51 protein-coding genes and 3 pseudogenes (2 of these 54 cut by a window edge) are annotated in these 56806 nt (G+C 70.8%); 31 read left to right on the top strand and 23 right to left on the bottom strand.

Features of this window, described 5'->3' with window-relative positions; translation table 11 throughout:
• On the top strand, nucleotides 1-99 hold the 3' end of the coding sequence (locus tag SVTN_RS06170) for a helix-turn-helix transcriptional regulator (protein ID WP_078908232.1). 519 nt of this gene lie to the left of the window's left edge; 99 of the gene's 618 nt are visible here — the last part of the coding sequence; its start codon lies beyond the left edge, outside the window; its stop codon occupies nucleotides 97-99.
• A 64-nt stretch (nucleotides 100-163) separates the two neighbouring features.
• Here the strand turns inward: SVTN_RS06170 and SVTN_RS06165 are convergent, their stop codons facing one another.
• Together SVTN_RS06165 and SVTN_RS06160 are read right to left on the bottom strand one after the other, a co-directional pair.
• Complete coding sequence (locus tag SVTN_RS06165) at nucleotides 164-592, bottom strand: type II toxin-antitoxin system Rv0910 family toxin (protein WP_041128144.1); 429 nt, start codon at nucleotides 590-592, stop codon at nucleotides 164-166.
• A gap of 69 nt (nucleotides 593-661) precedes the next feature.
• Nucleotides 662-886: a hypothetical protein gene (locus tag SVTN_RS06160; protein WP_041128143.1), complete on the bottom strand. Its 225-nt coding sequence runs from the start codon at nucleotides 884-886 to the stop codon at nucleotides 662-664.
• 196 nt (nucleotides 887-1082) lie between these two features.
• Here SVTN_RS06160 and SVTN_RS06155 point away from each other — a divergent pair, with 196 nt between their 5' ends.
• The 3 genes from SVTN_RS06155 (at nucleotide 1083) to SVTN_RS06145 (ending at nucleotide 3858) form a co-directional block, all read left to right on the top strand.
• Complete coding sequence (locus SVTN_RS06155; protein WP_041128142.1) at nucleotides 1083-1658, top strand: Clp protease N-terminal domain-containing protein; 576 nt, start codon at nucleotides 1083-1085, stop codon at nucleotides 1656-1658.
• 41 nt (nucleotides 1659-1699) lie between these two features.
• Nucleotides 1700-2716 (top strand): EamA family transporter, encoded by a 1017-nt coding sequence (locus tag SVTN_RS06150; RefSeq protein ID WP_041128141.1) that lies wholly within the window; start codon nucleotides 1700-1702, stop codon nucleotides 2714-2716.
• 176 nt (nucleotides 2717-2892) lie between these two features.
• Nucleotides 2893-3858: a DMT family transporter gene (locus SVTN_RS06145; protein WP_041128140.1), complete on the top strand. Its 966-nt coding sequence runs from the start codon at nucleotides 2893-2895 to the stop codon at nucleotides 3856-3858.
• A 44-nt stretch (nucleotides 3859-3902) separates the two neighbouring features.
• Here the strand turns inward: SVTN_RS06145 and SVTN_RS06140 are convergent, their stop codons facing one another.
• Both SVTN_RS06140 and SVTN_RS06135 read right to left on the bottom strand, forming a co-directional pair.
• A complete protein-coding gene (locus SVTN_RS06140; protein ID WP_041128139.1) occupies nucleotides 3903-4547 on the bottom strand; it encodes an FMN-binding negative transcriptional regulator in 645 nt (214 codons plus the stop codon).
• Between the two features lie 31 nt (nucleotides 4548-4578).
• The gene (locus tag SVTN_RS06135) at nucleotides 4579-5286 is read right to left on the bottom strand and encodes a pyridoxamine 5'-phosphate oxidase family protein (RefSeq protein WP_041128138.1); all 708 of its coding nucleotides are present in this window, start codon (nucleotides 5284-5286) and stop codon (nucleotides 4579-4581) included.
• 35 nt (nucleotides 5287-5321) lie between these two features.
• Here SVTN_RS06135 and SVTN_RS06130 point away from each other — a divergent pair, with 35 nt between their 5' ends.
• From SVTN_RS06130 to SVTN_RS06120, 3 genes are all read left to right on the top strand, one after another.
• On the top strand, nucleotides 5322-6656 hold the full coding sequence (locus SVTN_RS06130) for an aminotransferase class I/II-fold pyridoxal phosphate-dependent enzyme (protein ID WP_078908231.1): 1335 nt from the start codon (nucleotides 5322-5324) through the stop codon (nucleotides 6654-6656).
• Nucleotides 6657-6877: 221 nt separating this feature from the next.
• A complete protein-coding gene (locus SVTN_RS06125; RefSeq protein WP_041128136.1) occupies nucleotides 6878-7741 on the top strand; it encodes an isocitrate lyase/PEP mutase family protein in 864 nt (287 codons plus the stop codon).
• Nucleotides 7738-8028, top strand: a complete 291-nt coding sequence (locus SVTN_RS06120) for a hypothetical protein (protein ID WP_245727456.1) — start codon at nucleotides 7738-7740, stop codon at nucleotides 8026-8028. Before SVTN_RS06125 ends, SVTN_RS06120 begins: the two co-directional genes overlap by 4 nt.
• 77 nt (nucleotides 8029-8105) lie before the next feature.
• On the opposite strand, the gene SVTN_RS06115 is transcribed toward SVTN_RS06120, so the two are convergent.
• Both SVTN_RS06115 and SVTN_RS06110 read right to left on the bottom strand, forming a co-directional pair.
• On the bottom strand, nucleotides 8106-8294 hold the full coding sequence (locus tag SVTN_RS06115; RefSeq protein WP_041128134.1) for a hypothetical protein: 189 nt from the start codon (nucleotides 8292-8294) through the stop codon (nucleotides 8106-8108).
• Nucleotides 8291-9292 carry a DMT family transporter gene (locus SVTN_RS06110; protein ID WP_245727454.1) on the bottom strand — a complete coding sequence of 334 codons (1002 nt, stop codon included), beginning with the start codon at nucleotides 9290-9292 and terminating at the stop codon, nucleotides 8291-8293. The genes SVTN_RS06115 and SVTN_RS06110 overlap by 4 nt, the downstream gene beginning before the upstream one ends.
• Before the next feature lie 73 nt (nucleotides 9293-9365).
• Between SVTN_RS06110 and SVTN_RS06105 the strand changes: the two genes are divergently transcribed.
• Nucleotides 9366-10268: a LysR family transcriptional regulator gene (locus SVTN_RS06105; RefSeq protein ID WP_041128133.1), complete on the top strand. Its 903-nt coding sequence runs from the start codon at nucleotides 9366-9368 to the stop codon at nucleotides 10266-10268.
• Nucleotides 10269-10281: 13 nt separating this feature from the next.
• On the opposite strand, the gene SVTN_RS06100 is transcribed toward SVTN_RS06105, so the two are convergent.
• The gene (locus tag SVTN_RS06100; protein ID WP_041128132.1) at nucleotides 10282-10749 is read right to left on the bottom strand and encodes a pyridoxamine 5'-phosphate oxidase family protein; all 468 of its coding nucleotides are present in this window, start codon (nucleotides 10747-10749) and stop codon (nucleotides 10282-10284) included.
• Between the two features lie 76 nt (nucleotides 10750-10825).
• Between SVTN_RS06100 and SVTN_RS06095 the strand changes: the two genes are divergently transcribed.
• Complete coding sequence (locus tag SVTN_RS06095) at nucleotides 10826-11527, top strand: cysteine hydrolase family protein (protein ID WP_041128131.1); 702 nt, start codon at nucleotides 10826-10828, stop codon at nucleotides 11525-11527.
• Here SVTN_RS06095 and SVTN_RS06090 read toward each other — a convergent pair.
• Both SVTN_RS06090 and SVTN_RS06085 read right to left on the bottom strand, forming a co-directional pair.
• A pseudogene (locus SVTN_RS06090) lies at nucleotides 11514-11717 on the bottom strand (Rieske (2Fe-2S) protein); the annotation flags it as partial. The gene SVTN_RS06095 and the pseudogene SVTN_RS06090 overlap by 14 nt on opposite strands.
• 568 nt (nucleotides 11718-12285) lie before the next feature.
• Nucleotides 12286-16638, bottom strand: a complete 4353-nt coding sequence (locus SVTN_RS06085) for a LamG domain-containing protein (RefSeq protein WP_159026429.1) — start codon at nucleotides 16636-16638, stop codon at nucleotides 12286-12288.
• Between the two features lie 654 nt (nucleotides 16639-17292).
• On the opposite strand from SVTN_RS06085, the gene SVTN_RS06080 reads away from it, so the two are divergent.
• The 5 genes and pseudogenes from SVTN_RS06080 (at nucleotide 17293) to SVTN_RS06065 (ending at nucleotide 27922) form a co-directional block, all read left to right on the top strand.
• Nucleotides 17293-25596, top strand: a complete 8304-nt coding sequence (locus SVTN_RS06080) for a polymorphic toxin-type HINT domain-containing protein (RefSeq protein WP_159026428.1) — start codon at nucleotides 17293-17295, stop codon at nucleotides 25594-25596.
• Nucleotides 25593-26027: an Imm1 family immunity protein gene (locus SVTN_RS06075; RefSeq protein WP_041128128.1), complete on the top strand. Its 435-nt coding sequence runs from the start codon at nucleotides 25593-25595 to the stop codon at nucleotides 26025-26027. Before SVTN_RS06080 ends, SVTN_RS06075 begins: the two co-directional genes overlap by 4 nt.
• A gap of 131 nt (nucleotides 26028-26158) precedes the next feature.
• A pseudogene (locus SVTN_RS46565) lies at nucleotides 26159-26338 on the top strand (transposase); the annotation flags it as partial.
• 922 nt (nucleotides 26339-27260) lie between these two features.
• On the top strand, nucleotides 27261-27383 hold the full coding sequence (locus SVTN_RS46105; RefSeq protein WP_281192302.1) for a hypothetical protein: 123 nt from the start codon (nucleotides 27261-27263) through the stop codon (nucleotides 27381-27383).
• Nucleotides 27384-27460: 77 nt separating this feature from the next.
• On the top strand, nucleotides 27461-27922 hold the full coding sequence (locus SVTN_RS06065) for a hypothetical protein (protein ID WP_041128127.1): 462 nt from the start codon (nucleotides 27461-27463) through the stop codon (nucleotides 27920-27922).
• A gap of 239 nt (nucleotides 27923-28161) precedes the next feature.
• Here the strand turns inward: SVTN_RS06065 and SVTN_RS06060 are convergent, their stop codons facing one another.
• The 3 genes from SVTN_RS06060 to SVTN_RS06050 form a co-directional block, all read right to left on the bottom strand.
• A complete protein-coding gene (locus SVTN_RS06060; protein WP_041128126.1) occupies nucleotides 28162-28560 on the bottom strand; it encodes a type II toxin-antitoxin system VapC family toxin in 399 nt (132 codons plus the stop codon).
• A complete protein-coding gene (locus SVTN_RS06055) occupies nucleotides 28557-28847 on the bottom strand; it encodes a hypothetical protein (RefSeq protein WP_041128125.1) in 291 nt (96 codons plus the stop codon). Before SVTN_RS06055 ends, SVTN_RS06060 begins: the two co-directional genes overlap by 4 nt.
• 586 nt (nucleotides 28848-29433) lie before the next feature.
• Nucleotides 29434-29832 (bottom strand): Rieske (2Fe-2S) protein, encoded by a 399-nt coding sequence (locus SVTN_RS06050; protein ID WP_041128124.1) that lies wholly within the window; start codon nucleotides 29830-29832, stop codon nucleotides 29434-29436.
• Nucleotides 29833-29984: 152 nt separating this feature from the next.
• Here SVTN_RS06050 and SVTN_RS06045 point away from each other — a divergent pair, with 152 nt between their 5' ends.
• Entirely contained in the window at nucleotides 29985-31010 is a 1026-nt protein-coding gene (locus tag SVTN_RS06045) for an AraC family transcriptional regulator (RefSeq protein ID WP_041128123.1), read from the top strand.
• Nucleotides 31011-31119: 109 nt separating this feature from the next.
• Nucleotides 31120-31728, top strand: a complete 609-nt coding sequence (lepB, locus tag SVTN_RS06040; protein ID WP_041128122.1) for a signal peptidase I — start codon at nucleotides 31120-31122, stop codon at nucleotides 31726-31728.
• A gap of 22 nt (nucleotides 31729-31750) precedes the next feature.
• Here the strand turns inward: lepB and SVTN_RS06035 are convergent, their stop codons facing one another.
• A complete protein-coding gene (locus tag SVTN_RS06035; RefSeq protein ID WP_041128121.1) occupies nucleotides 31751-32353 on the bottom strand; it encodes a TetR/AcrR family transcriptional regulator in 603 nt (200 codons plus the stop codon).
• A gap of 135 nt (nucleotides 32354-32488) precedes the next feature.
• On the opposite strand from SVTN_RS06035, the gene SVTN_RS06030 reads away from it, so the two are divergent.
• The 6 genes from SVTN_RS06030 (at nucleotide 32489) to SVTN_RS06005 (ending at nucleotide 36127) form a co-directional block, all read left to right on the top strand.
• Nucleotides 32489-33175 (top strand): DUF6230 family protein, encoded by a 687-nt coding sequence (locus SVTN_RS06030; RefSeq protein WP_041128120.1) that lies wholly within the window; start codon nucleotides 32489-32491, stop codon nucleotides 33173-33175.
• A gap of 85 nt (nucleotides 33176-33260) precedes the next feature.
• A complete protein-coding gene (locus tag SVTN_RS06025; RefSeq protein WP_052499002.1) occupies nucleotides 33261-33710 on the top strand; it encodes a DUF6114 domain-containing protein in 450 nt (149 codons plus the stop codon).
• On the top strand, nucleotides 33707-34450 hold the full coding sequence (locus SVTN_RS06020; RefSeq protein WP_052499001.1) for a DUF6230 family protein: 744 nt from the start codon (nucleotides 33707-33709) through the stop codon (nucleotides 34448-34450). The genes SVTN_RS06025 and SVTN_RS06020 overlap by 4 nt, the downstream gene beginning before the upstream one ends.
• A complete protein-coding gene (locus SVTN_RS06015) occupies nucleotides 34444-34830 on the top strand; it encodes a DUF6114 domain-containing protein (RefSeq protein ID WP_041128118.1) in 387 nt (128 codons plus the stop codon). Before SVTN_RS06020 ends, SVTN_RS06015 begins: the two co-directional genes overlap by 7 nt.
• Complete coding sequence (locus SVTN_RS06010; RefSeq protein WP_041128117.1) at nucleotides 34827-35438, top strand: hypothetical protein; 612 nt, start codon at nucleotides 34827-34829, stop codon at nucleotides 35436-35438. Before SVTN_RS06015 ends, SVTN_RS06010 begins: the two co-directional genes overlap by 4 nt.
• Entirely contained in the window at nucleotides 35435-36127 is a 693-nt protein-coding gene (locus tag SVTN_RS06005; RefSeq protein WP_041128116.1) for a DUF6230 family protein, read from the top strand. The genes SVTN_RS06010 and SVTN_RS06005 overlap by 4 nt, the downstream gene beginning before the upstream one ends.
• A gap of 16 nt (nucleotides 36128-36143) precedes the next feature.
• Here SVTN_RS06005 and SVTN_RS06000 read toward each other — a convergent pair.
• Nucleotides 36144-36803 (bottom strand): annotated as a pseudogene (locus SVTN_RS06000) (DedA family protein); the annotation flags it as partial.
• Nucleotides 36804-36810: 7 nt separating this feature from the next.
• Nucleotides 36811-37944: a cytochrome D1 domain-containing protein gene (locus SVTN_RS05995; protein ID WP_159026427.1), complete on the bottom strand. Its 1134-nt coding sequence runs from the start codon at nucleotides 37942-37944 to the stop codon at nucleotides 36811-36813.
• A gap of 298 nt (nucleotides 37945-38242) precedes the next feature.
• Between SVTN_RS05995 and SVTN_RS05990 the strand changes: the two genes are divergently transcribed.
• Nucleotides 38243-40024: a purple acid phosphatase family protein gene (locus tag SVTN_RS05990; protein ID WP_078908227.1), complete on the top strand. Its 1782-nt coding sequence runs from the start codon at nucleotides 38243-38245 to the stop codon at nucleotides 40022-40024.
• On the opposite strand, the gene SVTN_RS05985 is transcribed toward SVTN_RS05990, so the two are convergent.
• From SVTN_RS05985 to SVTN_RS45375, 5 genes are read right to left on the bottom strand one after another with little or no spacing between them, the layout of a single operon-like run.
• The gene (locus SVTN_RS05985) at nucleotides 39966-41195 is read right to left on the bottom strand and encodes an endo-1,3-alpha-glucanase family glycosylhydrolase (protein WP_159026426.1); all 1230 of its coding nucleotides are present in this window, start codon (nucleotides 41193-41195) and stop codon (nucleotides 39966-39968) included. The two genes, SVTN_RS05990 and SVTN_RS05985, sit on opposite strands and share 59 nt — an antisense overlap.
• Nucleotides 41192-42406: a hypothetical protein gene (locus SVTN_RS05980; RefSeq protein WP_041128112.1), complete on the bottom strand. Its 1215-nt coding sequence runs from the start codon at nucleotides 42404-42406 to the stop codon at nucleotides 41192-41194. Before SVTN_RS05980 ends, SVTN_RS05985 begins: the two co-directional genes overlap by 4 nt.
• Nucleotides 42403-43845 carry an alkaline phosphatase family protein gene (locus SVTN_RS05975; protein WP_041128111.1) on the bottom strand — a complete coding sequence of 481 codons (1443 nt, stop codon included), beginning with the start codon at nucleotides 43843-43845 and terminating at the stop codon, nucleotides 42403-42405. Before SVTN_RS05975 ends, SVTN_RS05980 begins: the two co-directional genes overlap by 4 nt.
• Nucleotides 43842-45494: an ArnT family glycosyltransferase gene (locus SVTN_RS05970; RefSeq protein ID WP_041128110.1), complete on the bottom strand. Its 1653-nt coding sequence runs from the start codon at nucleotides 45492-45494 to the stop codon at nucleotides 43842-43844. The genes SVTN_RS05975 and SVTN_RS05970 overlap by 4 nt, the downstream gene beginning before the upstream one ends.
• Nucleotides 45491-48166, bottom strand: coding sequence for a glycosyltransferase (locus SVTN_RS45375; protein WP_052498999.1), 2676 nt, complete (start codon nucleotides 48164-48166; stop codon nucleotides 45491-45493). Before SVTN_RS45375 ends, SVTN_RS05970 begins: the two co-directional genes overlap by 4 nt.
• A gap of 187 nt (nucleotides 48167-48353) precedes the next feature.
• Between SVTN_RS45375 and SVTN_RS05960 the strand changes: the two genes are divergently transcribed.
• The 8 genes from SVTN_RS05960 (at nucleotide 48354) to SVTN_RS05925 (ending at nucleotide 55291) form a co-directional block, all read left to right on the top strand.
• Complete coding sequence (locus tag SVTN_RS05960; RefSeq protein WP_078908225.1) at nucleotides 48354-49109, top strand: TetR/AcrR family transcriptional regulator; 756 nt, start codon at nucleotides 48354-48356, stop codon at nucleotides 49107-49109.
• 161 nt (nucleotides 49110-49270) lie between these two features.
• Nucleotides 49271-50116 (top strand): HipA family kinase, encoded by an 846-nt coding sequence (locus SVTN_RS05955; RefSeq protein ID WP_041128109.1) that lies wholly within the window; start codon nucleotides 49271-49273, stop codon nucleotides 50114-50116.
• Nucleotides 50113-50496, top strand: coding sequence for a DUF3037 domain-containing protein (locus tag SVTN_RS05950; protein ID WP_041128108.1), 384 nt, complete (start codon nucleotides 50113-50115; stop codon nucleotides 50494-50496). The genes SVTN_RS05955 and SVTN_RS05950 overlap by 4 nt, the downstream gene beginning before the upstream one ends.
• 179 nt (nucleotides 50497-50675) lie before the next feature.
• Nucleotides 50676-51437 carry a 3-oxoacyl-ACP reductase FabG gene (gene fabG, locus SVTN_RS05945; RefSeq protein WP_041128107.1) on the top strand — a complete coding sequence of 254 codons (762 nt, stop codon included), beginning with the start codon at nucleotides 50676-50678 and terminating at the stop codon, nucleotides 51435-51437.
• 28 nt (nucleotides 51438-51465) lie between these two features.
• A complete protein-coding gene (locus tag SVTN_RS05940) occupies nucleotides 51466-52233 on the top strand; it encodes an SDR family oxidoreductase (protein WP_041128106.1) in 768 nt (255 codons plus the stop codon).
• A gap of 148 nt (nucleotides 52234-52381) precedes the next feature.
• On the top strand, nucleotides 52382-53959 hold the full coding sequence (locus SVTN_RS05935) for an ABC transporter substrate-binding protein (RefSeq protein ID WP_041128105.1): 1578 nt from the start codon (nucleotides 52382-52384) through the stop codon (nucleotides 53957-53959).
• Between the two features lie 98 nt (nucleotides 53960-54057).
• The gene (ung, locus tag SVTN_RS05930) at nucleotides 54058-54747 is read left to right on the top strand and encodes a uracil-DNA glycosylase (RefSeq protein WP_174518236.1); all 690 of its coding nucleotides are present in this window, start codon (nucleotides 54058-54060) and stop codon (nucleotides 54745-54747) included.
• Nucleotides 54748-54817: 70 nt separating this feature from the next.
• Nucleotides 54818-55291 (top strand): hypothetical protein, encoded by a 474-nt coding sequence (locus tag SVTN_RS05925; RefSeq protein ID WP_041133640.1) that lies wholly within the window; start codon nucleotides 54818-54820, stop codon nucleotides 55289-55291.
• A 117-nt stretch (nucleotides 55292-55408) separates the two neighbouring features.
• Here SVTN_RS05925 and SVTN_RS05920 read toward each other — a convergent pair whose 3' ends face one another.
• From SVTN_RS05920 to SVTN_RS05910, 3 genes are all read right to left on the bottom strand, one after another.
• On the bottom strand, nucleotides 55409-55897 hold the full coding sequence (locus SVTN_RS05920; RefSeq protein ID WP_041128104.1) for a hypothetical protein: 489 nt from the start codon (nucleotides 55895-55897) through the stop codon (nucleotides 55409-55411).
• A gap of 112 nt (nucleotides 55898-56009) precedes the next feature.
• Nucleotides 56010-56537: a DinB family protein gene (locus SVTN_RS05915; RefSeq protein ID WP_041128103.1), complete on the bottom strand. Its 528-nt coding sequence runs from the start codon at nucleotides 56535-56537 to the stop codon at nucleotides 56010-56012.
• Nucleotides 56538-56593: 56 nt separating this feature from the next.
• Nucleotides 56594-56806 carry the final stretch of a TetR/AcrR family transcriptional regulator gene (locus tag SVTN_RS05910; RefSeq protein WP_041128102.1) on the bottom strand. 405 nt of this gene lie beyond the right edge of the window, so only the last 213 of its 618 coding nucleotides appear in the window; its start codon lies beyond the right edge, outside the window; its stop codon occupies nucleotides 56594-56596.

The raw sequence follows: 56806 nt of genomic DNA, 5'->3' as shown, positions 1-56806 counted from the left end.
GTCTGGAAGACCGGCAGCGCCGAGCAGCGGCAGAAGGCGGTCACCGTGATCAACGAGGCCCGCAAGAAGCTGTACCTGATCCTCGCCGACGAGCACTGAGATCGACAGGAAGGGCCCCGCGACCACGGTCGCGGGGCCCTTCCGTCACGTCGGACGGTACGGCTCAGGCCACCAGGCCCGAGAGCTTGCGCAGGGACTCGGTCAGCGCCGCCGTCGCCGAGTCCTTGAGCTTGCCCGCCATCAGGGAGACCGCCGCACCGGTGAACTCCCCGTCGATCCGTACCGTCGTCGCGTCCCCGTCCGCCGTCAGGGAGTAGCGCGTGCCGACGACGACCCCCATCGGGCCCTTGCCCCTGATGGCGAACGCCCGCTCGGACTCCAGCTCCTCGACCGTCCACAGGACCTCGGCGGGGAAGCCCATCAGCTTCATGTTCTCCGTGAAGGTGGCGCCCGCCTCCAGGGCGGCCGGGCCGCCGTTCGGGAAGCTGGTGTGGGTGGCGTTCCACTCGCCGTACGAGGAGAAGTCCGTGAGCCGCGCCCAGACCTTTCCGGCCGGTGCCTCGATCCGTGCCTCCGCGCTGACTTCGGCCATGAGACCACCCCTTCACGCGTGCCAACTGGGTTCCGGTGTCGCGGAACGTAGCGGGGCGGCCGTGAACATTCAATACTGATGAACCGTCAGTTCTGCGGCCGTCGGTCCCGTGCCGTCGCCGATCCACCAGATCTCGGCCGCGTCGAAGCTGTCGGAGGCCCGTGGCGCCCCGTCCTCCTCGTGGTGGTGGAAGGCCGCCCAGAACAGATCGGCCGGCAGCGCCTCCCGGGGTGCGTACACCCGGTACACGTACTGCCGCCCGTCGCGCGCGAGCAGACCCACCATCCAGAACACGACCGGAGGACGCGGGGAAGGGGACTCGTGGTTGCAGCGGGGGCGTAAAGCAAGGCGGCGCGCGCCCCTCGGGGGCAACGCGCGCGATCTCATCCGTAAGGAGGAGGAACCGAGCGCCCGTGCCCAACTCCGGTGGGATGCGGACATGCTTCTCCCCGGTGATGTTCCGGCCGTCCTGGCCTGATGAGGTGGGAGGGTGCACCACCATCCCGTCCCGCGCCCTCAGCCGCTCCCGTCCTCCGTCGCCCCGCGCGCGGAGCTCGCGCCCTTCCTGACGCCCTCGCTCGCGACGGTCGTCTCGGGCGCGCGACGCAGGGCGCTCAGGGACGGCGACCGCCAGATCGACACCGCCCACCTCCTGCACTCGCTCATCGAGTCCGACCCCGAGGTCGGTGCCGCCTTCGAGGGCGGACATCAGCTCGCCCGCGTCCTCGGCTACCTCGCCCAGCGGTCCATCGGTTACGGGCTGCGGTGGCAGCGGGTGGAGGAGGAGTCCGCGGCCCGGCGGCTGCTGCCCGCCGCGCGCGGTGCCGAGTCCCCGGGCACTCGTACCTCCCCCTGGTCGCCGGCCGCGGCCGCCGCCCTGGAGGGGGCCTTCCGGCGGGCCGCCGAGCGCGGCGAGCCGCAGGCCCGCGGGATCGACCTGCTCGCCGCCGTCGCCGCCGATCCCGAGAGCCGGGCCGTCGAGGTGCTGCGCCGCGCGGGGGTCGATCCGGCCGCGCTGACCGCCCGCGTCGCCGCGCCGGGAGAGGAGCCGTCTCAACAGGTGTAACGGGGGTTACGCCCCTGACGGCGTCCTGTCATGATGGCCCGATGCACGCGTCTCAGGGGAGAAGCGCCGGCCTGGGACTCGCCCTGGCCTCGGCCTTCGCATTCGGTGGTTCAGGAGTGGCGGCCAAGCCGCTCATCGAGGCGGGACTCGACCCGCTCCACGTGGTGTGGCTCCGGGTCGCCGGCGCTGCGCTCGTCATGCTGCCGGTGGCCTGGCGCCACCGGGACCTCCTGCGCCGCAAACCCGTCCTCCTCGTGGGCTTCGGCCTGCTCGCCGTCGCCGGAGTCCAGGCCTTCTACTTCGCCTCGATCTCCCGCATACCCGTCGGCGTCGCCCTGCTCATCGAGTACCTCGCCCCCGCCCTCGTCCTCGGCTGGGTCCGCTTCGTCCAGCGCCGGCCCGTCACCCGCGCCGCCGCCCTCGGCGTCGTCCTCGCCGCCGGCGGCCTCGCCTGCGTCGTGCAGGTCTGGTCCGGGCTGAGCTTCGACCTCGTCGGCCTGCTCCTGGCCCTCGCCGCCGCCTGCTGCCAGGTCGGCTACTTCGTCCTCTCCGACCAGGGCGCCGACGAGGCCGAACAGGCCGAGCGGGCCGATCCGGTGGGTGTCATCGCGTACGGACTGCTCATCGGCGCGCTCGTCCTCACCGTCGTGGCCCGGCCCTGGGGCATGGACTGGGGCGTCCTCGGCGGGCGCGCCGACATGGACGGGACCAGCGTGCCCGCGTGGCTGCTGATCGGCTGGATCGTGCTGATCGCCACCGTCCTCGCGTACGTCACCGGGGTCATCTCGGTGCGCAAGCTCTCCCCGCAGGTGGCGGGCGTCGTGGCCTGCCTGGAGGCGGTCATCGCGACCGTCCTGGCCTGGATCCTGCTCGGCGAGCACCTGGACGCGCCGCAGATCATCGGCGGCGCGGTGGTCCTGGTCGGGGCCTTCATCGCCCAGTCCTCGACGCCGAAGGCGCCCCCGTCGGAGCCGGTCGCCGGTTCCGGTGCGGTGGCCGGCGCGGAGGGGCCCACGGAGCGGGACGCCGAGTTGTCGGCCGGGCGGACCGCCCCGTAGGGTGCCGGACATGCATTCGACCGTGCTTCCGCCTCCCGCCGCCTAGCGCGCGCGGAGGCTCTCCCCGACGAAGACCGGGCCCGGGCAGGTGACTTCTCACCGCCGGGCGGTTCGTCGCTGCCCGCGCGCGGAGCCCAGCGGCCACCTTTCCCTCCTGTCTTCCACGGAGAACCCACGTGTCGAACTCCTCGGGATCCGCCCTGTCCGTCGGGCGGAGCCTCCTCTATCTGATCGTCGCCGGCATCGCCTGGGGCACGGCCGGTGCCGCCGCCTCGCTGATCTTCCGCGTCAGCGACATGGGCCCGCTGGCCCTCTCCTTCTGGCGCTGCGTCGGCGGCCTCGTCCTGCTGCTCGGCGCGCTGGCGCTGCGGCCCCGGCGCTCCGCCGCCCGCACCGACGGCGCATCGCGCGGCCGGCGGACGGCCCGCATCCTCGGGACGGGGATCGGCCTCACCGTCTTCCAGAGCGCGTACTTCGCCGCCGTCGAGGCCACCGGCCTCGCGGTCGGCACCGTCGTCACCCTGGGCGCGGGGCCCGTCCTCATCGCGATCGGCGCCCGGCTCACCATGGGGGAGCGCCTCGGCCGCGGCGGTGTCGCCGCCGTCGCCGGGGCGCTCGCCGGGCTCTTCGTCCTCGTCCTGGGCGGCGGGGCCGCGGAGGTGCGTCCCCTCGGTGTCGTCCTCGCGGTGGTCTCGGCGGCCGGATACGCGGCGATCACCCTGCTCACCCGGTGGCTCGGCCGCGACGGCGGCGGCACGGACGCCCTGGCGACGACCACCTGGGCCTTCGCGATCGGGACGGTCGGGCTGCTGCCGGCGGCGCTCGCGGAGGGGCTCGTCCCGCACACCGACGCGCCGGTGAGCGTGGTGCTGCTGCTCGTGTACGTGGCGGCGGTGCCGACCGCGCTCGCCTACGCGCTGTACTTCGCCGGGGCGGCCGTCGTCCGGGCCGCCACCGTCTCCGTGATCATGCTCCTGGAGCCGGTGAGCGCGGCCCTGATCGCGGTCTCGCTGCTCGGCGAGCGGCTCACCGCCGCGATCGTGCTCGGCACCCTGCTGCTGCTCGCCGCCGTGACGGGCCTCGCCCTGGCGGAGGCACGGACGGCGGCGGAGGCGCGCAGGCGGGAGCCGGTGGCGGTGTAGATCCCCGGTGGGGGCGGGAATCTCGTGGCCCGCCCCCACCGGTGTCATCCGTTCGTGCGGCGACGCTGCTGGTGGGCCCGGGCGTTCAGGTCGCCGGGTCCTGCCCGCTCGGCGAGCCGCTCCGAGACGCGGTCCTGGACCTCCTGCGGCTTGTTGCCCGCGTACTTGAACTTCGCGCGCACGTCGGTCACCTCCAGGCTCAGCAGCCGGATCCCCGACAGGAGGCGGCCGAACGGGGCCTCGCCCGGGGCGACGGTCGCCGTGCCGCCCTCCGGCTGGAAGTGGGCGACCTGGTGGTTGAGGAGTGCCGCCTTCTCCTGCGGATCGTCGACCACGCGCGCGGTGCAGCGCAGTTGGACGGCCGCGTAGTACGAGGTCGGGGTGCCGTGCTCGGACGGCGCGTCCTCGGGGGCCGTCCAGTGCCCGGGGACGTAGACGTAGTCGTCGACCACGCTCAGGAGCACCGTCGGGTTCGCCTCCAGGGCGCGCCAGAGCGGGTTGGGCCGGGCCAGGTGGGCCAGGGCGCGGCCGTAGGGGCCGGGCTCGGAGTCGTACCGGAAGTGCATCGGCTGCACCCACGGCGGCTCGCCGGGCAGGCCGTTGACGGCGAGCTGGCCGAAGTCGTGCCGGGCGAGCCAGTCGCGCCACTCGCCCTCGTCGTGGGCGGCGTCCCAGGGGTGGATCAGCATCGTCGGTCCGTCCTTCCTCGGTCGGGCGCGGTCAGAGCGCGGTCAGGTAGCCGGGCAGGGCGACGGACGGGTCCAGGTCGCCGGACGGGACCGGCGCGCCGTAGCCGCCCTGTACGGGGACCACGCCGGCCCAGTGGGGGAGGCCGAGGTCCTCGGGGTCGTCGTTGGGGCCGCCGGTGCGGACCTTCGCCGAGACCTCGTCCAGGTCGAGCCGGATCACGGCGGTGGCGGCGAGCTCCTTGGCGTTACCGGGGCGCGAGTCGGCCGAGCGGCCGGGGACGACCTGGTCGACGAGGGCGTCGAGGGCGGTCCGCAGCTCCTCCGGGTCGGTGACCTGGTGGGCGGTGCCGTGGACGACGACCGAGCGGTAGTTGAGGGAGTGGTGGAAGGCGGAGCGGGCGAGCACGAGGCCGTCGACGTGCGTCACGGTCAGGCAGACGGGCAGGCCGGGGGCCGTGACGCCGTCGCCGGCCGCGCGCAGCGGCCGCGAGCCGGTGGAGCCGTGGACGTAGAGGCGCTCGCCGACCCGGCCGAAGAGCGTCGGCAGGACGACCGGCGCGCCGTCGCGCACGAAGCCGAGGTGGCAGACGTAGGCCTCGTCGAGTATCGAGTGGACGAGTTCCCTGTCGTACGAGGCGCGGTGGCGGGAGCGCGTGGGCACGGTCCGGTCGGTCGGCGCGTAGGTGCCGCCCGGCGCGTGCGTGTCGGCGGTGGTGCTCGTGTCGGCGGCGGCGCTCATTGCGTACTCCATTGCACTAGTGCATACTCGTGTTTGTGCTAGGAGAATATCGGATCGAAGGTCGTCGCGCATCGGACATCGCCGCCAGCGTCGAGCGCGGCGTGGGTGCGGGCGCGCTGCAGCCCGGTCAACTGCTGCCGCCCATGCGGGAATTGGCGCTCACCCTGGGCGTGAACCCGAACACCGTCGCCGCCGCCTACCGCACCCTGCGCGAGCGCGGGGTCATCGAGACGGACGGACGGCGCGGCAGCCGGGTGCGCCCTCGCCCCGCCACGACCGCGCGCGGCTCGATCCGGGTGGAGGCGCCCGCCGGGGTCCGGGACGTGAGCAACGGCAGCCCCGACCCCGCCCTGCTCCCCTCCCTCGTCGAGGCCTTCGCGGAGGTCGCCCGGCGGTACGACGCACAGCCCGGCATGTACGGCGAGGCCCCCGTCGACGAGGAGTTCGGGCGCCTCGCGCGCGCCGCCTTCGACGCGGACGGCGTGCCCGCGGGGCCGATCGGCGTCGCCTCGGGCTCCCTCGACGCCATCGAGCGGGTGCTCGCCGCCCACCTCAGGCCCGGCGACGCCGTCGCCGTCGAGGACCCGGGCTGGGGCAGCCTCCTCGACCTCGTGCCCGCGCTCGGACTGCGCCCGGTGCCGATCGCCGTCGACGACGAGGGGCCCCTGCCGGAGGCGGTCGAGCGCGCGATCCGGCAGGACGGGGCGCGAGCGGTGATCGTCACCGACCGGGCGCAGAACCCGACCGGTGCCTGCGTCACCGAGGCCCGCGCCCGGGAACTGCGGCGGGTCCTCGCCGGACACCCCGGCGTCCTGCTCGTCGAGGACGACCACGGGCACGGCATCGTCGCGCAACCCCTCCACCCGCTGGCCGGCGTCACCGACCGCTGGGTGCTGGTCCGTTCGGTCGCCAAGGCGTACGGGCCCGACCTGCGAATCGCGGCCTTCACCGGGGACGCCGAGACCGTCGACCGGGTGCTCGGGCGGCAGCGGCTCGGCCCCGGCTGGGTCAGCAGGCTGCTCCAGCGGGCCGTCGCACACCTCTGGGCCGCGGAGGCGGTGGACCCGGCCGTCGTCGCGCGCGCGTACGGAAGGCGGCGCGACGGACTCGTGCGCGCCCTGGCCCGGCGCGGCGTCGAGGCGCACGGGCGCGGCGGCATGAACGTCTGGGTGCCGGTGTCCGACGAGACCGGCGCGGTGGCCCGGCTGCTCGCCGCGGGCTGGGCCGTCGCGCCGGGCGCCCGCTTCCGGATGGACGCGGGGCCGGCCGTCCGGGTCACCGTCTCCGGCCTCGCCGCCACGGAGGTGGAGGCACTGGCCGAGGCGGTGGCCGCGGCGGCGGGGCCGGCGCCCGCGCGGAGCTACGGGTAGGGGCGCGCCGCCGTCTTCCCATCTGCCGCACGGGGCACGCCCGTTCCTCGCGCAAGTGACGTTTCTCCGGTGAAAGCGCTACTCCTGGAGAGTGAGTAAAGCGCTCGTACAGCGATGTTCGTGCTTGGTTCAGGAAATCATCAGGTTTTGGTAAAGCCCCGCCGTGTTGCGGCGGTTCTTCACCCATGCCGTGTTTTCCCGAACTGACCAGGAGTCATACGTTGAGTTACGGAAGCAGTCTGCGCGAGGCCGTGGCGGCGCCGGGGACGACCCCGCTGATCGGCGTGTACGACATGTACTCGGCCTCCGTCGCCGCCGACCACTACGACGGGATGTTCGTCTCCGGGTTCGGCTTCGCCGCCTCGTACTACGGGCTCCCCGACATCGGCTTCATCGCCTGGCCGGACATGGTGGCGTTCGTGCAGCGGCTGCGCGGCGCCTTCCCCCGCCACCACCTGCTCGTGGACATCGACGACGGTTACGTCGACCCCGAGGTGGCCTGCCACGTGGTGGAGGGCCTGGAGCGCATCGGCGCCTCGGGCGTGATCCTGGAGGACCAAAAGCGGCCGCGCCGGTGCGGCCACGCGGACGGCAAGCAGGTGCTGCCGCTCGACGAGTACCTGGCCAAGCTGAAGATGGTGCTCGCCACCCGCCGTGACATGGTCGTCGTGGCCAGGACGGACGCCACCGACGAGGCCGACATCCTGCGGCGGGCGGAGTGTCTGGCCGCCACCGACGCCGACGTGGTCCTCGTGGACGGCGTACGCAGCGTCGAGTGGATCCGCCGGATCCGCGAGGTGGTCGGCGGCAAGCCGCTGCTCTTCAACCAGATCGCCGGCGGCAAGTCGCCGCGGCTCTCGCTCGACGAGCTCTCCGACCTCGGCGTGGACGTGGCGATCTACAGCACGCCCTGTCTCTTCGCGGCGCACGAGGCGATGGACTCGGCCCTCGTCGAACTGAAGCGGGCCAACGGCAGGCTGCCGTCCTTCGACCCCGAGTCCGGTGTCGGGGTCGCCGCCTCGACCCGGCTCCTGGAGCGGAACATCGCCCGCCACCAGACGGCACCCGAGCGGGTGGGCGCGTGAGCGGGGCGATCCCGCGCCAGGGGGCGGGGCCCGGGCTTCCGCTCAGGAAGCCGTTGAAGGCACTCGGTCTGGCCGCCGTCCTCCTCGCGGCGGGCGCCGCACCGGCGGCGGCCGACGGCAGTCTGCTGACCGTCATCGACAACTCGCACGCCGACTCCGTCGTGGAGATCGACCGGGCGGCCAACGTCCAGTACGGCAGCAGCGGTACGGCGGGCAGCGACCACGACGGCAGCGCCGTCGACGCCCTGCAGGCCCTCTTCGGCGGGGCGCGTCCGGGCGGGGACTGACCCCCGGCGCGAACGGAACGGCCGGACACCGCCCTCGTGGTGTCCGGCCGTTCCCGTGCCCCGCTGTGCTGTCGCCGTCAGTCCTCCAGCAGGTCGGGGAGGCCCAGCTCGTCGAGCTCGACGGGCTCCGGGCCGTCCATGGGGGAGGCGGCCGCCACGGCACCGGCGGTGGCCGGGGCGGCCTGGGCCGGGCCGGCGAAGCCGAGGAAGGCGCCGGTCACGGCGAGGGCGGCGACGAGGGTTCGGGGGAGTGCGGTGAGGTTCATGCCCGGGGAACGATCTTGTCCTCGCGGGAGTCACGGAGAGTGACACGGGAGAGGGAGAGGCGCCCGGCCACGGTGCGCGCGCCCGCCGTCCGGGTGGAGGCGCGGGTCTGGGTGAGGGCCGCGCCCGCCAGGACCACGAGCGCGCCGACCGGGGTGTTCCAGGCGAGCCGCTCGTCCAGGACGGCGACGCCCGCCGCCGTGGCGATCACCGGGATGAAGTACGTGACCATGGCGGCCGTCGTCGGGCCGACCTCCGCGACGACGCCGTACTGGAGCAGCATCGCGTACCCCGTCCCCAGCGCGCCGAGGGCGATCACGGCGAGCAGCGGCATGAGCTCGACCGACTCCGGGACCGAGGTGAACAGGGGGGTGACCACGGCCAGCTGCAGCGTCGCGAGTCCGACCTGGGAGCCGGCGAGCGAGAGGTGGGAGGCGCCGGTGCCGCTCAGGGTCCTGCGGACGTATATCCAGCCGACCGCGTAGCTGAACGAGGCGAGCAGGGCCAGGGCTGTGCCGGTCACGTCGAGGCCGGAGAAGCCCTGCCAGGCGCCGAGCACGGTGAGCACGCCGACGAAGCCGATGCCCAGACCGGCCGCGCGGACCCGGGTCGGCCGGTCCTCGGAGAGCGCCACGAGCGAGAGCAGCATCCCCCAGAGCGGGGTCGTCGCGTTGCAGATGCCCGCCAGGGTGGAGGGGATCGTCAGCTCCGCGTACGAGAAGAGGGAGAACGGCAGCGCGTTGAGCAGGAAGGCCGCGACCGTCAGATGGCCCCAGACGCGGGCTCCGCGCGGCAGCCGGTCGCGCTTCACGACGATCGCGACGGCGAGCACCGCCGTACCGAAGAACAGCCGCCCGAACGTGACCTGGAAGGGCGCGAAGCCCTCCGTGCCGACCTTGATGAAGAGGAAGCTGAAGCCCCAGATGAGGGCGAGGGCGCCGAATCGGACGCGCCAGTCGAGGAGGTGTGAAGCGGGGGAGGACGAGGGTGCGGGGCTCATGCACTCAGGGTGACGGGAACGATGTATTAGAACAAGCGAGAATTGCTCGACCCTTCCCCTTAGCATTGCTTATATGTTGAACCTGGAGCGCCTCCGTACCCTCGACGCCGTCGCCCGGCACGGCTCGGTCAGCGGCGCCGCCGACGGCCTGCACGTCACCACCTCGGCCGTCTCCCAGCAGCTGTCCAAGCTGGAGCGCGAGGTCGGGCAGCAGCTGCTCGCCAAGAACGGCCGGGGCGTGCGGCTCACCGACGCCGGGCTGCTGCTCGCCGAGCACGCCGCCCGCATCCTGTCCCAGGTCCAGATGGCCCAGGCCGACATCGAGGCCCAGCAGGGGCGGGTGGTGGGGGAGGTGCGGCTCGCGGCCTTCCCGACGGCGGCGCGCGGACTGTTCCCGGCCGCGCTCGCCGCCCTGCGCGCCGGCCACCCCGAACTCCGCGTCCGTACGACGGAACTGGAGCCGGAACCGGGCGTGCGGGCCGTCCTGCGCGGCGATGCGGACCTGGCGATCGTCCTGGACTGGAGCAACAAGCGGGCGCCCGTCCCCGGCGGCCTGGAGCGCGCCCACCTCCTCGACGACTCCGCCGACGTGGCCCTGCCCGCCGGACACCCGCTGGCCGGGCGGGACGCGGTGGACCTGGAGGACTTCGCCGACGAGGAGTGGGTCTCCTGGCCGGAGGGCGAGTTCTGCCACGACTGGCTGATGTTCACGCTGCGCTCGCAGGGCATCGAGCCGCGCATCGGGCACTTCGCCGGGGAGCACCACACCCAGCTGGCCCTGGTGGCGGCCGGCCTCGGGGTGTGCGTCACGCCCCGGCTCGGGCGTCCCGTGCCGGACGGCGTCGTCTTCGTTCCCGTACGGCAGAAGGTGCGGCGCCACATCTACGCCACCTGGCGCGCCGACGCGGGCCGCCGGCCCTCCGTGCGGGCGGTCGTCGCGGCACTGCGGGCGGCCGCGGAGCCGCTGGGGAGCTGATTCTCGCCGGCCCTCAGAGGGTCGCGAGCTTGCGGAAGTCCCAGGAGGCGATCTTCTCCGGGGTCAGTCGCAGCCAGGCGTGCCGGCCGTCGTGCGGCATGGCGTCCAGGCCGAAGTTCTTGGCGGCGAAGAGCTGCTCGGGCACGTCGAGTTCGGGGCAGGGCTCGCCGGTGCGCGGCGCCTCGCCCACGAAGACGGCCGTCCCCGACAGCTCCACCCCGCGCAGCTCCCCGTACTCCTCCCCGTCGTCCACCACGACCGCGATCCTCGGATCGGCGCGCAGCTCCGCCCAGCGCCGGCTCCGGGTGATCGAGTACAGCCACAGCGAGGAGCCGTCCCAGACGAACCAGAGCGCGCTCACGTGCGGGCGGCCGTCGGCGGAGACGGTCGCGACCCGGCAGGTGCGCTGTTCGGCGAGGAACGAGTCGAGCTCGGCCGGGGTCATCATGATCCGGCGTCCACGGCGCTGTGCGACAGTCATCGTCCGCACCCTTCTGGATTTCTGATGAGACGTCAGAAAGCATGGGGGGCCATCCACGCGCGTGCAAGGGGGGACCATGGGTCAGAGTCCGAGGGAACGGCTCGGGGAGCGGATCCGCCCGGACGGCGGAGTCGTCCTGCTCACCGTCGAGTGCCAGCAGGGGGTCGTCGGGACCGACAGCGCCCTGCCCGAACTGGCCGCCGCCGCCCGCAGGTCGGGCGCCCTGCGGAACGTCGCCCGGCTCGTCGCCGCCGCGCACGCGGCGGACGTCCAGGTGATCCACGCCGTCGCCGAGCGGCGCCCCGACGGGCGGGGCGCCAACACCAACGCCCGGCTCTTCACGGCCGCCGCCCGGCTGCCCGTGCAGCAGCACAGCGGCAGCAGGGCCGTACGGATCGCCGAACCGATCGAGGTCGCCGACGAGGACCTCGTGGTCCGGCGCCTGCACGGGCTCTCGCCGCTCGCGGGCACCGACGTCGACGCGCTGCTCCGCAACCTCGGCTGCCGCACCCTGATCGTCACGGGGGTCTCCGCCAACGTGGCCGTGCCCAACGCGGTCTTCGACGCCGTGAACCTCGGCTACACGGTCGTCGTGCCCGGGGACGCCATCGCGGGGGTGCCAGCCGACTACACCCCCGCGATGATCCGGCACACCCTCGCGCTCGTGGCCACGATCACCACGACCGACGACGTATTGGCGTGCTGGAAGGCGCCCGCGTCCGGCAGGGGTTCCGCCGGCCGGGGCCGGCGGAACGGGGATGCCGTCAGCCCCGGCTGATCTCCTCGCCCACCACCTGGATCGGCTCGGGCGGCAGCGGCGAGGGCGCCGGGCCCGACTTCACGCTGCCGTCCGAGATGTCGAACTGGCTCTGGTGGCACGGGCAGACGATGACGCCGTCCTTGATGCTGCTCACGGCGCAGCCCTGATGCGTGCACTTCGAGGAGAAGGCCTTGAAGTCGTCACCCTCAACGCGCTGAGCTGCACGGATAGCTGTACGGGCCCTGCTGAACTGCGGGTTTGCTCGTTTCCGGGGCTTTCACGGTGGCACCGTTTTGTGCGGTCGATTCTCCCCAGCCGCTCCCCAGAGCGCCCTTGTTCTCCCCAGGTTCTCCCCAGGCGCAGCCCGTTCCTGCCGGCGTCTCCACCAGTGAAGTGGCTCTCCTGGAGATCGCAAAGCGCCTACGCGCTGTGTCGGAGTGAGGTGCGCTCGGCAAGCACGGAGCGGCCTCCCCCGTCGGCACCAGTTGACCACCCGGGTCGGGATTGCGACCGCAGAGGAGCGCCTTGCCATTGCCGGGGCTGGGGGGAAGGACTCGCCACCGCCGTCGTTCTCGCCGAGGCGGGACCCTTGGTGCACGTGATCGCCGAGCAGGTGCCGGACTTCACGTCGCGGGCAGCGGGCCGATGCGGAGCCGTACCGGGCGGAGCCGAAGGACAAGGTCGACCAGTGGGCGCAGCGGTCCTGGGGATCTTCCGCCAGCCGCTGAGCACAGCGGGGCGGTGCCTGGTTCGCGCACCGCCCCGCTGCTGATGGGTCAGTCGAGCTGCATGATCCCGGGGAGCTGACCTGTTGCTGCGGCACTCGCAGCCGGCAGCGCGGTCGGGTAGATCCGCACATCGCTGACCGCGCCATTGGCGTACTCGCCGTACGTGCTCTCGTACACCCGCCGGCCGATCTGCACGCCGCCGTCCGCGTTCCACGAGATGCCTGTGTACGCCTTCGTCGCTGAGAGTTTCCCGTCGACGTACAGCAGCAGTTGGTCGGTGGTCACGTCGTAGACACCGACGAGATGGGTCCACTTACCCACCACGGCTGAGGCGCCGTACGCGGCCGAGAATGAGGGGCCTGAAGTGCCATCGTTGTGGCGTCCGAACGCCCAGACCTTTGCTCCGGAGGAGTAGTAGAGCTGGAAGCCGTTGGCGCCGCCTGCCCCATCGGACTGGGACACGAACGAAGAGTTGCCGCTCAGCGATCCGAGCTTCACCCAGGCGGACACCGTGAAGCTGCCGGTTGTGTTCACTGCCGGCTTCGTGGTGGCTGCGTAGCCGGTGGTCCCGGAGAGTTGGAGCACCTTCCCTCGGGTGGCGTCGGTAGTCCATGTGTACGCGCCGGTCAATGCTGCGTTGAGATCGCCGGGATCGTCGGTCGCAGAGCTGCCGGTTCCCTCGTTGAGACGCCAGTTGTGGGTTGCGGTGTTGCCCACGGCGCCCAACGACGCTGGGGCGGAGAATGCGGCGACCGTGTCCTTGGGCGCAGCGCCCGGGTACTCCATGAGTTGTCCGGCGCTGTCGACCGCGTACAGCTCGGGGTGGCCGTCCGGGCCGCCGGAGTTGCCGTTGATATCGCCCGGCGACATCACCGCCGGGTACTTTGCGGTCGGCAGGACCGGGGCCAAGGGGGCTGCCGGGTGTTTATCCCATCCGGCGGCGGCGCCGGTGGTCCAGTTCTGGGCCGCCGTGCCATTGCAGGTGTAGATCTGTAGCTGTGTGCCGGCAGCGGTGCTGGCGTTCGGGTCATCCAGGCATTTGCTGGAGTTCGGGTTTCTGAGACTGCCCGAGTCGTAGGGGACCCATTCTTGGGCGGGAGTGCCGTTGCACGAGTGCAGCTGGACGGGCGTGCCGTTGTCTTTGCCGGCACTGTAGACATCGAGGCAGCCGCCCATTGCACGGATCGTGCCGTCGGACATCAGCGACCAGGTCTGGGCGCGGGTCTGATTGCAGCCCCAGGCCTGAACCTTCGTACCGTCGGCCGTGCCGCCGTTGTACACATCGAGACAGAGCTTTCCGCCCCCAGAAGCGGCCACAGCGGAGGTGAAGGCGGTGCGCACCGGGGCGTGGAGCGGAGTGGGCAGCAAGGTGACAGGGTCAATGCTGATCGGGAAGGTGAGTACTGAGCCGCTGATGTCATCGCGGGCCCAGAGGACCGGGGATCCGCCGGTGACGCTGCCGGTGACGTTGCCCTTCTCGTCGACGCTCTTGGTGAGTGTGCCTCCGACCGTGCCCGGCGCGATCAGGGTGTAGCCGGACCAGTCTCCGTCACCGAGTAGCAACGGGTTCTTGAGGTGGTTGCCCCCGTCGGCTTGGTAGATCCAGAGCTTCTTGCCTTCGACGGTGATAACTGCGGGATAGTTGTTTTCGTTGCCGAACACGTTGCCGGGAGTGACGAGCTGCTCGATGTCCCAGCTGCTTTCGTTGTACCCAGCGGTGCGACAGAGTGCGTCGTCCTTGACCCGCCTCACATCCTGTTCGCAGATTTCCTTGACTACGATGGTGGAACGATTATCGCCCATGAAGCCGGTGGAGTAGTACGGCGTGCTCGCATTGGGGTCGAGGTCATTTCTGACGACGTACAGCTGGTGGCTCTGCTTGTTGTAGGCGAACAGGTCGTCCACATGGCTGCCGTGGAGGTTGCCGCGGTGGGCGATGAGGTAGTTGTTCCATCCCGTTTTATCTGGGGATTGTGCGGGTGTCGAGACTGTGACCGGGCCGCTGGCCGGCGTGGTCAGCGGGGCAGTCTGCGCCGGGGCCACTGGCTGTGCCGAGTCGGTGTTGCCTGGCAGCAGGACCAGGTCACCGGTCCGGGTGGTGGCCAGGAGATCGGGGATGCCGTCGCCGCCGATATCGCCGGGAGTGATTTTGGTGTTGGGGTCCCACGGGACCGTGTACGTGTAGCTGCCCGGAGCCTGTGAGAGGTTGCCGGCGTTGTCTACAGCGGCCACGTACAGGGTGTGCACGCCCCAGGCCGTCACTGGGACTTTGACCTTCGCGGTCGAGGTTCCCGTGGTGTCCGTGCTGCTGATAGGTACGGAGGTGCCAACCAGTGCGGTCGGCTGGCTGTCCAGCCGCCAGATGAAGTGGTCGATGCCGCTGCTCAGGCAGGCGCCTGGGGCACAGGTGTCGGCTGGTGCCTTGTCGTCGGCGGAGACGCTGAAGTCAGTGGGTGGGCTGCCCGCATATACCAGTGGATTGCCGACCCCGCTGCCGACCGGCGGGAAGGAGGGATTGACCGCGATGTCCGGCGTCTTGGGCGGACTGAAGTCTGTCCGGAACCAGCAGCTCGAGGTCACCGGCGAACGCAAATGGGCCGACGAGTTGGTTTCCGCGTAGACGTTCCAGCCGTACTCGTGGCCGTCCTTGAGCGTGGCGCCTACCAGAACGTTGGTGCTTGTACCCGATGCGACGTACGTGGTTGATGACGATGCGACGGTGTCGGGATTGCCGTCGGTGAGGAGGGTCCGGTCCCAGACGAGGTAATTTGCGCTGGCGAGTTCGCCAGCGATGTTGGTCGTGACCGTGGAGTGCAGCCGAAGGTTGCTACCCGCGGCTGAGTAGGTGGTGGCGCCGATCCAGCCGACTCCGCTGGTGACGCAGGGCCCGGAGGCCCCCGTGGCGGAGGGGGTGGTGTACAGGCTGGTGGGTGGCTTTGGCGGCATGTCGAAGGTTGTGATCAGGGTGATCACGGTGGAGAGCCGCAGGTAGTTGTCGTTGGTGCTGGACTGGGTCTCGTCGCCGTAGAGTCCGACCGTCCACCAGTCCAGGCCCGAGTCGGCGATCTTCTGTGCCTGGGCCGTCACAGTGAAGCTGGCAGTGTGGTTGCTGCAGCTGCTGCTGGGGTTGGCTGCGCTCGGGATGGTGGTTCGTACGGCCGCGTAGGTAGCGTCCTGGGCGGTCGGCTTGCTGTTCCAGTCGGTGGCCTCGTTGATCGCTCCTGTCGTGTGCAGGGTGATGGGCTGGTCTTTGGAGCAGTCCCAGCTTGCGGCGTATGTCGACGGGACGGACATGATGGCCTTGGAGATGACCATCTCGGGTGCGAAACCAGTGGTGTTGATTGCGTAGTACGAGCGTTCCAGACCGATGCCGCAGGCTCCGCCCCAGCGCTGGTAGCCCACACCTTCACCGTTGCTCTGCGGCTTGTTGTACTGAGGGCTGTTGGCGCATTGTGAGCTGGAGTAGACCTCGGTGTAGTTGCCGGAGGTCTTCGAGATCGGGTTGGTGTACGGGTCGATGAAGACCGGGTATACGGTGTCCGGGCCGGCGAGCACGTCCGGGTCCGGTCGCAGCGTGACGGCGGACGACGAAGTAGTCATGGGCACCGAGTCGACGACAGCGCCTACGCCGGGACCCTCGACCGAGGAGACCGCCACGGGTGGGGTGACGGGAGTATCTCCGTCGGTTTCGAGAGCCTGAACGGAGATTGAATCGGTCTGATTCGCTGCTGTCTTGGCAGTGACCGAAGAGATCGCCGACTCGCTCAGGGTTGCGGAGTCCCACATGATGGGGCGAGGCGATATGTAGTCCAGGGACCCGTCCGCAGTCCTCGCCTCCATACCGCCGGACTCGGTGGGGGCGATGGCAAGGCCTTCGGCTGAGACCCCGAGTCGCAGTTCCTTCACGCGGGGGTCGGAAGCAGCGGCAGCATCGTGGACGATCAGGACATCGCTGAATCCGCCCTGATCGGTAACGGACACTGACAAGTCAATGCCGGGCAGGACCTCGCGATAGAACGCAGTGTCGCCCGACACCGTCGGGGCCGGCAGCGGGAACGGCGTGGCCAGGGCCAGCTTGGTGCCGTCCTCGTGGCTCAGGCGGACCACCGGCCCGGTGCCGCCTCCGGAGAGTGCAACTCCGTGGGGGGTTGCCTTCGGAGACCAGGTGCCGTCCTCGTTCTGGCGCAACGTAGCATCCACCGGCACCCAGGCACCGTCCTTGCGGACACGGACGGGCATGAGGCTCGTGGTGCTTGTGAATGAGCCGTCGGCGTTGGCCACTATTTCGGTGGTCTCTGTGGTGAGCGCGTCGACCGGCACCTCTTGGCCCGTAGCCATGGCCTCTTGCTGGGCGCTGAGCATGCTGCCGCCGGCCGCGGGTTCCGGGTCCTCGGCCCACACGGGGGTAGCGGGAGTCGAGAGAGCGGCAACGATCAGCGCGCACAGCAACTTTTGAGGCGGTCTCAGACGCTTCCGACTATTTGATATCCGGACGGGTTGGTAATGCATGAGTCAAGTTCCTCGCAAGGATGAGTGAGCGGAAGAATGGATTCCCCCATGTGTGGCCGAGGTGGCACCACGACGTGCCAGTCTCCGGGGGGAGTGATTTGTGAAAGCAACAGGTCGTTCGTCCCCCGCAAAGCGGGGCACAGTGCACCGTTGCGCTCGCCTCGTTTTAGTCGAACTGGCGGGCGAGTTACGGTATTGATTAAGCCCCCACAACATCAATAGCCTCCCGGTGATCATGCGCATCGTGTGGTCGTGAGCTGCGGCGTCCTGATCGGGTTGCCGGATGTGCGGGGGAGCCAGGTGGCAAGTCGACGTCGAAGATCTACAGGCAAGAGACTCCGGCTTTGGGGTGGAAGGCCGCTTCTGGGCATAGCACTTCTCACCACTCTGGCTCTGATTCTGCCGCTTTCGTCCGCTCAGGGGGTCACGCTCAGGCTGCCGGGAACCGGTGACAGGGACGACTGGGAGGGGCGTGGGGGGCAGGCCGGGCACTACACCTTCAAGGGGCAGGTCTGGAACCCGAAGCCAGTACCTTCGATTGCCGGAGTGACCGGGCACGAACTGTCGAAAGGCCCGATGCCGGGGCGCCCCAGCGGCTACCGGCCGTTGAAGCCCTACCAGGCTCCTCAGCCTTCCTGGCCGAAGGCCGGTTCCGCAACGGTCCAGCTCGGCGCCGGCGCGGTTCCAAGTGACGGTGCCAAGTCGACTGAGGGCGCAAAAAAGTCCGGGAACGGCCTCATCAAGGCGGGTGCCCTGCCCGTGTGGGTGGCACCCGGCGGATCCGGCAAGGCCTCCGCGTACGGTAAGCGCCCCGCATCGCCAGCCGGTGTCCGCGTCCGGGTAGCCCCGCATGAGCGAGCCCTCGAAGTCGGCGTCAACGGCATGCTGCTCGCATTGGCCCCCTCCGAGTCGACGGAAGCATCTGGCGAGGTCCAGGTCGTCATCGACTACAGCACCCTTGCCAAGGCGTACGGCGGTGGATACGGCTCTCGCCTCCAGCTCGTCCGGATGCCTGCCTGCGCCCTCACAACTCCACAGCTGGCCCAGTGTCGTACCCGCACCGCGGTCCCCTTCACCAACCGGGCCACGGCAGACCAGCTCACCGCCACCATCAGGCTCGATACGGCCACCACTGAGGGTGCCGGCGCGGCGTCGATGACCGCGACTTCCGCCCAGGCGTCCGAGGGCACGGCCCTTGCGGTGACTTCCGGCAGTGGCGGCTCGCAGGGGGACTACGCAGCCACCTCCCTCAACCCCTCGGGCAGCTGGCAGGCCAGCGGAACCGGATCCTTCACCTACTCGTATCCGATCTCCGTCCCCGCCGGCCTGGGAGGCAACGCGCCCTCCGTCGCACTCTCCTACGACTCCCAGGCGGTGGATGGAGAGACCTCGGCCCGAAACTCCCAGTCCTCCTGGATCGGCGACGGCTGGAACTACGACCCCGGCTTCGTCGAGCGCACCTACCGCGGCTGCGGAAGCCTCCGCGACGGCAACGGCGACAAGATCCTCAAGGGCTCCGCCGACAACTGCTGGACCGGCGCCAATGCCCAGATCTCCTTCGGCCCGCACTCCGGAGTCCTCATACCGGATACCAAGGATTCGGACGTCCCCGGCCTGCTGCGCCAGTGGAAGCTGCGCGGCGACGACGGCACCATCGTCCAGGAGCTCTCCGGTGCTGCCAACGGCCTTCAGGACGGCACCTACTTCCGCGTCCTGACCACCGACGGCTCGGCCGCCTACTTCGGCTCGAACCACGCGCCCGCCGGCGTGGGCACCGCAGCCGTCCCGCAGTCCGGCACCCCCACAGACGACAGCACCGACTCCGCCTGGGGCGAGCCGGTCTTCCACCCACAGTCGGGTGACCCGTGCTACGACTCGGCCAAGGGCAAGGCATCTCGGTGTGCCAAGCCCGAGGGCTGGCGCTGGAACCTCGACTTCGTCGTCTCGCCCAACGGCCTCATCCAGCGATACGACTACTCCACGGAATCCAACTACTACAGCCTCGGCGGAGGCCAGGCAGCCGACGGCGACTTCGGCACGCTGACTTCCTACATTCGGGGAGGCACGCTCACCTCGATTTCGTACGGCTACACGCTCGACGACGCTCTGGCCAAACGTACCCCCTCGGCCCAGGTCCTCTTCAACTCCAAGCAGCGCTGTCAGCCGACCGCTACGTTCACGGACTGCTCTGCCGGAAACCTTAAGGACGAGACCTCTCCGCACTGGCCCGACACGCCGTGGGACCTGCACTGCGACTCCACGGACACCACGACGATTCCGGACGGCGCTACGACTGTTCCCAAGGACGTGTGCGTGATCGCGGGTCCGACGTTCTGGTCGACCACCCGACTGGACAGCATCACCACCAAGGTGCACGTCATGGAGGGCACGACCGACAAGGGTTTGGTTCCGGTCGACTCCTACCAGCTCGGGCACGTCTTCTCCGACGCCGGCGGAACCGCCGACCCGGTCACCGGCACCTCCGTCGACCCGGAGCACTCCGGTTTCCTCCAGGCGGTCATGTGGCTCCAGACAGTCCAGCACACGGGCAAGGACACCTACGGGAACGGCAACAGTGACATCACCTTGAACAAGGTGGCGTTCACGGGCACGGAGATCGATAACCGCGTCAACGACGTGATGCCGTCAGCCCCGCCGCTTTATCACCCCCGCATCTCCTCGATCCAGACGGAGACCGGCGAGTCGATCGCCGTCGACTACAACCTCACCCCCTGTGCGGGCAAAACGCTGTCCTTCGCCAGTGCGGACTCGAACACCAACTCCTGCTACCCGGTGTACTGGACCGTTCCGGGCGCCTCGAAGCCGATCGAGGACTGGTTCAACAAGGTCACGGTCCGTCAGGTCACCACCTCGGACCTGACGATCGCGTCGACGTACAAGCCGAACGGCACGGCGGCCCCGGCCGGTTCCGCGGCCCGCGTGGCTACGTACAGTTATGCGGGCGCCGCATGGCACCGCGACGATTCTGCCTTCACGGACGACCAGTACCGCACCTGGAACCAGTTCCGCGGCTTCCGCACGGTGACGGTCCAGACCGGCCGCGCCCCCGAGCCCGTCACGCAGACGGTCTCCACGTACCTCCAGGGCATGGACGGCGACTACAAGGCCGACGGCACCCGCCGCTCGGTGACCTTGGACGCCAAGGTCGACGGCGTGGTCGTCCAGACCGTCACCGACGCCGACCAGCTGGCGGGTACCGAGCTCCAGAAGGACATCTACACGGCGGCAGGCGGCTCGATCACGTCCACCAGCGTGAACGGCCCCTTCACCTCCACCGACACCGCGACCGTTCCCCAGACCGCGTGGAGCGGCTGGGAGCAGACGGAGCACCCGGGCGAGACCAAACCGGCCCTGTCCACCTTGCCCCCGCTCGTGGCCCGGCGGATGCAGAGCACCCAGAGCCACGGCTACGCGAAACTCGCGGACGGGACCTGGCGGCACACGCGGACGGACACGACGTACGACGCCCAGGGCCGGCTCTCCCGCACGGACGCGCACGGTGACGTCAGCGATCCGAGCCAGGAGAAGTGCTCGACGACGACGTATGCGAGCGCCCCGTCCACCAACCCCCAGATGCTCTCGTACCCGGCCCAGGCCACCGTGGTCCAGGGGCCCTGCGGCACGGCCGTGGATGCCTCGAACCTGCTGTCCGACCGGAAGATCTACTACAAGGGCGACGGCACCCTCACAGGGCTCGGGACCTTCGGCCAGGTCTCGGCCACAGCCACGGTCACCGGCACGCAGATGGCCACCGGCTTCACCGGAACCAACGAGAACTGGCAGCCCACGGCCGCCATGAAGTACGACGACATCGGCCGGATCACCGACGCCCTCGACGCAACCGGACAGAACACCCACACCGACTTCACCCCGGCATGGAGCGACTCCGGCAAGACCACCAACCCCACCACGGTCAAGACCACCAACAGCCAGAACTGGGTGGTCAGTTCCACGCACTCCCCGCTGCGCGGGCTGGAGACCCAGCACGTCGACGTGAACGGGCGCAAGACCGACATCACGTACGACGCGCTCGGCCGCCGCACCGCCGTGTGGCTACCCGGCCGTGACAAGGGAGCCGGCAAGAGCGCCGACCGCACCTTCAGCTACTCCGTGAACCCGGGCGCCGTCGCGGCCCCCGGTGGCACGGTCACCCAGCCCGGCGCACCGACCTCGGTGACCACCAAGACCCTGCGCGAGGACGGCACATACGCCACCAGCATCTCGATCTACGACGGCATGCTCCAGCCGCGCCAGTCGCAGAGCATGCCGCAGGGCGACAACGACACCGGCCGGATCGTGGCCGACACGTTCTACGATTCGCACGGCTGGCCGGTCACCTCGTACGCCCCGTACTACGAGCCGACCACCGGGCCCTCCAGCACGCTCTTCGCGGCCAACGAGAACCAGATCCCGGCCGAGACCACCACGACGTACGACGGCCAGGGCCGGTCCACCAGGTCGACCCTGTGGCACCAGGCCATCGAGCAGTGGCACACCTCGACCAGCTACCCCGGCGCCGACGAGACGGACAACATCCCCTCCGCGGGCGGGCGGTCCACGGCCGTGTTCACCAACGGGCTGGGACAAACCGTCCGCAGCGTGGTCAAGAACACCGGCGGGACGGTGACCCTCCGCAGCGGAGACATCATCCCCTCGGGTACCTCGATCGCCTCGAACACCGTGCGCCTGGTCATGCAGGCGGACGGCAACCTGGTGCTGAGCGGGCTGGCCACCGGCAAGACGATCTGGTCCAGCGGCACCGCAGGCAACCCCGGCGCCTACGCCAAGTTCGGCAGCGACGGCAACCTCGCGGTGTACACCACGTCCAACGTCTCGAAGTGGACGACGGGCCTGGCGGCCACGACCGGCTCCACGTTCCGGGTGCGTACCGACTCCACAGTGGCCGTGGTCGCCAGCGACAACAGCACGGTGCTGTGGCAGAAGGGCACCGTCAACGGGGTTCCGGCGGCCAACGCGACGACGACGTACACGTACACGCCGGGCGGCCAGGTCGCCACGGTCAAGGACAACGCGGGCAACACCTGGTCCAGCACGTACAACTTCCTGGGCCAGAAGGTCTCGCAGATCGACCCCAACACCGGTACCAGCACATTCGACAAGTACGACCTCGCCGGCAACCTGCTCCAGACCACCGACCCGCGCGGCCAGGTGCTGTCCTTCACCTACGACTGGAACAACCGGCGCACCGGCGAGTACTCCGGCGCGTGGCAGGAGACCCCGGAACCGGCCAAGCAGCAGGCGAGCTGGGTGTACGACACCCTGGCCAAGGGGTACCCGACCTCCTCGACCCGCTATGTGGGCGGTGCATCCGGCAAGGCGTACACCAAGGCCGTCACCGGCTACAACACGGCCTACCAGCCGACGGGCAACACCCTGACCATCCCGGCGACGGAGGGCTTCGCAGCCGCGGGGCAGTCCGCAGCGCCCGCGAGCGGCACCGTCACATACACGATGGCCGCCGCCTACACACCCACGCTCGGTCTGCTGTCCACCACCTACTACCAGGCCGACGGCAACCTGCCGATGGAAGACGTCGACTACGGATACACCCAGCAGGGCAACCTGGACACCTTCGGCGGGTACATCAACGCGGCCAACACCCCCGCCTACCTCTCCACGACCGTGCACGACGCGTTCGGCCGCGTCCAGCAGACCAACTACGGTCCTGGCGGCAAGCAGCTGGCCACCTTCGCTCAGTACGACGGCACGACCGGCCGGGTCCTGCAGACCAGCAGCATGGCGCAGACCTCAACCACCGCTCTCGATGTCGTGAATTACCGCTACAACCAGGCCGGCGAGATCACCGCGATCGACGACCTGCAGAACAACACCACGCACGACACCCAGTGCTTCACCTACGACTCCTTCCAGCGCCTGACCCAGGCCTGGACGGACACCGCGGGGATCACCTCTCCGTCGGCGGCTCCGGTGGGCGCAGTCGGCGGCTGCAATACCGCCAAGGTCCAGACCACCAGCTCCGGCCAGATCAAGACCACCACGGTCGGCGGCCCGGCCCCGTACTGGCAGACATACACCTTCGACCAGCTCGGTGACCGCACCGGCATGGTCAACCACGACCCGGGCGGTAACGCGCTCGCCGACACCACCCAGTCCATCGCGTACACCGGAGCCGACGGCACCGCGGCCGCCAACCTGCCCAACCAGGCGGGTGCCACGGTCAACAACAACCCGGCCACCGGCAGCGCCTCGTGGACCAACGGCTACGCCGACCCGGCGTACGGCAACAAGAACAGCGGCAAGACCGTCAGCCGGAAGGTCGCCACGACCGGCCCGCTGACCACTGGCTTCACCATCTCCGGTGGCGGCAAGCTCTGCATCGAGACGGCGGGCGGCGCCGTCACCGCCGGCACCAAGGTCCAGGTCGGTACCTGCTCGGGCACCAGCACCGCGCAGAAGTGGACCGTCGGCACGGACGGCACTGTCAAGGTGCTCGGCATGTGCCTGGACACGGTCGCCAACGCGACCGCCGCGGGCACCCTCGTGGTGATCGACACCTGTAGCGCGGACGCCACACAGAAGTGGAAGGCAACCACCACCGGCACCCTGGTCAATGCGGCCAACAGCACGGTCTGCCTGACCGACCCGGCCGCCAGCGCCACCGCAGGCACTCAGCTCAAGCTGGACGCCTGCGGCAGCGCCGGCCAGGTGTGGACCACCTCCACCACCGGCGCTGTCCCCGCCGGCCAGACCCAGACCCTCACATACGACGCCGAGGGCCGGACGGCCGCCGTCACCACTCCGACCGGAACCACCAGCAACACCAGCAAGTACCTGTACGACGCCGACGGCCAGCTACTCATCCAGACCAGCATGGCCGGTAGCACCGACAAGACCCGCATCCTGTACCTCTTCGGCGGTGCCGAGCAGATCACCCTGAACGTCGCGGCCAAGACCTGGACCGGCCTGCGCCACTACACAGGCCCAGATGGCACCACCATTACGCGCACCAGCACAGGCGCCGTCTCCTACCAGGTTCCGAACGCACAGGGAACATCGACGACGTCCGTCGAGGCCGGCACCCTCCTCGCGACACGCCGCTACTACGACCCCTACGGCAACACACGCGGCCCGAAACCCACCTCCTGGGTGTCCCCGGACGAGAACCGCGGATTCCTCGGCCAGCCGCTGGACACCTCTACGGGCCTGAACCTGCTCGGTGTCCGTAACTACGACTCTGCCACGGGCCGGTTCCTGAGCCCGGACCCGGTCTTTCAGGCCGGCGACCCCAACCAGATGGGCGGCTATACCTACGCCGCTGACAATCCCGCCAGCACGAGTGACCCTAGCGGCGCCTGCCCCAAGGACCTCTGCGACGGCTACGGCCAGAACCCCGGCCATCCCACAATCACCAAGAAGGAGAAAAAGACCGAGACGATCACCACCACGTCCTCTGGCGGCGGCGGTAGTGACGATGACGACTGTGACGGATTCTGGGACTGCACCGGCCACTACCTGAATAAGGCCCTTCCGGTCATCGAGGCCGTGGTTGTGGTCGTGGTTGTAGTCGTGGTCGTGGCCGTGCTCTGGACCGGCTGTGCGGGAGCCCCGATTCTTGCGCCGGGCTGTGTGCTCGCAACGGGTGAGGCGGCGGGCATCGTCACGGGCGCCGTCGGCGGTGACTGCGCGGCCATGGGTTGTGGTGCGGTAGCCAGTTTCCATCCGGCCGTGGAGGGCGAGGGATCAGCAGCCTTCGCCGCGGCCAAGGCCTCGGGTGCAGCCAAGGCCTCGGGCGAAGCCAGCTCCGCAGGCCCCAAGGGCGCGGCCTCGGCCGGCGGCGCGGCGAAGGCCGCCACTGAGGACGTGGCGGGCGCTAACGCAGCGGCCCCCAAGAGGGGTAGCACTCCCCAGGACGCGGCGGAGTCCTCAGCAAGTGCCTCGACTCACGCGGACGAACCAAGCACCGGAAACTCCGGCACCACCTGCAGCTTCTCGCCTGAAACCCCCGTACTCATGGAGGGCGGCACGGCCAAGCCGATCGCCGAGATCACCGCAGGCGACAAGGTTGAAGCAGCCGATCCTGACTCTGGTGAAGACGAGGGATCACGCACGGTCGTGGCCACTTGGGCCCACGATGACAGCGATCTGATCGACCTCAGCATCCGGCTTCCAGACGGTGTAGCCGACACGATCCACACTACGTCAGAGCACCCTTTCTGGGATGAAACCAGCCATAGCTGGACTGCAGCAGCGGGCCTGATCCCCGGCCACAAGCTCATGACGGCCAGTGGGAAAACGGCGTACGTCGTCAAGGTCCAGCGGGCACCAGGGGCTGCCACCCGCTACAACCTGACTGTCGATGAACTTCACACGTACTATGTTGTGGCAGGCGGCACGCCAATCTTGGTCCACAATTCGTGTGGGTCTGACGGCAATGGCACTTTCGATCGGGAGGTCGAGCACGCTCAACTTCCCGACAACATCACGGTCGCTCGGGGTGTGGACAATAATGGTGAGCCTATGGTGACTGCCAGTGGAATGCGTCAGGCGGATAGTAAGTTGATTGGTATCGTCAACGAGAGGCTTCGGGGCCTTGGCCTGCTGAGAGGTCGAGCCGGTTCTGGCTTTGCTGATCACGCCGAACAGAAGATTGCTGCCATGATGCTGGCTGATGACTCGATCTCAAGCGTGGAGATTGTGATCAATCACCCGGGCGGCCCCTGCGGGGCACCAGTCCTTGGCTGTCAGGACGGCCTCATGAATGCGCTGCTTGGGGATAAAAAATTGACGGTCCACTGGATGGACAGTAATGGCGAATGGGACCAAGTCACTTGGGGAGGGAAACGATGACGAGCCTTGACGCGTACTATCGGAAAGAGCATGCGCGGGATCCGGTGATCATCGCATCTCCGGAGGCCGTTGACAGGCTGATCGACGACTTGATGTCGGGGCCGGCGGACCACAACCTCGCGCAACTCCACTCGTTGGATCGGCCGCTGTTGCCATCTGGGTTCCCCGACCATGAGGTCATGGTCGGTGTTTCCCGCGACCGAAACGCTGGGATCATTGCTTTCATGGATGGAGATGTGGGGAACATCTTCACGGCTGGTATGCCTGGAAGTGAACCAGTGACTGCTTATTTTCTCGCCGGGCATCCGATGGAGTATCCAGAGAACTGCGAAGTCCCCATCGCGCTTGTGCGAGAGGCGCTGAAAGAGTTCCTATTGACAGGCGGGAACGTGCCAGCGTGCGTCGAATGGAAGACATCGGATTTGTGGTAATCGTGCCCGGAGCTCTTGAGATTCATTCGGTGTGATCTGCTGATCTTATGTGTACTAGGGTGTATATCGAGTCGTGATCAATCTCCGGGAGGCGTCCTCGCCGTGGGGCCTGGATTGGTAGAGCTTCTTGCATGACGCGAGTGCAGCTAGCCGATCCGGAGTGGGAGTTCATCGAGCCGTACCTGCCGATCAGGGAGTACGGTCCGTACCCTGAGCGGCTGCGGCAGCAGTTCGAGGGCGTGATCTGGCGGTTCAGGACGGGCGGGCAGTGGCGGGAGATACCGACCGAGTTGGGAAAGATGCTGAGTATCGCGCGGGCGGAGATTCGCCGACACGACTGGGCTGCGATCCGGTGCGGCTGCGGCCTGCCCGCCCCCCACCTGCTCAACGGGCTGATGGAGGACGTCCTCACCGGCGCCCCGGCTGCGCTGCACGCCATGGACGGACACGCGTTTGAGGCCTCGTTCCTGAAGGACCCAGCGCCGGCCGTGGCCTCGGTGGCGCTGGGCATGCTCGCCGACGGATTGGCGCCAAAGCAGGCCGAGCACGTTCTGTGGCTGATGCTGCAACTGGCCGCAGGGGAGGGTGGGGACGAGGACCCCGAATCCTCCAGTCTGTATGCCTGCACCTTCCGGGTTCTGCGGGGCGGCCTCACCCTGATTTACCGGGAGTTCCTCAACAATCCGTGGGGCCGGCAGGAGGCGCGCGAGCTCCTCGAGATTCTGGAGGCCGAGCAGGGGAAGCAGGCCTTCTGCGAGGAATTCCTCCGGTCGGCCTCCTGACCGGCTAGATTATGTCTCTTTGATCGGATGTGTTCGTCCGGTTAATCATCACTGATGCCATGTGAGGACGGATCGAGCCGCTGATGCTGGACGATCCGGTCCACGGTCGGCTGTGGGCCGACCATCGTCGAGCTTTGGCGGTTATCGAATGGAGCGGATGCTCCTGCGACCGGCGCCTCCGGAACGTCCAACCCGCAGCGTGATTCGCACGGTTACCGCTATGGCGATGCCGAGACCGGCACCGGGGGCCCCGAACGGGGTCCATCCCTAACGTCGAGCGTAAGCAGACATCCGGTAATTGGACCCTCGAACAACGCCTCGGGGGCCCCTCCACTCTCCGCGACAGGGAAGGGGGAAGGCCACGGGCGAGGTCAAGGCGGGAACCTGGACGACCGCAGTTCACTGTGAGACCGGGGAAATCGCTACGAACTGCTCCGGCCACGGCAGCTGCGTGGAGATCAACATCCTAGAGGCCACCAACTGGGACCCGAACCTTGTAGTTTTCATCCGTGCCATGCGGGTGGAGAACCGCAAGGACGGTATGGGAAAAATCTGGCAGGAGAAGGCCGTCTGAGGTGTGTGCGAGGTCCTGCTGCCTGAGTCGAGCAAGCTCGAAGGCGCACTGCGGAAGGAACGGCCTTGGCCCCCTGGATGATCGAGATCGACCGGATCGACTGGGGCGCGTACGAATGCCGGTGTGGTGAGCGCGGCCATGTCGGCCAGGACCTGCGTCGGATCATCTCCGCCCGGTCAGTCGCCGAGATGGGCGGGGTGACGCTGGCCGGGCATGTCGAAGACCAGGCGATGCTCGCCCCCGTCGCCGTCCCGGCGACGGGCGTCATCATGGCCGCGCTCCAGGAGGAGCTGTCGGCCGACACCCGCGACGAGCTGATGCTCACGCTGTGGCGTGTCGTCCTCGGCGAGGATGACGAGAGCGTGAAAACGGAGATTTACGACCGGGTCCGCGACGGCATCTGGACTCTCTACCGGGAGGCCACCCGCGGCGACACCGAGGCCGTGCTCGACATCCTTGAGTACGTCGAGCACGACGGTGCACGCCTGGAGCACTTCCGCCGGGCTGTCGCGCCCCGTCTGGCCAAGCGCACCCGCTGACGCGCCACGATGGGGCGGCGTCTGAGGGGCGGCTTCACGCTGAAACGCTGAGCAAATCGAAGGGGCTGTGACCGGGAAACCGGGCACTGCCCCTTCGGCGTCTCCATGCTCCCAGGCGCCGTACGGAGGGGCATGGGCGCCACGCGAGCGCAGACCTGGTACGCCGGTGCCCGGCGCTTGCCCTTCGGATCGGAGGGGTGTGACCTGGCGCGGCAGTCCGTCCGGGGTGGGGGTGCGGATCAGACTTTCTCGATGGTCACACGGCTGTGAGGGGCGGTGAGCATTCCGATGTCTTCTACATCGGACGTCAGGATCGTCACGCGGCCTGGCTGAGCCAGAGCTGTGGCGCAGAGCATGGCGTCGATGGCGTACTTGTGGCCGTGCAGTCCGGCAGTACGTAGCAGGGTGGCGGCGGACTGGGCGATGGCCTGGGTGACCGGCTCGACTCGGAGCCGGGACAGCGTCCACTTCAGGGCGGCGTCGTTGATGCGGGGGTGGATCACCTCGACCAGCACCGCGGCCGAGGTGATCACGGGAAGGTCGGCGTCGCGGGCGGCGGCGAGCCACTCGTGGACCTCGCGGTCGCGCTGCACAGCCTTGGCCAGGCCCTCGCTGTCCAGGATGAGTGCGCCGCTCACGCGGCCGCCCCGGCTCCGGCTCCGGTGGAGGGTCTGCCAGTGAGCTTGGCGCGCTTGGCTGCCACGGCCTCCGGGTCGGTGGGGCCGTTGGCTTTGTCGAAGTCGGCGATCAGTTCGTCGAGGTTGTCGCGTTCGATCTGCCGTTGCGCGGCCTTCTCCAGGTACGCGGACACGCCCCGCTTGCCGACCCGCTCGCGGATCGCTTGCAGGGTGCCGGCGGTCAGGGAGACGGAGATGCCGCTGGTGGGGCCGTCGCCGGGTGGGAAGTCGGTGTCGTCGTCAGCCATGACAGGATTATGGCATTTCAAATGCCATATAGGCGAGGTCCTTGCCTGGTGGAGAGTGCACGGTAGGTGCTGCTAGCGGTTGCTCGCTGTGATGTGAGGCGACGATGGCAGGCTATGTCGAGGCCAACCGATCGAACGGCGGGTGGGCTCGACGGCGCAGGCGTGAGGCGCGGTTGGCGGCTCCGGTTCTCCCCAGATTCTCCCCAGCGTCTGTCGAGCCGCGAAAGCCCAGGTCAGAGGCCCTTTGGGTGATAGGGCGAGGAGATCATCCGCATCACTTCTCCCCAGGAGATCCCCGGCGACCGAAATGGGCGGTTCGTGCGGTAGCTGCAGAAGCAAGCCATGCGCGCGGCGCGAGTGGGATCGATCGTTTTCTAGAGCCAGTGAGCCTTCTCCAATCCGGTTATCAGTGCGGCTGACTACGTCTGGTGGAGAGTCCGGCGCGCAGTGGCTGGCTATGAACGTGCTGGCCAAGGGGCTGTTGCCGACTGGCGCGGCCAGCCGTCCGCAGGCCCTTGACCAGCGCAGATGCGAGGTTGAAAAAAGCTCATTCTCCCCAGACGCTCCGGGAGTTCCGAGGGCGCCGTCAGCCCCGGCTGATCTCCTCGCCCACCACCTCGATCGGCTCCGGCGGCAGCGGCGAGGGCGCCGGGCCCGACTTCACGCTGCCGTCCGAGATGTCGAACTGGCTCTGGTGGCACGGGCAGACGATGACGCCGTCCTTGATGCTGCTCACGGCGCAGCCCTGATGGGTGCACTTCGAGGAGAAGGCCTTGAACTCGCCGGCCTTTGGCTGGGTGATCACCAGCCCCTTGTCGGCGAGGATCTTCCCGCCGCCCACCGGGATGTCCCCGGTCCGCGCCAGCGCCGCGCCCTCCGGCGCCGCGTTCTTGTCGTCCGCGCCGCTCCCGCAGGCGGCGAGCGCCGCCGCCAGGCCCGCGCTGCCCGCCGCCGCGACCACCGTCCGACGTGCCACTCCGCTCATGTACTGCCCCTCTTTCCTCGGTGTGCATGTTGCACGGGTGACGGTACGGCTGTGAGCTGTGTCCCGTTCACGGGATGCGCACTTCGAGAGCCTTACAGTTCTGAGTAGAGTGTCGGAACCTGGACATCCTTCGATGAAAGTGTCTAGCTTCGGTGAACGCGTCGGTCAGCACCCATCACGTACGGGCCGTTCTCCTCGGCGCCGAACGGCGCGGGGTGGCCCCCGGGCCCCTCCTCGCCCGCGCCGGACTGCCCTCCGCACTCCTGGAGGAACCCCCGGACAGGGTCCCGGCGGAACAGTTCGGGCAGCTCGTCAGGACGCTGTGGGCCACGCTCGACGACGAGTTGATCGGCTTCGGCGGCGCGCCCAGCAAGGTCGGGACCTTCGCCATGATGGCCCACGTCGTGGTCCACGGCAGCCGGGACCTGCGCGAGGCGCTCCGCCGCGCCCAGACCTTCTACTCCCTCTTCCCGGCCGGACCGCGCTTCCGGCTCCTCGAACCCGGCGCGGGCGGGACGGGCCAAGCCGACGAGGCGCGGATGGAGTTCGACGTCTCCGGGTACGACGACCCCCTCCACTTCGGCGCCGAGTCCACCGTCCTGGTGGCACACCGCTTCGCCGGCTGGCTCGTCCGCCGCCGGATCGGCCTGCGACGGGTGGAGTTCGTCCACCCCGAGCCCCGGCACGCCCGCGAGTACGCCCTCCTCTTCGGCGCGCCCTGTGTCTTCGGGGCCGAGCGGACGGCGGCCGTCTTCGACCGGGCGGACCTCGACGAACCCGTCCTGCGGGACGCGGCCGCGCTCAAGGTCTTCCTCCGCCGCGCCCCGGTCGACGTGCTGGTCTGCGCCGACTACGGCAGTACGGTGACCGGCCGGGTGCGGCACCTGATCGGCCGGGCGCTGCCCGCCGGGCCGGTGCCGACGCCCGAGCAGCTCGCCGACCGGCTGTCCGTCAGCCCGCAGACCCTGCGGCGCCAACTGGCCGCCGAGGGGACGACGTACCAGCGGCTCCGTGACCAGGTGCGGCGCGACCACGCCATCGCCGAGCTGACCGGCGGCCGGGTGTCGATCGAGCGGCTCTCCCGGCAGCTCGGCTTCTCCGAACCCAGCGCCTTCCACCGGGCGTTCAGGCGCTGGACCGGCGAGACGCCCCGGTCTTATCAGACGCGCGGTCAATAACCCTGAGCGGTACGGTCACAGCCGCCGCCCGCCGCCCGGCCTACCTTCCCGCCATGACCGAAATCGACCGGTCCGGCGCCGCACACCCGCCGGACCCCACCCGACGCCGGTGAACGCGCGCCGGGCGGCCGGCGCCGTCCTCGGGACCGGTGCCCTGCTCTGCCTCCTCGCCGGGGTCGCCGTCACGGCCCTCGGCGTCCGGGTCGACGGCACCAGCATGGCCCCCACCCTCCACCAGGGCGACCGGATCCTCGTCGCCCCGGGCTCGGCGGGGGAGGCGCACCGCTTCGACGTCGTGCTGCTGCGGGCCACCGGGAAGGACGCCCTCCTCGTCAAGCGGGTGATCGCCCTGCCCGGAGACCGGGTCGCGATCGTCTCCACGCCGGACGAGCCCTTCCAGGTCCTCCTCCAGGAGGGGGGCCGGGGGCCCGTGCGCCGGGTGGTGGCGTCCCAGTGGGCGGCGCAGGCCCACCGCACGAGCGCCTGCTGCGGGCCCGACGGCACCCGGTCGGCGCGGCCCGAGCTGCGGACCGTGCCCGAGGGCGCCTTCTTCTACCTGGGCGACAACCCCGACCTGTCGGACGACTCGCGGGCGTACGGCTGGGGCTCGCTCGACCGGGTCGAGGGCCGGGTCGGGGTGCGGGCCTTCCCCGTCTCCGCGTCGCCGGACATCGGCAACAGGCCCGTCCTGGAGGAGTACCGGGGGCCGAGCCCCTGAGGTCTGTCCGGGGGTCTGACGACTATTCGGGGAGTCGCTCCCGGCCCGTGCTCAGGGCGATCCGGACCGCGGTGTCCGCGATGCGGCGGGCCGACTCCTCGGGCGAGGACGTGGACTGGACGATGTGACTCGCGGTCAGCCGGACCGCCGCGTCCACGGCCAGTTCGCGCGCCACCGGGTCGATCGTGGGCCAGGCGTCCGTGACGTACGCGTCGGCCATCGCCGTCGCCGTGTCGAAGGCCGCCGCGGACCGGGTCGTCAGGTACGAGAGGAGTCCGTCTTCCCCGGTGCTGGTCAGCATGGCCTTGATCAGCGGATTCCGGCCGGCCAGCGTGAGCGTGAAGCCGACGGCGGCCTCGACGGCCGCGCGCAGGTCGTCCGGGTGCGCGTCCAGGCCCTGCTGGATGCCGACGAGGCAGCGCTCCAACTCGCGCTGGAACAGGGCCTCGCCGACCGCCTCCTTGGAGGGGAACTCCGAGTACAGCGTCTGCCGGCTGACGCCGACCGCGGACGCCAGGTGTGCCATGCGCAGCTTGTCGAAGCCGCGGTCCGCGACCGCCTCGTACGCGGCGTCCAGCAGCCGCTCGCGCAGCAGTGTCCGGACCGTCTCCCTGAACCGTGCCATCGGCCAAGCCTAGACCAGCGGGAAAAATTTTCAGGATTGTCAGAAGTGTTGACACTTCTCGGTTAATTGTCCAATTCTCGAACAGGCAGCCGCAAAGTGTCATTCGACCGGTGCGGCACGACGGTTGGAGATCCCATGCAGCACGAGACCAGAGGCGTCACCCGCTGGCGCAGATCGGCGTTCCTCGCCGTGCCCGCGACGGCGGCCATCGCCGCCATGGCCACGGCCATGGTGCAGGGCGCGCTCGCCGCGAACCTCTCGCTCACGAGCGTCCCCTTCACCCTCAGCTCCAAGACGGTCGCCGCACCGCAGGGCATCGGCGCGGTCATGCACACCATCGACGCCGGCGGGGCCAAGGGCGCCGCCGAGGTCGGCATCGCCAAGGCGGGCCTGGACGGCATCTGCGTCCACGCCACGCAGTCGGTCAACCTCCCGGTGATCGGCAGCCTCGGCACCTGGTCGCTCAACATCTCCTCGCCCGCCGCCGCGACCCCGCTCACCAGCGACCAGCTCGTCGCCGGTGCCGGGCTCCAGGCGAACAAGCTCGTGCTCGACGCGCAGGCGCTCAAGGCGGCCACCGCCACGCTCAACGCGAGCGACACCACCCCGAACGTCATCGGTGCGGCCGCCGACGGCTCCGGGATCAAGGGCACCGGCATCAACGACGGCACCCCGGGCCAGTTCGGCCTCGACGCCACCGGCGGCCGGACCGACATCAAGAACCTCAACGCCGACGCCAACGGCGCCACGATCGCCGGCGCGATCACCCTGCCGGACCTCGCGATCGGGATCGCCCAGGGCGACAAGACCTGCGGCGCCTGACCCACGCACCATCCCGGGGCTCCGCGCCCTTCGTACGGCGCGGGGCCCCGGCCCTCCCACCCCGACCCACCGCTGCGAGGCCTCCATGACCACCGATCCGCCGCCCGGGCAGTCCCTCCTGGGCCGTGCGCACACCGCCTTCCGCCGCTGGCGCCGCACCCGCCCGTTCTGGGCGGCCGTCTGGACCGGACTCGGCGGCTTCGTCATCTTCTTCCTGCCGATGGCACCCCTCGGCAAGATCCTCCAGGTCGGCGTCGGAGGCATCGCGGGCATGGCCGGCGGCGTCCTCCTGATGGCGATGGCCCTGCTCATCCTGCTGCTGCCCGGACAGCGCCACACCGCCGGAGTCATCGCCGTGATCGCGGGCGTCGCCTCCTTCCCGCTCTCCAACCTCGGCGGCCTGTTCGTGGGCATGTTCCTCTCGGTCCTCGGCGGTTCCATGGCCTTCGCCTGGCTGCCCGAGAAGCCCGCCAAGCGGCGCCGCGGCCTCTTCGCCCGTACGGCTCCGACCGCCGAAGGGAGCGGATCCGCATGAGCGACCTCCTCTCCGGCGCCCGCCGCGCCGCGGCCGACTGGAACGCCCGGATGCTCGCCCAGGCCGCCGACGGCACCCGCCGCGGCACCCGCTGGGGGCGCGGCGCGTTCGCCTTCGTCCCCTCGGCCCTCGCCATCGGCGTCCTCGGCACCGCGCTCGCGCAGGGCGCCCTCGCCGCCAACTTCAGCGTCACCGGGCAGCCCTTCACCCTGACCTCCAACGGGGTCGAGGGCAGCGGCTTCGGCGCCATCGTCAACACCCCCGCCGTCGGGCGCCCCGACGGCACCAGCACCACCAGCACCGCGATGGCGCGCGTCGGCTTCGCCAGCGCCCACCTCGCCGGACTGTGCGGCATCGTCCACCAGACGATCGCCGGGGTCCCGTACTCGCTGCTCCTGACGGGCGGCCAGACGGTCACGGCCACCCCGCCCGCCACCTTCACCACCGACATCGACGCCTCGAACCTCTACATCCAGGCCACCGCACTCCAGGCGTACGGGCCCACCACCCTCCAGAACGCGGTGCTCGGCCAGTCCGCCGACCAGGTCACCGTCGCCGGCAAGCCGCTCACCGGCGCCCTGCCCGGCGGCTTCGGACTCGGCTCGGCCGGCGGCGAGGGCGGCAGCTCCATCGCCCTGCACGGACTGAACGCCACCGCGTACGACGCCGAGATGGCCGGGGCGCTCGTGCTGCCCGACCTGAAGATCAGGGTCGTCGCGGGAACGGCGAACGCATGCTGAGCCGGGCGAGGACCGCGTACACCTGGTTCCGTGCCTTCCGCCGCACCCGCCCGTTCTGGGGCGGGGTGTGGCTGGTCGCCGGCGGCTGGACCGTCCTCAAGTTCTCCCTCAGCTCCCTGCAGCTGATCGTCAGCACCGGCTTCGGGGGAGTGGCGGGCTACCTCGTCGGCGGCGGGATGATCCTGTGCGGCCTCATCCCGCTCGCGCTGCCCGCCCAGCGGTACACCTTCGGGCTCATCGGCGCGGTCCTCGCCGTCGTCTCGCTCGTCGTCTCCAACCTGGGCGGCTTCCTGCTCGGCATGACGCTCGGCGTGCTCGGCGGCTCCATGATGGTCGGCTGGGGCGCCAGACGCCCGCGCCGCCGGGCGGTGGAAGGGTGACGGCGCGACGCAAGGCGTGCTCGGTGGCGGCCGCCCTGCTCCTCGCCGTCGTCACGGCCGTCTGGTCCGGGCAGCCGAGCAGCGCCTCGGGCGGGACCGCCGCGGTCGACCCCCTCGGCGTGCCCTTCCTGCCCTCCCCGGACCCGCTGCACGTCACCATCGGCAGCATGGTCGCCGTCTCCATGACGGTCGAGAAGAACGTCACCATCCGGCTCTCCGACGGCTCCACGCGCACCACCACCAAGTACACCTTCACCAAGCTCCAGATCCGCTCGCACATGAACGTGGTCCAGCGGGCGGCGGCCGGACACACCGTCACCATCGACGTGCCCGGGGAGGGCTCGCTCGGCGGCTACGACAGCGCGGGCAAGGCCGAGACGACGACGATGTGGGGGAACATCACCAACGTCTGCGTCCGCGTCCTCGTCAAGATCTGCGGCGTGCAGGGGCTGCTCGACTTCTTCGGCTCCCTCATCCCCCTCACCGCCGGGGCCGAGGACTTCGCCGGCGACATCTACGCGATCCGGACGGTCGACGACCACGCGGCCCTGAACTCCACCGACAACCCCGTCCACCTCCCCGGAACCATCACGGTGACCACGCCATGAGCAGCCGCGAAGAAGGCCGTACCCACTGGCGCCGGTCCCTCGCCGTCGCCGTGCCCGCGCTCCTCGCCGCCGGCGGCCTCGGCACCGCCATGGCGAGCGGGGCGCTCGCCGTCGGCCTCCGGATCCAGGACCGGCCCGTCGACTTCACCACCAGCAGCCTGTACGGGACGCAGTACGGCGCCGCCGTCGTCGACCAGACCGTCGTACGGCCCGACGGCTCCACCGGAACCGAACGCGTCCTCCGCATGGGCTTCGCCGACGGCGTCATCAACGGCCTCTGCCTGAGCCAGCGCCAGCAGATCGCGGGAGCCACGTACACCCTGCTGCTCACCCTCGGCGACGACAACCCGGGCTCCTGGGAGATCAGGACGAAGAACACCGTCCTCGACCTGCGCAACGCCACCGGCGTCCTCGACATGGACGGCGTCGTCGACCTCAACACGAACGGCGCCGACGTGAAGACCGTCAAGGACGCCTCCGGCGCGTACGTCGTCAACCCGCTCGACAGCCCGCAGCACCGCTTCGGCATCCAGGCGCGCTACGCCAAGTTCGACCGGATCACCGGCACCGCCCAGGACTTCCAGATCCCGGGCCTCCTCACCACCCCGAAGCTCTCCCTCTCCGTACGGCCGGGCACGGTCGCCTGCCCCGCCCCGGCCGCGCCCACCGGGACGCCCGGCACGCCGTGACCCGTCAATCGCCGCGTGGGGGCGGCCCCGCCGCGTCGGTGCGGGCCTCCTTCGCCCTGCGGCGGGCCTTGAGGGCCCCGAGGACCACCGGGACCAGCGAGAGCAGGACGATCGCGATGAGGATGACCTCGACGTGGCCCCTGATGAAACCGACCTGGCCGAGCCAGTACCCGGCGAGCGTGACGCCCGCACCCCAGCCGATCGCGCCGATCACGTTGTACGTGAGGAACGTGCGGTACCTCATGCGCCCGGCCCCCGCCACGATCGGCGCGAAGGTCCGCACGATCGGCACGAACCGGGCGAGGACGATCGCCTTGGGCCCGTACTTCTCCAGGAACTCGTGCGCCTTGTCCAGGTTCTCCCGCTTGAGGAACCTGGAGTTCGGCCGGTTGAAGAGCTTCGGCCCGAAGTACGTGCCGATCAGATAACCCACCTGGTCGCCGAGCACGGCCGCCACCACGAGCAGGACGATCACCAGCCACAGCGGCTGGTGGATGTACCGGCCGTCGGCCACGAGCAGACCCGCGGTGAAGAGCAGCGAGTCACCCGGGAGGAAGGCGAAGAGCCCCGACTCGGCGAAGACGATGACCAGGATGCCGATCAGGCCGAAGGTGGAGATCCAGTAGTCGGGCGACCACCAGTCGGAGACCCCGGTCGCGAGGATCGTCGTGGACACGGGACCGTCAGCGCGTGGTCGCCTGCTTCTGGCCCGTCTTCCAGTGGACGCGCCGGCCGGCACCCACCCGCGGGGACACCGGCTCCGGTTCGACCTCGGCGGCCACGCTCATCGGTCCGGAGCCGACCGTCGTCGAGCCCATGACCCGGTCGGTCTCGGTGTCGACGTACACCGCGGAACGCGAACCGAGCCCGGTGGCGACGTACAGCTGCCGCCCCCCGTAGCCCAGCGCGAGGCCCTCCGAGCCGCCGGGAACGCGGAAGGTGCGCGCCACGACGCCGATCTCGGTGTCGATGACCGACACCTTGTCGTTGCCGAAGCCGGAGGTCACGTACACCGACGTGCCGTCGGGCGCCACGGCCAGCGACTCCGCGCCCGCCTCGATCGGCACGGCGTCGAGGACGGTGGCCGCGCGGGTGTCGAGGACGGACACGTAGTCGGTGCCGTTGCCCGTGCTCACGTACGCCAGGGCGCCGTCCGGGCTGACGGCCACGTCGTAGGCGGCGGTGCCGGTGCCCAGCGGCACGGTCGCCGCGACCCGGCCGGGGAAGGCGTCGATCACCGACACGCTGCCGGACAGCAGGTTGGCGACGTAGACACGGCGCCCGTCGGGGGAGACCGCCACGCCCTTGGGGAAGGTGCCGACCCGCAGCGTGCGCACGACCCGGTCGGCGCGGGTGTCGATGACCGAGACGGTGCCGGAGTCCGCGTTGGTGACATAGGCGCGTCGGCCGTCGCGGCTGACCGCGACCCCCTCGGGCCGGTCGCCGACCCGGATCGTGCGGATCACCCTGGCCCGGACGGTGTCGATGACGCTGACGGTACGAGAGCCGCTGCCGCCGGTCACATAGGCGCGGTGCCGCTGCCGGGAGACGCCCACGTCGGCCGCGCCGGACGGCACGGCCACCGTGTGGGTGACGGTCCGGTCGTCGGTGTCGAGGAACGACACGGTCCTGGCGGTGGCGTTGGCCACGTAGGCGCGGTCGGACGCCGACGTGTCGTCCTGCTGCCGCGGCGCCGGAGCCGCGGCCGTGGCGGGCACGGCGGCCGTCGAGGCGGCGACGGCCGCCGCGGCCAGTACCGCGCGGAGCCGGCCGACGAACCGACGGCGGGTGCCTTCCTGCGAGTCACGTGCCGGCACGGGGGGCCTCCAGGGGGCGGCGATCGGGCGACCCCCGGCACGGTCGCGGGAGCGCATGGGTCCTGCCCCTTCTTCCCGCACCGGGCCGGAGGAGAGGCGGAAGGACACGCGTTGTCGCCCGACCGGCCGATACCGCGGGCCCCGATCGAGTGAACGCGGCGGCGCGGAGGCCACGGTCCGGCCGCGCTGGCCCGTCCAGGCCCCCGGTCGCGCTTAGGTTCCCGACGGTGCCTCCGTCCACCCGTCTCCCGGCCGGCGCTTCCGACCGGCCGCAGCGGAGGCTGAAAGGACCCGTGCCATGCCTGTGTTCGCATCCGCCGGACGACGCCGAGGTCTCCACCTCGCGGGCGCCGCAGTGGCGCTCGGTGCCCTGTCGGCGGCCCTCGGCCCCACCCCCGCACACGCCGACCTGCCCGGCGCCTCGCCGGTCCTCACCCGGGCCCCGTACCTCACGGACCTGACGCCCACTTCCCTCCGGGTGACCTGGGCGACCTCCACCCGCAGCCGGCAGACCGTGAAGTACGGGCCGCTCGGCAACTGCACGGCCAACTCCGTCACGGCCGCCACCCTCGGCACCACCATGACCGTCAACGGGGTCACCGAGTACAGCAACTCGGTGACCGTGCCGAACCTCAGCCCCGACACCCCGTACTGCTACCGGGTCTTCACCGGGGACGCCACGCCCATCGACCTGCTCGGCACCAACCCCTCGCCCACGTTCACCACGATGGTGCCGGACGGTTCGCCGACGCCCTTCACGTTCGCGGTGCTCGGCGACTGGGGCGACACCACCAGCAACGGAGTCAACAGCGGCGCCGTCAACGAGGACCAGGCCAACGTACTGTCCCGGCTGGCTGCCAGCGGCGCCCGCTTCGCGCTGTCCACCGGCGACGTGGCCTACCCCAGCGGAAGCCCGACCAACTACGGCGACCTCCAGCAGTCCGGCGTCAACATCAGCGGGGTCTTCGCGCCGGAGTACTACGCCGCGCCCGGCCAGAAGCTGCCGATGTTCTCCATCAACGGCAACCACGGCCGCACCGCCACACTCCTGCTGACCTGGCCGCAGCCCGCCGTCACCGCGGCCTCGAACGGCGTCTACTCCCAGGTCAGCTACCCGTCGTTCTTCGGCAGCACCCCGGCGACCTACCCGACGACGTACTACGCCTTCAGCAGCGGCGGCGTCCGGTTCTACATGCTCGACGCGTCCTGGAGCGACGGCAACACCGGCACCGCCGACGGGAACAACTGCGAGGGCACCGACCACTGCGCCATCTACCAGGTGGACGCCGCCGCCCACTGGGCGACCACCTCGGCCGAGTACCAGTGGCTCCAGCAGGACCTCGCCGCGCACCCGGGCGGCGTCAAGGTGGCCGCCTTCCACTTCCCGCTGCGCTCCGACGACCCGACCGAGCCGGACGACGAGTACCTGAAGAACAACCCGGGCAGCACCGACACCCTGGAGCAGCTGCTCCACGACAACGGCGTGAACCTGGTCTTCAACGGCCACGCGCACATCTACCAGCGCAACGTCGCCCCGCCCGGCGGCGTGCCGAGCTACGTGACCGGCGGCGCCGGCGCCAAGCTCAGCTCGGTCGGCGGCCACGGCTGCGACCCGACGGACGCGTACGCCCTCGGCTGGTCCTACAGCTCCAACGTGGGCAAGCGCTGCCCCTCCTCCGTGCCGATCCCCGCCGCCGACGCCAATGTGCACCACTTCCTGCTGGTCTCGGTCAACGGCTCGACGCTGACGGTCACGCCGACGGACTCCCTCGGCAACGTCTTCGACGCGCAGACCTACGACTTCGCCGCCGACGGCACCGCGCCGTCCGCGCCGTCCCCGCTGACGGTGACCCGTCCCGCCTCCACCACCATGAAGCTGATGTGGGGCGCGTCCACCGACGACCGGCAGCTCGCCGCGTACGACGTCTACCGCGACGGGACGTACATGGCGACCGTCCCGCAGGAGGTGCTCACCTTCAGCGACAAGACGGCCGTGTGCCCGGCCTCGTACACCTACGAGGTCAGGGCGCGCGATCTGGCCGGGAACACCGCGGCGACGTCGACCCCGGTGACCTGCTGACCTCTTGGCCGGGGCCCGCTTCCCGCTCCTCGACGGGGGCGGGCCCGCTCCTCCGGGAGGCGCGCAGGCGGCGCACAGCGAACGGGGTGATCAGCAGCATGGGGGCGACCAGGCCGGCGAACGCCCAGTAGGCGCGGGAGGGGCCCGACCCGGCGACGGACCGGCCGGGGACGTCCCCGGACCCGCCGGGGTCGCTCCGGGACGTGACGGTCGCCTGGACGCCCCGCAGGTCGCGCAGCACCTGCAGGTAGCGGTCCCCGTGGTCGTGGGAGGGCTCGACGTGGGTGTTCTCGGAGAACTCGTTCCAGCTGATCAGCCCGACGGCGTCCGGCGAGGAGCGGAGCGCGGCGGTGTACTCGGCGCTCAGCGTCGCACCGTCCCGGCGGGGGACGGGCTTGGTGCCGCCGACGAGCTGTGCGTCGAAACCGGGCGCGCAGGGGGCGATCCAGATCTTGTGGTCGGCGTGCACGGCCCGTGCCATCTCCTGGAGCTTGTCGGCGTAGCCGGGGGTGGTCTCGGGGTCGGCCGAGGACCAGTAGTAGGCGTCGCCGTCGGTGACGTCCGCGATCCGCCGGTAACCGTCGACGTTCTTCTCGGTGGCCAGGACCCGCAGTTCGCCGCGGACGGCGGAGGTGACGCGGGCGACGTCGTCGTGCGTGTAGCTCCAGGTGCCGCTCCAGACGGTCAGCGGGCGGCCGGCGACGCGCAGCAGGGCGGGGCTGGCGGCGAACTGGTCGCGGAAGTACCGGAAGTCGGCGGCGACCTGGGCGACGGGCAGCGGGCGGCGGTGGAAGTCCAGGCTCTGGTAGATCATGGCGACCTTGAAGTTCCTGGCCTCGGCGGCGTCGACGAGCTTGCGCAGCCGCCGGTCGTTCACGGCGCCCTGCTTCCATCCGACGATGAACCCGTCGATCCCCGCGGACTTGGCCTCGGTGATCTGGCGGTCGATCACCTGGGTGTCGTCGCTCGAGTACGGGCCCGCCAGCGGCAGGTCGGTCTTGGCCCGCTGCCACGAACCGGCGTTGAACCACTGGTAGTAGTAGGCGAGCAGCGGCGGACGGGTGGCGTCGCCGGCGACGGACGCGGCGGCGGGCCGGGGGCCGGACGATGCGGCACTGACGCCCGGCCAGCACAGGACGAGCGCGGCGAGCAGGGCCCAGAGCCGTCTCATCGGGCCGCCCCGGGGCACGAGGCGTGGGGCGCCTTCTCCTCTCCCCCCGGCCGCTCGGGCTCCGGCGGTGGCACCGCCGCTTCCGGTGGTACGGGCGCTTCCGGTGGTACGGGCTCACGCGGCTCGACGGGCTCCCGCACCGCCCCGCTCCCGGGTGCCGGGCCCGCGGCGGTGCGACGGGTCCGGCGCCGGAGCCGGATCGCGATCGGTATCCCGACGAGCAGCAGCCCGGTCCCGGCGAGGACGAGCAGGTCGCTGCGGCTGACCACGGTCACGTCGGCCGTGACGGACTGGGACAGCTGTATCTCCCGGGGGCTCGTGCTGCCGCCGGGGGCCTTGACCTCGACGGTGTACCGGCCGCGCGGCAGATGGGTCAGGACGGCGGTGTGGTCCGGTCCGAGGGTCACCGTCGTGGCCTTCCCGTCGGGGCCGGTGACGGTGGCCCTGTCGCCCGTGGCGGAGCCGAACAGCGCGTCGTGGGCGGTGACGGTCAGGTCGTGGAAGGCGCCGGTGAACGTCAGGTGCCGGTCGGGGCCGGGCCGGAAGCCCTGCCGTCCGGCGTCGGCGAGCTCGGCGCCGTCGTAGACGAGGCTCCGCAGGGTGTAGTCGACCGGAACGGGTGTCAGGCGGCTGTTGCGGTAGACGGGCACGATCCCGTTCAGCCAGGTGGTGCCGGACACGGACAGGTCGGTGGTGCGCGCGTCGGAGCCCTTGACCTTCACCGCGGAGATCAGGGACGGGTCGAGGGGCGTGCCGTGCTGGTCGGTGAAGGAGGCGGTCACCGGGTACTGCACGGTGAACCCGGCCGTGACGGTGTAGTCGGCGCGCAGCGGCAGCCCGTCGACGCGGCTGCGGAACGTCTGGTCCGGGTCGCGCTGCCCGGCCCAGCGGGTGAAGTGGTAGCGGGCGCCCGGGGTGTCGACGGAGGTGTCGAGCAGCCGCAGCGACTGGCGGTCCGCGGTGCGGGCGCCGGTGTACGAGGCGGTGCCGTCGGAGCCCGTGACGAGAGAGGTGCCGGCGAAGACCAGCCGGACCCCGGGCACCGCCGGAACCGTGCGGAAGGTGACGGTGACCGTCGGGGCGGCGCGGTGCGGGCCGGTGGCGCCGGCGGACGCCCCGGTGGCTGCGGCCGGCCAGGCGAAGGCGAGCAGCAGCGCCGTGAGCAGGGCGAGGACGGCGACCGCGTGACGGCGTGCGGTACGGCGGTTCACGGCCGGCTCCCCTCCGGCGCGCGGGGCCGCTCCGAGGAGCCTTCCGGCGAGGTCGGCGAGGTCGGCGAGGTCGGCGCGGTCGGTGCCGACGGGCCCGTCGGAGTCGACGGCGCCGCGGCGCGCCTGCGGGCGGCGAGCAGGGCGGTGCCGGCGACGAGCAGCGCGGCTCCGCCGAGCACGCCGCCGTAGATCCCGTACACGACGGTCGCGTTCACCGGCCGCACGACGGGCCGCGCGGTGGGGACGGCGAACACCTCGGGGGGCCGCGGTGCGGCGGAGAAGTCGAAGGCGGCGGCGAGGCTGGCGGCGGTGGTGTCCCGTCCGCCGAGCGGCGCCAGCTTCCAGTTGTCCTCGATGAAGCGCAGTGCCGACGAGGAGTCGAGCACCCGGTGGTCGATGTGCCCGGCCGGCGCGTAGGCGCTGATCAGGACGGCCGGGACGCGCAGCCCGCGCGGACCGTCGGCGACGGCCGGCGGGGCCACGTGGTCGTACCAGCCGCCGGAGCCGTCGTGGCTCCACAGCAGGGCCGAGCTGTCCCAGTACGGGCTGAGGGCCAGCTGGGTGGCCAGCGAGCGGATGAGCTTCTGGCCGGGCGCGATGGACCGCGCGGAGCGCTCGGAGGAGCCGGAGCTGGCGATGTAGGCCACCGACGGCAGGGTGCCGTTGTCGAGGTCGCGGTAGTACTGGTCCAGGTCCACGATGTGGGAGGCGAGGGCGGGGTCGTCGATGAAGCGGGCGTGGCCGAGCAGCGGGACGCGTACCGGCTGGGTGGCGCCGACCGCCCGGAAGTTCTCGGCGGGCCGGTAGTCCTCGACGTAGAACTTCCAGCTGACCCCCGCCTGCTGGAGCCGGTCGAAGATGGTGGCGCGGTCGGCCGCCGGCGGGGCGGCTCCCGCGACCCAGTAGGAGCGTTCGGCGGGGGTGCCGTAGGGGACGGAGGAGAAGAACTTGTCGAAGAGCACGTAGCGGCCGGCGGCGGCCCAGTCGAACGGCAGGTCCCGGGCGTCGTAGTGGCCCATGACGGTCGTGCCGTCCCTGCCCTGCCGGGTGTACGCGGACACGAAGCCGTCCATGCGCCCGCCGTTGATCTGCTGGGTGATGATGCTCCGGTTCGGGGAGAGCGGGGCGGGGGCCGCGGCGTGCAGGGAGTAGGGACGTACGCAGTCGGAGGCGGGGCCGCCGACGGTGCGCGGCTGGCAGGCGCCGGAGGGAATGCCGTCGGCTCCGGGGTACGTGCCGAAGTAGTTGTCGAAGGTCCGGGGGCCCTGCATCAGGTAGATGAAGTGCTGGACGGGGGTGGTCGCGCGGTGCTCGGCGGTGGTGCCGCCGCCCGGGTCGGGGCGGGCGCCGGTTCCGGTGGCGGCCGTTGCCGTGGTGGGGCCGAGCAGGAGTGCCGCGCCGGTCAGCGCCGTCAGCAGACGGACGGTCAGCGGCTTCATGACACACGCACCTTGTAGATGACGATGACCGGAGTGGGCGTGGGGTCGGTGGAGGAGGCGGGGACCCGTACGGCGGAGCTGTAGACGGCCGCGCCGTGGTACTTGTCGACCAGCTGCCGGATCTTCGCGCCGTAGAACGGGGCGCGGTGGGCGGTGTAGGAGTCCCAGACGAGGTACTGGAACTCGCCGTCGCGCAGCGAGCGGTCGGGGTTGGGCACCGGCATGTACGAGGGGTTGCGGTAGAGCCGGTTGACGCTCACCGACAGCGCCGATACGGGTCTGCCTCCGTAGAACTGGAGCACATTGGCGACCGAGGGGCCGGCGGCGAGCAGCCGTGCCCCGCCGGGCACGTGCTCGCGCACCCACTGGCCCGCCTCGCGGCCGCCCGGCAGGCCGCCGGAACCGGCCAGGAACGAGCCCTTCGGAGCGGCGGTGATGCGGGCGGCGGACGGGAGGGCGAGGGACAGGGCGACGGCGAGCGCGACGAGGACGGCGCCGGCGGCGGCCAGCCGACGGGTCGGTACCCGCAGCCGGCCGGTCCGCATCCGGAGCCCGGCGAGGGCGCCCAGCGTGCGGCCGGCGAGCACGGCGAGCGGCGGCGCGATCGGCAGCAGGTAGGGGAAGCCCTTGACGGGCCACAGGGTGAAGAACAGCACGGGCGCGGCGATCCAGCACAGCAGCAGGCCCTCGCGCCAGCCGTTGCGGCGGCGCAGCCAGACGAGGCCGACCACGGCGGCCGCGAGGACGGCCCAGCCGATGACCTGCGGCACCGTCACGGCGTAGAAGCCCATCGGATGGTTGGCACGCCGGAACAGCTGCCACTGCAGGTAGTTCTGCCCGGTGCCGCGGTGGCCCGCGACCCACGTCGCGAGCGGGAAGGCGGCGACGACGAGGGCGAGGAGGCCGGTGGCGAGAACGGCGTCCCGCCACCGCATCCGTACCGAACGGCTGAGGACGAAGAAGACGTACAGGCCGCAGACGAGCACGAGCGCCGTCTCCTTGGAGAGCGCGGCGGCCCCCAGCGACCCCGCGGCGGCGAGCAGCCAGGGGAGCCCGTCGCGGCCCGCCTGCACGTACCGTACGACGCAGTACAGCGCCAGCGTGGCGAACAGCGTCATCAGCCCGTCGAGCAGCACCTGACGGGTCACCACCACGTGGTACGGCATGATGGCGAGCAGCAGCGCGGCGGCGAGCCCCGCGGCGTGCCCGTAGAGCCTGCGGGCCAGCAGGTACGTGACGGCGACGGTCACGACGCCGACGCCGGCCGCGACCGCGCGGGCCGTGAACTCGTCGGTGCCGCCGCGCAGGAAGAGCGACACGAAGCCGGTGAACAGCACGGGGTGGGCGCGGAAGACGGGGAACACCGGCTGCATGGCCGGGTCGCCGGCCAGGGAGGCGGCGGTGCCGGTGTAGACGGCCTCGTCGCTGTTGAAGCCGATCCGGGTGAGCTGCCAGAACCGCAGGAAGGCGGCCAGGGCGAGGACGGCGGTGAGCGGCAGGGCGGTGAGCAGGACCCACTCGGCGGTGGGACGCCGGTGCGGGCGGGCCGGGGCGCCGGTCGTTCCCGGGGGTCCGGTGGCGGTCCGCGTGGAGGTGTCGGCGCCGGGTCCGGCCGTCGCGTCCTCGGCGGAGTACGGGGGACGGCTCATGACGTCCTCCCACCGGGGCCGTCCACGCGGGAGGCGCCGGAGTCGGTCGGAACGGTGGTGTAGGGGGGCAGGGTGCCGGAGCGTACGGGCGGGGACGGTTCGCTCTCCGGGGTCTCCGGCTCCCAGTGCGGCCACGGATGCCCTTCGGCCCCGGGGACCGGGTGGCCGTTGACCGCCGTCCGGTCCGCGGCGAGGAGCCGGGGTATCTCGTCGGCCCAGCCGAAGCGGTCGGAGGCCAGGACGCGGGTGCGCACGCCGGAGAGGAAGCCGGCCAGGACGTCCCGCTCGCGGCTGCGCAGCTGGGCGTGGTCGAGCCCGTCGACGGTGATGGCGGGGGCGAAGTACCGGAACGGCGGGAAGCCGTAGGCGTCCTCGGTGTTGACGAGCAGCCGGCTGACGGTCTCCTCGTGCCCGAGGTCGCTCAGACGGGGCTCGCCGCGCTCGATGACGAAGAGTTCGGTCACCTTGATCGCGCTGCTCAGCCGGCAGGACACGAGCCGGTCGACGGCGTACTTCGGCGGGGGCACGAGGATCTGCGTAACCGCGTTGATGCCCATGATGGGCAGGTTGTGGCGGGCCAGGGTGAAGGCGAAGGAGCGGCCCTCCTTGGAGTGCAGGCGGCTCTGCCGCTGCAGCCGGCGCCATTCGTGGGGGGTCAGGTCGTCGGAGCGCACGGCGTGCAGGGTGTGCGCGCTGATGGTGAGCGGCTTGGGGAAGCACAGGGCGTTGCCGGTGGCGTCGACGACGGTCATGTCGTCGGACAGGAACCGCCCGTCGTGTTCGCTGAGGAGCCGCAGGACGGTGGACGTCTTGCCGGTGTCGGTGAGCGCGGAGAGCATCACGCCGGTGCCGCCCAGCTCGACGCACGCGGAGTGCAGGAGCATCCGGTCGCGGGAGACGAGCACGAAGCGCAGCAGCGCCTCCAGGACGTTCGTGTAGACGACGTGCGGGGAGCGGGCGAGCAGCGGGCTGACGAGGACGGCGATGGGGGCGCCGATGTCGACGCGGAAGTTGGCGCCGAACCGGCCGAGCTGCTCCTCGTACTGCACGGTGGTGGGCTGCGGTGCGCCGCGGCCGGGGATCTCGGTCATGACCGCGCGGTGGCGCGGGAACCGGCGGCCGACGTCGCCGACGCGGACGGTGATGTCACAGGCGTCCGGCGGCACCCACTGGGCGCGGAAGAACTCCAGCTCGGGCAGGCGTATCTGGGAGCCGATGGTGACGGTGCCGGCGATGTCGTAGCGGTAGGTCAGGTAGCGGGGGCGCTTGGGGTGGGCCGGGGAGGCCGTGGGGGGTGCGGGCGGGGCCGTGGGCGTCGTGGCGGTGCCTGCGGCGGCGGGAGCGGGGGAGGGGGCGGGGGCGGCTCCGGGGGAGGGGGTCACGGTTCCGGGGACGGCGGAGCCCGGGGCGACGAGCACGCGCACGGGGTCGCGGCGGGTTCCCTCGCCATGGTGACCGCGGTAGATGAGCAGGTCGCTGAAGAGGAAGCGGACCACGAAGAGCACCACGAGGCTGAGGACGTTGGCGGTGAGCAGCCCGATCCCGGCGAGGACGAGCAGCTGGAGGAGGGGCAGCCGGCCGAGCAGCAGCAGGTTGTTCAGGGCGAGGAAGGCGAGACCGCGGGCGACGGCAGCGCGCCTGCCGCCGCCCCGGCCGCCTCGGTAGACCAGCGTTTCGAGGAGGGCCCAGTTCCACAGGGACGACACCTGGGTGGCGAGCGTGGCGCCGAGGAGCTGATGGAGTCCCACCACGGAGTGGAAGAACCACAGGGCGGCGGTGTTGACGGCGATGCCGCTGAGGCCGACGAGCCCGAAGGCCAGGAACCGCGCGGTGGGGCCGAGGCCGGGGTGGTCGGATGACGCGTGGTGACCCGTGTCGCCGCGGTGCGCGCCGCCGGGGTGGGGCCGGCGCAGCCGGGCCAGGTGCCGCAGGAACCGCAGCCCTTCGCGCAGCGAGGCCTTGGAGGTGCCGGCCGCGCGGGGCGCGAACCGGTAGGAGACCTCGGCCACGCGTGCGCCCGGGTGTCTGACGAGCACTTCGAGGAGGACCTTGAAGCCGAGGGGGCTGAGCCGGTCCAGGTCGATCGCGGCGACACGGAAGGCGAAGAGCCCGCTCATGGGGTCGCTGACGCCGGCGAGACGGCGGGGGAAGACCGTCTTGGCGAGCACCGTGCTGCCGCGGGAGACGAGCCGGCGGGTGGGGCCGTCGAGCCCGTCGCCGGTCGATCCGGACCCGGCATAGCGGGTGCCGACCACGATGTCGACGCCGTGCCCCAGGGCGGTACGGGCGAGGGCGGCGGCGGCCTGCGGAGGGTGCTGGAGGTCGGCGTCCATGACCAGGGCCCATTCGCCCCGGGCATGACGTGCGCCCGCGAGGACGGCACCCGCCAGGCCGCCCTCGCGGGCCCCCTTCTCCCGGTGGATCATGCGGACCGGCAGCCGACAGCCGGGTGCGTGCCGCGCGGCCGTCTCCGGTGTGTCGTCGTCGCTGTCGTCGACGAACAGGATCTCGACGGGCAGCCCGTCGAAGGCCGGTTCCAGGGCGCGCAGCAGCAGCGGCACGGATTCGCGCTCGTTGCGCGTCGGGACGACGAGGGTGAGACGGGGCCGGACGAGCGGGTGCGGGTCGTTCAGCTCGGAGCACTCGGTGCGGGGGATGCGGTTGCCGTCCATGTCAGCGGCCTCCAAGGAGGACGGTGCAGGCGTGCTGTCGTCGTACGTCTACGTTTTAAACATACATATTGCGCCGCTGTGTCATGCCTGTCAATAAATGTCTACTTATGGTGTAAATGTATGGCTTCAGGGCATTCAGATATAGTCGGGAGGAGTCGCCCCGCGACGTCGAGCCCGGAGGCACGCCATGGTCAGCAGCACCCAGCCGGACCGCAGGAAGGTGGACATCGGCCACCCCACCGAGCGCCGCCGCGGCCGCCGCCGGCTGAGCCGTGAGCGCGTGCTCGCCGCGGCCCTCGACGTGGTGGACCACGAGGGCCTGTCCGCACTGAGCATGCGGCGGGTCGCCGCGGAGCTCGACGTCGAGGCGATGGCGCTGTACCGCTACGCACCCAGCAAGGACGCGCTCCTGGACGGACTCGTCGAGCAGCTCTACACCGAACTGGACGAGGACCTTGCGCGCGAGGAGCCCGCCCCCCGCGGCCAGGCGCCCGACCTGCCCGAATGGCGCGCCGAACTCCTCCGCGGCGCCTGCGCCCTGTACCGGATCTCCCTCGCCCACCCGCACGTCGTGCCGCTGCTCGCCACCCGACTGCTCGCCGTACCGCTGGCCCGGCGCCCGCTCGCGGTGCTGCAGGCCCACGAGCGGGTGCTGGCGCAGCTCGACCGCGCCGGGCTCGACGAACAGGGCGTCGTCACCGCCTACCGGGCGGTCACCGCATGGGTGCTCGGCTACATCTTCAGCGACCTGCGGGCCATGGTCGACAACCCCGACGAACCCGATCCGGCGTTCCGCCTCGGCCTGCACCTGATGCCGGCCCGCGAGCTTCCCCGGCTGCGCGAGACCGCGCCCTCCCTGGCCGAGAAGGGCGGCTACCAGGAGCTGACCGACGGGCTCGACGCGCTGCTCGACCGCATCCTGGCCGCGTCCGCCGCACGCTGACGGAGCACGCCTACGGACGTCGTGCCGCGCCGATACGGGGTGCGCGTACGGACGTCGTGCCGCGACGGTACGGAGTGCGCCTACGGACGTCGTGCCGCGACGATGCGGAGCGGCGCACGAACGCCGTGCCGCGACGATCACGACGCCGATACCCTGGGCGGATGCTTACAGAGGTGACAGCGACCCGCTACGTCACGCCCTTGCGTGAAGGCGGCTCGCTCCCCGGGATCGTCGAGGCCGACGACCTCGGCACGTACGTCATGAAATTCACCGGCGCGGGCCAGGGCCGCAAGACCCTGGTCGCCGAGGTCATCTGCGGGCAGCTCGCCCGCCGGCTCGGCCTGCGGGTGCCGGAGCTCGTCACCATCCAGCTCGACCCGGTCATCGGGCTCTCCGAGCCCGACCAGGAGGTGCAGGAGCTGCTCAAGGCGAGCGGCGGGCTCAACCTGGGCATGGACTTCCTGCCCGGCGCGCTGGGCTTCGACCCGCTCGCGTACGAGGTCGACCCGAAGGAGGCCGGGAAGGTCGTCTGGTTCGACGCGGTCATCAACAACGTCGACCGGTCCTGGCGCAACCCGAACATGCTCGTCTGGCACGGCGACCTGTGGCTCATCGACCACGGCGCCACCATGATCTGGCACCACAACTGGCCGGGTGCCCAGGCCTCCGCCGCCAAGCCGTACGACGCCTCCGACCACGCGCTCGCCCCCTTCGGCCCGGACATCGCCGCCGCGGCCGCCGAGCTCGCCCCGCTCGTCACCCGCGAGCTCCTGGAGGAGGTCGCCGCCGACGTCCCCGACGAGTGGCTCGTCGACGAGCCCGGCTTCGACGGCACGGACGAGGTGCGCGCCGCCTACGTCTCCGCGCTGCTGCCGCGCGCCGCCACCATCCACGAGCGGATCACGCTCGGACCGCGCACCGAGGGCCGGCCGCAGCAGCCGCCCGGCTGGCTCGCCGAGCGACTCGCGCCCCGGAAGCACTCCACCGAGAAGGACAGCACGACGTGACCGACCGCGATGTCTTCGAGTACGCGCTGCTGCGCGTCGTGCCGCGGGTGGAGCGCGGCGAGTGCTTCAACGCGGGAGTGGTCGTCTACTGCCGCGCCCGGTCCTTCGTGGCCGCCCGTACGCACCTGGACGAGGCCAAGCTGACGGTGCTCGACCCGGCGGCCGACGTGACCGGCGTACGGGCCGCGCTGCGCGCCGTCGAGGGGGTCTGCCTGGGCGGCGACGCGGCGGGTCAGGCCGCGCGCGACGACGCGGGACGGCGCTTCCGCTGGCTGATCGCGCCGCGCTCCACGGTGGTGCAGCCGGGGCCCGTCCACACGGGTCTGACGACCGACCCGGAAGCCGAGGTGGAACGGCTGCTCGACCTGCTCGTGCGGTGAGTGACCGAGGAGTGACCGAGGAGTGACCTGGTGCACCCGGTGGGCCGTTGACACCGGGTGCCAGGGCTTCTAGCGTCTCGTCTGCGGACGATACTAAGCGGTCGCTCATGTGCGGGACGCAGGAGCGGCCACCGGTTCGACCGCGACCAGGGACGATCCAAGGGCGAGGAGAACCAAGCATGTCCACCACCGAGCAGCGCGTAGCCGTCGTCACGGGTGCCGCACGGGGTATCGGCGCGGCCACCGCGCTCCGCCTGGCGGCCGAGGGCCGCGCCGTCGCCGTACTCGACCTCGACGAGGCGGCCTGCAAGGACACCGTCGAGAAGATCACCGCCGCGGGCGGCACCGCTCTCGCGGTCGGCTGCGACGTCTCGGACGGCGCGCAGGTGGAGGCCGCCGTCGCGCGGATCGCCGCCGAGCTCGGCGCGCCGACGATCCTCGTCAACAACGCGGGCGTGCTCCGCGACAACCTGCTCTTCAAGATGTCCGAGTCCGACTGGGACCTCGTCATGAACGTCCACCTCAAGGGCGCCTTCCTGATGGCGAAGGCGTGCCAGAAGCACATGGTGGACGCCGGCTTCGGCCGTATCGTCTCCCTCTCCTCCTCCTCGGCGCTCGGCAACCGCGGCCAGGCCAACTACTCGGCCGTCAAGGCGGGTCTGCAGGGCTTCACCAAGACCCTCGCCAAGGAGCTCGGCAAGTTCGGCATCACCGCCAACGCCGTCGCCCCGGGCTTCATCGTCACCGAGATGACCGCGCAGACCGCCGAGCGCGTCGGCATGGGCTTCGAGGGGTTCCAGGCGGCCGCCGCCTCCATGATCCCGGTGCAGCGGGTCGGCCGCCCCGAGGACGTCGCCAACGCGATCGCGTTCTTCACGGGCGACGACGCCGGCTTCGTCTCCGGCCAGGTCATGTACGTGGCCGGCGGCCCGCTCAACTGACGACCGGCGGCGAGAGGAGGAGGCGCGCATGAGCACGCAGGAACGGCCGGAGCTGTCCGGCAAGGTCGCCCTCGTCACCGGCGCCAGCCGGGGCATCGGCTACGGCATCGCCGAGGCCCTGGTCGCCCGCGGCGACCGGGTCGTCATCACCGGGCGCGGCGAGGAGGCCCTCAAGGAGGCCGTCGAGCGGCTCGGGGCCGACCGGGCGATCGGCGTCCCCGGCAAGGCGCACGACGAGGTCCACCAGGCCGCCGCCGTCGAGGCGGCGATGGACGGCTTCGGCCGCCTGGACTTCCTGGTCAACAACGCCGGCACGAACCCGGTCTTCGGGCCCATCGCGGACATGGACCTCGGGGTGGCCCGCAAGGTCTTCGAGACGAACGTGATCTCCGCGCTCGGCCTCGCCCAGCGGAGCTGGCACGCCTGGCAGAAGGAGCACGGCGGGGCGATCGTGAACATCGCCTCGATCGCCGGCGTCTCCGCCTCGCCTTTCATCGGCGCATACGGCATGAGCAAGGCCGCGATGATCAATCTGACCCTACAGCTGGCGCACGAATACGCGCCGCTCGTGCGGGTCAACGCGATCGCCCCGGCCGTCGTGAAGACGAAATTCGCGCAGGCGCTCTACGAGGGCCGTGAGGCCGAGGCGGCCGCCGCCTATCCGCTCGGCCGGCTCGGCGTGCCCGAGGACATCGGCGGCGCGGCCGCCTTCCTCACCTCGTCCCAGTCGGAGTGGATCACCGGCCAGACGCTCGTCGTCGACGGCGGCCTTTTCCTGAACGCCGGAGTCGGGTGACCGATAACCGGACACTTTCCGGATTTCCTGTCCGGATTGACCCCGGTTATACGTCGAATGCCTCAAGTGCCCCGCCGGGCTCGAACATTGACCTGGCGGGGTGCTGCGGTATCGTCGGCCGACCCATGGCTGAACGAGGAGCGTGCACGTGTTCAACCGGACCAGTCTGCAGGCCGCTGCAGCCCTTGTGTCCATATCCCTGGTGTCCGGATGCGGTGTCTTCTCGGACAGCGAATCCGCCGGGGAGCAGAGAATCGTCGTCGGCACGATGAGTTCTCCCTCCACGCTTGATCCGGCCGCCGCCTGGGACAATTCCTGGGAGCTCTTCCGGAACGTCTTCCAGACCCTGGTGGCGTTCCCGACGGGCAGCACCACCCCGCAGCCGGACGCCGCCGACTGCAAGTTCACGGACACCTCCAGCCGGGTCTTCGAGTGCAAGCTCGTGGAGGGCCTCACGTTCTCCAACGGGCACAAGCTGGACGCCAAGGCCGTGCAGTACTCGATCGAGCGCATCCGCACGATCAACGTCAAGGGCGGCCCCAACGGGATGCTCGGCTCGCTCGACAAGATCGAGACCGTCGGCGACCGCACGGTCGTCTTCCGGCTCAACAAGTCGGACGCCACCTTCCCGTTCATCCTCGCCACCCCCGCGATGTCGCTGGTGGACCCCGCCGAGTACCCGGCCGACCAGCTCCGCAAGGACGGCAAGATCATGGGCTCGGGGCCGTACGTCCTCGACTCGTACACCGAGCGCGAGTCGGCGGAGCTGACGAAGAACCCCACCTACAAGGGCTTCGCCGACCGCAAGAACGGCGGCGTCACCATCAAGTACTTCGACGACTCCGACGCCATGGTCACGGCCCTCAGGAAGAACGAGATCGACGCCACCTACCGCGGCCTCACCGCCGAGGAGGTCGTCGCCCTCCAGGAGGACAAGCCCGAGAACAAGTCCCTCCAGCTCGTCGAGTCGACCGGCGCCGACATCCGCTACCTGGTCTTCAACACCCAGGACGAATCCGTCGCCAAGCTCCCCGTCCGCAAGGCCATCGCCCAGCTCGTCGACCGCGACGAACTGGTCAACAAGGTCTACCAGGGCACCGCCGAACCCCTGTACTCGATGGTGCCGAAGGGCATCGCCGGCCACACCACCAAGTTCTTCGACCGCTTCGGCTCGCCCAGCGAGGAGAAGGCGAAGAAGATCCTCCGCAACGCGGGCATCACCGAGCCCGTCGAGCTGGACTTCTGGTACACCACCGACCGGTACGGCTCCTCGACGGCCGCCGAGTTCACCGAGCTCAAGCGGCAGCTGGAGGAGTCCGGCCTCTTCAAGGTCACCCTGCACGGCAAGCCCTGGAAGGAGTTCCAGGCGGGCTACCAGAAGGGCGAGTACCCGGTCTTCGGCCGAGGCTGGTTCCCCGACTTCCCGGACCCGGACAACTTCGTCGCCCCCTTCGTGGGCAAGGAGAACGTCCTCGGCACGCCCTACGAGAGCCCCCGGATCACCAACGAACTGCTGCCGAAGTCCCGCCGCGAGAGCGACCGCGGGACCGTCACGGACGAGTTCGTGGAGGCCCAGGAGATCCTGGTCCAGGACGTCCGGCTGCTGCCCCTGTGGCAGGGCAAGCTGTACATCGCGGCCGGCGAGGACATCGGCGGCGGCGAGCGCGCCCTCGACCCGCAGACGGTCATGCAGATGTGGGAGCTGAGCCGCCGGGCCAGCTGGTAGCAGGTCCCGCAGCAAGGTCGGCACGGCCCGCGGGGGGCCACTGTCAGTGGCCCCCGGTAGGTTCTCGGACGGAGAAACACGAACGTCCACCGGAGGTTGTGACCGTGACCGACACCAGCATGCTGCCCGAGTCCTGGCGGGGTGTCCTCGGCGAGGAGCTGCAGAAGCCGTACTTCGCCCAGCTCGCCGAGTTCGTCGAGGAGGAGCGCGCCAGGGGACCGGTCTTCCCGCCGAAGGACGAGGTCTTCGCCGCCCTCGACGCCACCCCGTACGACAAGGTGAAGGTCCTGATCCTCGGTCAGGACCCGTACCACGGCGAGGGGCAGGGCCACGGCCTCTGCTTCTCCGTCCGCCCCGGCGTGAAGACCCCGCCCTCCCTGCGGAACATCTACAAGGAGATGCAGGCGGAGCTCGGCCACCCCATCCCGGACAACGGCTATCTGATGCCGTGGGCCGAGCAGGGCGTCCTCCTGCTCAACGCCGTCCTCACGGTCCGCTCCGGCGAGGCGAACTCGCACAAGAACAAGGGCTGGGAGAAGTTCACCGACGCGGTGATCACCGCCGTCGCCTCCCGCCCCGACCCCGCCGTCTTCGTCCTGTGGGGCAACTACGCGCAGAAGAAGCTGCCGCTCATCGACGAGGAGCGGCACGTCGTGGTGAAGGGCGCCCACCCCTCGCCGCTGTCGGCGAAGAAGTTCTTCGGATCGCACCCCTTCACCCAGATCAACGAGGCCGTCGCGGCCCAGGGGCACGAGCCGATCGACTGGCGCATCCCGGACCTCGGCTGAGCCTCGGCCCGATCCGGGCCGGCTGCGGCTAGCGTCGTCACTCCCAGTGGGTGAGCGGGTGGAGGTCGCGGTGACCGAGCAGCAGCAGGTGTCGGACGACGGGGTCATGACCAGGATCGGGCAGGCCATGATGCTGCTCCACGGAGGCGACCGCGAGGAGGCCCGCAACCGCTTCGGGCTGCTCTGGCAGCAGATCGGCCCGGACGGGGACCCCCTGCACCGCTGCACCCTCGCGCACTACATGGCGGACGCCCAGGACGATCCCGACGCCGAGCTGGCCTGGGACCTGCGGGCGCTGAGCGCGGCCGAGGGCCTCGCCGAGGAGCGGCTCGCCGCGCACGATTCGGCGGCCGCCCTCCGGGCCCTCTACCCCTCGCTCCATCTGAACCTGGCCGCCGACTACGTCAAGCTCCAGCGGCCCGACGCCGCGCGGGTCCATCTGGACCGGGCCCGCGCGGCCTCGGACCACCTCGACGACGACGGCTACGGGAACGGGGTACGGGCCGCGATCGAGCGCCTGGAGCTGCGGCTCAGGGGCGCGTGACGGGTCCGGGGCGTACGGCGGAGGGTCACCGGGCCTTCCGGTGGGGGCTCGCCGGGTCTTCGGCGGGGCGCACCGGGTTTTCCGGCGGTGGGGTCGCCGGGCCTCCCGGCGGGAGGCTCACCGGCCGTACGTGCCGTGGCAGATCCTGGCCTGATCGCTGCCGGGGGCCCAGCCCCCGTACCGCTCGCCCAGGTCGCAGACGTCCGCCCGGGAGACCGGCGGGCCCGTCGGCAGCCCCCTGAGCTCCGGCAGTTCGGGAAGGTCCGGCCGGGCCGCCGGGCGCGGCCGCTCCCGCCGCTTCGGTACGGGGTCGGGGTGCGGGGCCTCCGGGCGGGGCGGTGTCACCGCCCTCCGGTGCTGCCCCGCCGGAGGCGACGCGCGGGGCGCGGCGGACGGCGGGGGAGCGGGGAGCGCCGCTTCGAGGGCCTCCCGGGCCGGGCCCTCGACGATCTGCGGTGCCACGTCCTGGTCGGGCCGTACGGTGTCGGCCGCGGGCGCGGGGGCGGCGGTGGGCGCCGTCGGCGGGGCGTCCACCGAGACGCAGCCGGCCAGGGCGGCGACCGCCGCCCCGACCAGGATCTTCGCTGTGGTTCGGGTTCCATGCACCCGCGCAACTCTGCTGGCCCGGCAGTGATCTTCGCGCCCCTACCGGCGGGGAATGCCCCGCACGGGTGAGCCGCGCGGGGATCTTGACCGGCCGGGGGTGCCCCCGCCCGGGTCAGTCGCCGGTCGCGCCGTCGATGCGCTCGCGGATGAGGTCCGCGTGGCCGTTGTGACGGGCGTACTCCTCGATCATGTGGAGGTAGATCCACCGGAGGTTGAACGTGCGACCGGTGCGGTGCTTGCCCACCCCCAGGTCGTCGAGGTCACGGCCGGCGGCCAGGGTGCGCGCGTGGGCGATCTCGGCCTGCCAGGTGGCGTACGCCTCCTTGTAGGTGTCCTCGTCCGTGACGTGGATGTCCCGGTCGCGGTCCTCCTCCGTCGAGTAGATCCACTGCGTCTCCTCGCCGGCCAGGACCCGGCGGAACCAGCCGCGCTCGACCTCGGCCATGTGCCGGACCAGGCCGAGCAGGTTGAGGTCCGACGGCGGGGCGGACGGGGTGCGCAGCTGGGCGTCGTCGAGCCCCTCGCACTTCATCGCGAGGGTCGCGCGGTGGAAGTCGAGCCACTGCTCCAGGGCCTCGCGCTCGCCCGAGGTGGTGGACGGGTCGACGCGCGGGACGGATTCGGTGTGTTCGGTGGTCATGGGCGGCATCGTCTCCCGGGACCGCGCGGCGGCGCCAGAGGTTTCCGGCCGCCGGGTCAGGGGCGGGGCCCGAGCATGCCGCGCAGCAACTCGTCGAACCCGGTGCGCAGTTCCGCGCGGCTCGGCACGGCCGCGTGGAAGGAGCCCGCCGCGCAGGAGAACATCAGCCCCTCGCACCAGGCGATCAGCGAGAGCGCGTGCCGTTCGGGCTCCGGCGAGCCGGCCGCCGTCATCATCGCGATCAGCGGGGTGTGGAAGGTCGCGCCGGC

This window comes from Streptomyces vietnamensis (assembly GCF_000830005.1).
In the GTDB taxonomy this organism is placed as follows: domain Bacteria; phylum Actinomycetota; class Actinomycetes; order Streptomycetales; family Streptomycetaceae; genus Streptomyces; species Streptomyces vietnamensis.
The sequence above is the reverse complement of the archived record's forward strand: the minus strand, read 5'-3'. Positions and strand labels throughout refer to the sequence as shown.

Bases quoted from the DNA above. Each gene is read 5' to 3' on its own strand.
- SVTN_RS06075 (WP_041128128.1), top strand. From the start codon at position 25,593: ATGACGAGCCTTGACGCGTACTATCGGAAAGAGCATGCGCGGGATCCG.
- SVTN_RS06150 (WP_041128141.1), top strand. From the start codon at position 1,700: ATGCACGCGTCTCAGGGGAGAAGCGCCGGCCTGGGACTCGCCCTGGCC.
- SVTN_RS06020 (WP_052499001.1), top strand. From the start codon at position 33,707: ATGAGCGACCTCCTCTCCGGCGCCCGCCGCGCCGCGGCCGACTGGAAC.
- SVTN_RS06035 (WP_041128121.1), bottom strand. From the start codon at position 32,353: ATGGCACGGTTCAGGGAGACGGTCCGGACACTGCTGCGCGAGCGGCTG.
- SVTN_RS05940 (WP_041128106.1), top strand. From the start codon at position 51,466: ATGAGCACGCAGGAACGGCCGGAGCTGTCCGGCAAGGTCGCCCTCGTC.
- SVTN_RS05970 (WP_041128110.1), bottom strand. From the start codon at position 45,494: ATGAGCCGTCCCCCGTACTCCGCCGAGGACGCGACGGCCGGACCCGGC.
- SVTN_RS06015 (WP_041128118.1), top strand. From the start codon at position 34,444: ATGCTGAGCCGGGCGAGGACCGCGTACACCTGGTTCCGTGCCTTCCGC.
- SVTN_RS45375 (WP_052498999.1), bottom strand. From the start codon at position 48,166: ATGGACGGCAACCGCATCCCCCGCACCGAGTGCTCCGAGCTGAACGAC.
- SVTN_RS05915 (WP_041128103.1), bottom strand. From the start codon at position 56,537: ATGACCACCGAACACACCGAATCCGTCCCGCGCGTCGACCCGTCCACC.
- SVTN_RS06105 (WP_041128133.1), top strand. From the start codon at position 9,366: ATGTTGAACCTGGAGCGCCTCCGTACCCTCGACGCCGTCGCCCGGCAC.
- SVTN_RS06055 (WP_041128125.1), bottom strand. From the start codon at position 28,847: ATGGCTGACGACGACACCGACTTCCCACCCGGCGACGGCCCCACCAGC.
- SVTN_RS06135 (WP_041128138.1), bottom strand. From the start codon at position 5,286: ATGAGCGCCGCCGCCGACACGAGCACCACCGCCGACACGCACGCGCCG.
- SVTN_RS05985 (WP_159026426.1), bottom strand. From the start codon at position 41,195: ATGAGACGGCTCTGGGCCCTGCTCGCCGCGCTCGTCCTGTGCTGGCCG.
- SVTN_RS06115 (WP_041128134.1), bottom strand. From the start codon at position 8,294: ATGAACCTCACCGCACTCCCCCGAACCCTCGTCGCCGCCCTCGCCGTG.
- SVTN_RS05960 (WP_078908225.1), top strand. From the start codon at position 48,354: ATGGTCAGCAGCACCCAGCCGGACCGCAGGAAGGTGGACATCGGCCAC.
- SVTN_RS06025 (WP_052499002.1), top strand. From the start codon at position 33,261: ATGACCACCGATCCGCCGCCCGGGCAGTCCCTCCTGGGCCGTGCGCAC.
- SVTN_RS05990 (WP_078908227.1), top strand. From the start codon at position 38,243: ATGCCTGTGTTCGCATCCGCCGGACGACGCCGAGGTCTCCACCTCGCG.
- SVTN_RS05955 (WP_041128109.1), top strand. From the start codon at position 49,271: ATGCTTACAGAGGTGACAGCGACCCGCTACGTCACGCCCTTGCGTGAA.
- SVTN_RS05975 (WP_041128111.1), bottom strand. From the start codon at position 43,845: ATGAAGCCGCTGACCGTCCGTCTGCTGACGGCGCTGACCGGCGCGGCA.
- SVTN_RS06165 (WP_041128144.1), bottom strand. From the start codon at position 592: ATGGCCGAAGTCAGCGCGGAGGCACGGATCGAGGCACCGGCCGGAAAG.
- SVTN_RS06050 (WP_041128124.1), bottom strand. From the start codon at position 29,832: ATGAGCGGAGTGGCACGTCGGACGGTGGTCGCGGCGGCGGGCAGCGCG.
- SVTN_RS06095 (WP_041128131.1), top strand. From the start codon at position 10,826: ATGGGTCAGAGTCCGAGGGAACGGCTCGGGGAGCGGATCCGCCCGGAC.
- SVTN_RS06065 (WP_041128127.1), top strand. From the start codon at position 27,461: ATGATCGAGATCGACCGGATCGACTGGGGCGCGTACGAATGCCGGTGT.
- SVTN_RS06140 (WP_041128139.1), bottom strand. From the start codon at position 4,547: ATGCTGATCCACCCCTGGGACGCCGCCCACGACGAGGGCGAGTGGCGC.
- SVTN_RS06005 (WP_041128116.1), top strand. From the start codon at position 35,435: ATGAGCAGCCGCGAAGAAGGCCGTACCCACTGGCGCCGGTCCCTCGCC.
- SVTN_RS06110 (WP_245727454.1), bottom strand. From the start codon at position 9,292: ATGAGCCCCGCACCCTCGTCCTCCCCCGCTTCACACCTCCTCGACTGG.
- fabG (WP_041128107.1), top strand. From the start codon at position 50,676: ATGTCCACCACCGAGCAGCGCGTAGCCGTCGTCACGGGTGCCGCACGG.
- SVTN_RS06100 (WP_041128132.1), bottom strand. From the start codon at position 10,749: ATGACTGTCGCACAGCGCCGTGGACGCCGGATCATGATGACCCCGGCC.
- SVTN_RS06030 (WP_041128120.1), top strand. From the start codon at position 32,489: ATGCAGCACGAGACCAGAGGCGTCACCCGCTGGCGCAGATCGGCGTTC.